The organism is Tsukamurella sp. DT100, from assembly GCF_049844855.1.
GTDB lineage: Bacteria > Actinomycetota > Actinomycetes > Mycobacteriales > Mycobacteriaceae > Tsukamurella.
In genome coordinates, this window is sequence record NZ_JBNCLV010000003.1 from 502,117 (window position 1) to 555,300 (window position 53,184).

68 protein-coding genes and 1 pseudogene (2 of these 69 cut by a window edge) are annotated in these 53,184 nt (G+C 69.1%); 52 read left to right on the forward strand and 17 right to left on the reverse strand.

What is annotated here, in order from left to right; all coding sequences use genetic code 11:
• A protein-coding gene (locus ACLQ3K_RS09665) for a DoxX family protein (protein ID WP_425998847.1) crosses the window boundary here: on the reverse strand, window positions 1-76 show its start. The gene continues 311 nt to the left of window position 1, outside the view; 76 of the gene's 387 nt are visible here — the first part of the coding sequence; the start codon lies at window positions 74-76; the stop codon falls past the left edge of the window.
• Between the two features lie 295 nt (window positions 77-371).
• On the opposite strand from ACLQ3K_RS09665, the gene rpsH reads away from it, so the two are divergent.
• From rpsH to ACLQ3K_RS09720, 11 genes are all read left to right on the forward strand, one after another.
• Window positions 372-770, forward strand: coding sequence for a 30S ribosomal protein S8 (gene rpsH, locus ACLQ3K_RS09670; RefSeq protein ID WP_068533016.1), 399 nt, complete (start codon window positions 372-374; stop codon window positions 768-770).
• 14 nt (window positions 771-784) lie between these two features.
• On the forward strand, window positions 785-1,324 hold the full coding sequence (gene rplF / locus ACLQ3K_RS09675; RefSeq protein WP_224650109.1) for a 50S ribosomal protein L6: 540 nt from the start codon (window positions 785-787) through the stop codon (window positions 1,322-1,324).
• Between the two features lie 3 nt (window positions 1,325-1,327).
• Window positions 1,328-1,732 (forward strand): 50S ribosomal protein L18, encoded by a 405-nt coding sequence (rplR, locus tag ACLQ3K_RS09680; RefSeq protein ID WP_304941292.1) that lies wholly within the window; start codon window positions 1,328-1,330, stop codon window positions 1,730-1,732.
• A gap of 43 nt (window positions 1,733-1,775) precedes the next feature.
• A complete protein-coding gene (rpsE, locus tag ACLQ3K_RS09685; RefSeq protein WP_224650111.1) occupies window positions 1,776-2,426 on the forward strand; it encodes a 30S ribosomal protein S5 in 651 nt (216 codons plus the stop codon).
• Between the two features lie 3 nt (window positions 2,427-2,429).
• Window positions 2,430-2,609 (forward strand): 50S ribosomal protein L30, encoded by a 180-nt coding sequence (gene rpmD / locus ACLQ3K_RS09690; protein ID WP_068522648.1) that lies wholly within the window; start codon window positions 2,430-2,432, stop codon window positions 2,607-2,609.
• A 3-nt stretch (window positions 2,610-2,612) separates the two neighbouring features.
• Window positions 2,613-3,071, forward strand: coding sequence for a 50S ribosomal protein L15 (gene rplO, locus ACLQ3K_RS09695; protein ID WP_068573249.1), 459 nt, complete (start codon window positions 2,613-2,615; stop codon window positions 3,069-3,071).
• Between the two features lie 255 nt (window positions 3,072-3,326).
• On the forward strand, window positions 3,327-4,640 hold the full coding sequence (gene secY, locus ACLQ3K_RS09700; protein ID WP_224650113.1) for a preprotein translocase subunit SecY: 1,314 nt from the start codon (window positions 3,327-3,329) through the stop codon (window positions 4,638-4,640).
• On the forward strand, window positions 4,637-5,182 hold the full coding sequence (locus tag ACLQ3K_RS09705) for an adenylate kinase (RefSeq protein ID WP_224650115.1): 546 nt from the start codon (window positions 4,637-4,639) through the stop codon (window positions 5,180-5,182). The genes secY and ACLQ3K_RS09705 overlap by 4 nt, the downstream gene beginning before the upstream one ends.
• The gene (map, locus tag ACLQ3K_RS09710) at window positions 5,179-5,973 is read left to right on the forward strand and encodes a type I methionyl aminopeptidase (RefSeq protein WP_425998852.1); all 795 of its coding nucleotides are present in this window, start codon (window positions 5,179-5,181) and stop codon (window positions 5,971-5,973) included. Before ACLQ3K_RS09705 ends, map begins: the two co-directional genes overlap by 4 nt.
• Before the next feature lie 50 nt (window positions 5,974-6,023).
• Window positions 6,024-6,821 carry a MerR family transcriptional regulator gene (locus ACLQ3K_RS09715; protein WP_425998854.1) on the forward strand — a complete coding sequence of 266 codons (798 nt, stop codon included), beginning with the start codon at window positions 6,024-6,026 and terminating at the stop codon, window positions 6,819-6,821.
• A gap of 68 nt (window positions 6,822-6,889) precedes the next feature.
• Window positions 6,890-7,564 (forward strand): hypothetical protein, encoded by a 675-nt coding sequence (locus ACLQ3K_RS09720; protein ID WP_425998856.1) that lies wholly within the window; start codon window positions 6,890-6,892, stop codon window positions 7,562-7,564.
• A 27-nt stretch (window positions 7,565-7,591) separates the two neighbouring features.
• Here ACLQ3K_RS09720 and ACLQ3K_RS09725 read toward each other — a convergent pair whose 3' ends face one another.
• The 5 genes from ACLQ3K_RS09725 to ACLQ3K_RS09745 form a co-directional block, all read right to left on the reverse strand.
• Window positions 7,592-8,806: an RNA polymerase sigma factor gene (locus ACLQ3K_RS09725; RefSeq protein ID WP_425998858.1), complete on the reverse strand. Its 1,215-nt coding sequence runs from the start codon at window positions 8,804-8,806 to the stop codon at window positions 7,592-7,594.
• Window positions 8,807-8,811: 5 nt separating this feature from the next.
• A complete protein-coding gene (locus ACLQ3K_RS09730; protein ID WP_425998860.1) occupies window positions 8,812-9,204 on the reverse strand; it encodes a YciI family protein in 393 nt (130 codons plus the stop codon).
• 197 nt (window positions 9,205-9,401) lie between these two features.
• Window positions 9,402-9,824: a type II toxin-antitoxin system VapC family toxin gene (locus tag ACLQ3K_RS09735; protein WP_425998862.1), complete on the reverse strand. Its 423-nt coding sequence runs from the start codon at window positions 9,822-9,824 to the stop codon at window positions 9,402-9,404.
• Complete coding sequence (locus tag ACLQ3K_RS09740) at window positions 9,821-10,060, reverse strand: AbrB/MazE/SpoVT family DNA-binding domain-containing protein (protein WP_425998864.1); 240 nt, start codon at window positions 10,058-10,060, stop codon at window positions 9,821-9,823. Before ACLQ3K_RS09740 ends, ACLQ3K_RS09735 begins: the two co-directional genes overlap by 4 nt.
• Before the next feature lie 237 nt (window positions 10,061-10,297).
• Window positions 10,298-11,599 (reverse strand): bifunctional o-acetylhomoserine/o-acetylserine sulfhydrylase, encoded by a 1,302-nt coding sequence (locus tag ACLQ3K_RS09745; RefSeq protein ID WP_425998866.1) that lies wholly within the window; start codon window positions 11,597-11,599, stop codon window positions 10,298-10,300.
• A 60-nt stretch (window positions 11,600-11,659) separates the two neighbouring features.
• Here ACLQ3K_RS09745 and ACLQ3K_RS09750 point away from each other — a divergent pair, with 60 nt between their 5' ends.
• Window positions 11,660-12,193: an NUDIX hydrolase gene (locus tag ACLQ3K_RS09750; protein ID WP_425998868.1), complete on the forward strand. Its 534-nt coding sequence runs from the start codon at window positions 11,660-11,662 to the stop codon at window positions 12,191-12,193.
• 107 nt (window positions 12,194-12,300) lie between these two features.
• A complete protein-coding gene (gene infA / locus ACLQ3K_RS09755; RefSeq protein WP_005140011.1) occupies window positions 12,301-12,522 on the forward strand; it encodes a translation initiation factor IF-1 in 222 nt (73 codons plus the stop codon).
• 72 nt (window positions 12,523-12,594) lie between these two features.
• On the opposite strand, the gene ACLQ3K_RS09760 is transcribed toward infA, so the two are convergent.
• Window positions 12,595-13,332, reverse strand: a complete 738-nt coding sequence (locus tag ACLQ3K_RS09760) for a S1 family peptidase (protein ID WP_224650146.1) — start codon at window positions 13,330-13,332, stop codon at window positions 12,595-12,597.
• Window positions 13,333-13,593: 261 nt separating this feature from the next.
• Between ACLQ3K_RS09760 and rpmJ the strand changes: the two genes are divergently transcribed.
• From rpmJ to rplQ, 6 genes are all read left to right on the forward strand, one after another.
• A complete protein-coding gene (gene rpmJ / locus ACLQ3K_RS09765) occupies window positions 13,594-13,707 on the forward strand; it encodes a 50S ribosomal protein L36 (protein WP_013127970.1) in 114 nt (37 codons plus the stop codon).
• Between the two features lie 183 nt (window positions 13,708-13,890).
• Entirely contained in the window at window positions 13,891-14,262 is a 372-nt protein-coding gene (gene rpsM, locus ACLQ3K_RS09770) for a 30S ribosomal protein S13 (protein ID WP_224650148.1), read from the forward strand.
• Window positions 14,262-14,672 carry a 30S ribosomal protein S11 gene (gene rpsK / locus ACLQ3K_RS09775; protein ID WP_068522638.1) on the forward strand — a complete coding sequence of 137 codons (411 nt, stop codon included), beginning with the start codon at window positions 14,262-14,264 and terminating at the stop codon, window positions 14,670-14,672. Before rpsM ends, rpsK begins: the two co-directional genes overlap by 1 nt.
• 21 nt (window positions 14,673-14,693) lie before the next feature.
• A complete protein-coding gene (rpsD, locus tag ACLQ3K_RS09780) occupies window positions 14,694-15,299 on the forward strand; it encodes a 30S ribosomal protein S4 (protein WP_224650151.1) in 606 nt (201 codons plus the stop codon).
• 80 nt (window positions 15,300-15,379) lie between these two features.
• A complete protein-coding gene (locus ACLQ3K_RS09785; RefSeq protein WP_224650154.1) occupies window positions 15,380-16,438 on the forward strand; it encodes a DNA-directed RNA polymerase subunit alpha in 1,059 nt (352 codons plus the stop codon).
• 34 nt (window positions 16,439-16,472) lie between these two features.
• The gene (gene rplQ, locus ACLQ3K_RS09790; protein WP_224650156.1) at window positions 16,473-17,168 is read left to right on the forward strand and encodes a 50S ribosomal protein L17; all 696 of its coding nucleotides are present in this window, start codon (window positions 16,473-16,475) and stop codon (window positions 17,166-17,168) included.
• 61 nt (window positions 17,169-17,229) lie between these two features.
• Here rplQ and ACLQ3K_RS09795 read toward each other — a convergent pair whose 3' ends face one another.
• Window positions 17,230-17,688 (reverse strand): hypothetical protein, encoded by a 459-nt coding sequence (locus tag ACLQ3K_RS09795; RefSeq protein ID WP_425998873.1) that lies wholly within the window; start codon window positions 17,686-17,688, stop codon window positions 17,230-17,232.
• A gap of 97 nt (window positions 17,689-17,785) precedes the next feature.
• Window positions 17,786-18,973, reverse strand: coding sequence for an FAD-dependent monooxygenase (locus ACLQ3K_RS09800; protein WP_425998875.1), 1,188 nt, complete (start codon window positions 18,971-18,973; stop codon window positions 17,786-17,788).
• 87 nt (window positions 18,974-19,060) lie between these two features.
• Between ACLQ3K_RS09800 and ACLQ3K_RS09805 the strand changes: the two genes are divergently transcribed.
• The 15 genes from ACLQ3K_RS09805 (at window position 19,061) to ACLQ3K_RS09875 (ending at window position 28,770) form a co-directional block, all read left to right on the forward strand.
• On the forward strand, window positions 19,061-19,942 hold the full coding sequence (locus ACLQ3K_RS09805; RefSeq protein ID WP_425998876.1) for a TetR/AcrR family transcriptional regulator C-terminal domain-containing protein: 882 nt from the start codon (window positions 19,061-19,063) through the stop codon (window positions 19,940-19,942).
• Complete coding sequence (gene truA / locus ACLQ3K_RS09810; RefSeq protein ID WP_425998878.1) at window positions 19,939-20,766, forward strand: tRNA pseudouridine(38-40) synthase TruA; 828 nt, start codon at window positions 19,939-19,941, stop codon at window positions 20,764-20,766. Before ACLQ3K_RS09805 ends, truA begins: the two co-directional genes overlap by 4 nt.
• Window positions 20,767-20,834: 68 nt before the next feature.
• Window positions 20,835-21,479, forward strand: coding sequence for a DedA family protein (locus ACLQ3K_RS09815; protein ID WP_425998880.1), 645 nt, complete (start codon window positions 20,835-20,837; stop codon window positions 21,477-21,479).
• A 59-nt stretch (window positions 21,480-21,538) separates the two neighbouring features.
• Window positions 21,539-21,997 carry a prevent-host-death protein gene (locus ACLQ3K_RS09820; RefSeq protein WP_425998882.1) on the forward strand — a complete coding sequence of 153 codons (459 nt, stop codon included), beginning with the start codon at window positions 21,539-21,541 and terminating at the stop codon, window positions 21,995-21,997.
• 18 nt (window positions 21,998-22,015) lie between these two features.
• Complete coding sequence (locus tag ACLQ3K_RS09825; protein ID WP_425998884.1) at window positions 22,016-22,348, forward strand: hypothetical protein; 333 nt, start codon at window positions 22,016-22,018, stop codon at window positions 22,346-22,348.
• A 68-nt stretch (window positions 22,349-22,416) separates the two neighbouring features.
• Window positions 22,417-23,619, forward strand: a complete 1,203-nt coding sequence (locus ACLQ3K_RS09830; protein WP_425998886.1) for a type VII secretion-associated protein — start codon at window positions 22,417-22,419, stop codon at window positions 23,617-23,619.
• Window positions 23,620-23,636: 17 nt separating this feature from the next.
• The gene (locus tag ACLQ3K_RS09835) at window positions 23,637-23,933 is read left to right on the forward strand and encodes a hypothetical protein (protein WP_425998888.1); all 297 of its coding nucleotides are present in this window, start codon (window positions 23,637-23,639) and stop codon (window positions 23,931-23,933) included.
• Window positions 23,933-24,235: a YbaB/EbfC family nucleoid-associated protein gene (locus ACLQ3K_RS09840; protein ID WP_425998890.1), complete on the forward strand. Its 303-nt coding sequence runs from the start codon at window positions 23,933-23,935 to the stop codon at window positions 24,233-24,235. Before ACLQ3K_RS09835 ends, ACLQ3K_RS09840 begins: the two co-directional genes overlap by 1 nt.
• A gap of 112 nt (window positions 24,236-24,347) precedes the next feature.
• Window positions 24,348-24,641: a hypothetical protein gene (locus ACLQ3K_RS09845; protein ID WP_374201355.1), complete on the forward strand. Its 294-nt coding sequence runs from the start codon at window positions 24,348-24,350 to the stop codon at window positions 24,639-24,641.
• 2 nt (window positions 24,642-24,643) lie between these two features.
• A complete protein-coding gene (locus tag ACLQ3K_RS09850; RefSeq protein WP_425998892.1) occupies window positions 24,644-26,017 on the forward strand; it encodes a WXG100 family type VII secretion target in 1,374 nt (457 codons plus the stop codon).
• Between the two features lie 89 nt (window positions 26,018-26,106).
• Window positions 26,107-26,397, forward strand: coding sequence for a PE domain-containing protein (locus tag ACLQ3K_RS09855; protein WP_425998894.1), 291 nt, complete (start codon window positions 26,107-26,109; stop codon window positions 26,395-26,397).
• Window positions 26,398-26,399: 2 nt separating this feature from the next.
• A complete protein-coding gene (locus ACLQ3K_RS09860) occupies window positions 26,400-27,356 on the forward strand; it encodes a PPE domain-containing protein (protein ID WP_425998896.1) in 957 nt (318 codons plus the stop codon).
• Window positions 27,353-28,075, forward strand: a complete 723-nt coding sequence (locus ACLQ3K_RS09865; RefSeq protein ID WP_224650195.1) for an ESX secretion-associated protein EspG — start codon at window positions 27,353-27,355, stop codon at window positions 28,073-28,075. The genes ACLQ3K_RS09860 and ACLQ3K_RS09865 overlap by 4 nt, the downstream gene beginning before the upstream one ends.
• A 69-nt stretch (window positions 28,076-28,144) precedes the next feature.
• Window positions 28,145-28,444 (forward strand): WXG100 family type VII secretion target, encoded by a 300-nt coding sequence (locus ACLQ3K_RS09870; protein WP_224650197.1) that lies wholly within the window; start codon window positions 28,145-28,147, stop codon window positions 28,442-28,444.
• Between the two features lie 32 nt (window positions 28,445-28,476).
• Window positions 28,477-28,770, forward strand: a complete 294-nt coding sequence (locus ACLQ3K_RS09875) for a WXG100 family type VII secretion target (RefSeq protein ID WP_224650199.1) — start codon at window positions 28,477-28,479, stop codon at window positions 28,768-28,770.
• A gap of 66 nt (window positions 28,771-28,836) precedes the next feature.
• Here the strand turns inward: ACLQ3K_RS09875 and ACLQ3K_RS09880 are convergent, their stop codons facing one another.
• Entirely contained in the window at window positions 28,837-30,288 is a 1,452-nt protein-coding gene (locus ACLQ3K_RS09880) for a type VII secretion protein EccE (RefSeq protein WP_425998899.1), read from the reverse strand.
• A gap of 130 nt (window positions 30,289-30,418) precedes the next feature.
• Between ACLQ3K_RS09880 and eccB the strand changes: the two genes are divergently transcribed.
• Window positions 30,419-31,837 (forward strand): type VII secretion protein EccB, encoded by a 1,419-nt coding sequence (gene eccB, locus ACLQ3K_RS09885; protein WP_425998901.1) that lies wholly within the window; start codon window positions 30,419-30,421, stop codon window positions 31,835-31,837.
• A 3-nt stretch (window positions 31,838-31,840) separates the two neighbouring features.
• Here eccB and ACLQ3K_RS09890 read toward each other — a convergent pair whose 3' ends face one another.
• Entirely contained in the window at window positions 31,841-32,572 is a 732-nt protein-coding gene (locus ACLQ3K_RS09890; RefSeq protein ID WP_425998903.1) for a S8 family serine peptidase, read from the reverse strand.
• A 559-nt stretch (window positions 32,573-33,131) separates the two neighbouring features.
• Here ACLQ3K_RS09890 and ACLQ3K_RS09895 point away from each other — a divergent pair.
• From ACLQ3K_RS09895 to ACLQ3K_RS09925, 7 genes are all read left to right on the forward strand, one after another.
• A complete protein-coding gene (locus tag ACLQ3K_RS09895) occupies window positions 33,132-34,064 on the forward strand; it encodes an ABC transporter substrate-binding protein (protein ID WP_425998905.1) in 933 nt (310 codons plus the stop codon).
• 104 nt (window positions 34,065-34,168) lie between these two features.
• Entirely contained in the window at window positions 34,169-35,146 is a 978-nt protein-coding gene (locus ACLQ3K_RS09900; protein WP_425998995.1) for a FecCD family ABC transporter permease, read from the forward strand.
• Between the two features lie 61 nt (window positions 35,147-35,207).
• Window positions 35,208-35,894: an ABC transporter ATP-binding protein gene (locus ACLQ3K_RS09905; protein ID WP_425998907.1), complete on the forward strand. Its 687-nt coding sequence runs from the start codon at window positions 35,208-35,210 to the stop codon at window positions 35,892-35,894.
• Window positions 35,895-35,944: 50 nt separating this feature from the next.
• Window positions 35,945-36,511, forward strand: a complete 567-nt coding sequence (locus tag ACLQ3K_RS09910) for a hypothetical protein (protein ID WP_425998909.1) — start codon at window positions 35,945-35,947, stop codon at window positions 36,509-36,511.
• Complete coding sequence (locus ACLQ3K_RS09915) at window positions 36,511-37,122, forward strand: hypothetical protein (protein ID WP_425998911.1); 612 nt, start codon at window positions 36,511-36,513, stop codon at window positions 37,120-37,122. The genes ACLQ3K_RS09910 and ACLQ3K_RS09915 overlap by 1 nt, the downstream gene beginning before the upstream one ends.
• On the forward strand, window positions 37,119-37,427 hold the full coding sequence (locus ACLQ3K_RS09920; protein WP_425998913.1) for a hypothetical protein: 309 nt from the start codon (window positions 37,119-37,121) through the stop codon (window positions 37,425-37,427). The genes ACLQ3K_RS09915 and ACLQ3K_RS09920 overlap by 4 nt, the downstream gene beginning before the upstream one ends.
• A gap of 30 nt (window positions 37,428-37,457) precedes the next feature.
• A complete protein-coding gene (locus tag ACLQ3K_RS09925) occupies window positions 37,458-37,625 on the forward strand; it encodes a hypothetical protein (RefSeq protein ID WP_425998915.1) in 168 nt (55 codons plus the stop codon).
• 97 nt (window positions 37,626-37,722) lie between these two features.
• On the opposite strand, the gene ACLQ3K_RS09930 is transcribed toward ACLQ3K_RS09925, so the two are convergent.
• Complete coding sequence (locus ACLQ3K_RS09930) at window positions 37,723-38,175, reverse strand: transposase (protein ID WP_425998917.1); 453 nt, start codon at window positions 38,173-38,175, stop codon at window positions 37,723-37,725.
• Between the two features lie 70 nt (window positions 38,176-38,245).
• Between ACLQ3K_RS09930 and ACLQ3K_RS09935 the strand changes: the two genes are divergently transcribed.
• The gene (locus ACLQ3K_RS09935) at window positions 38,246-38,839 is read left to right on the forward strand and encodes a transposase (RefSeq protein ID WP_425998997.1); all 594 of its coding nucleotides are present in this window, start codon (window positions 38,246-38,248) and stop codon (window positions 38,837-38,839) included.
• Here the strand turns inward: ACLQ3K_RS09935 and ACLQ3K_RS09940 are convergent.
• From ACLQ3K_RS09940 to ACLQ3K_RS09955, 4 genes are all read right to left on the reverse strand, one after another.
• Window positions 38,768-39,910 carry an acyl-CoA dehydrogenase family protein gene (locus ACLQ3K_RS09940; protein WP_425998919.1) on the reverse strand — a complete coding sequence of 381 codons (1,143 nt, stop codon included), beginning with the start codon at window positions 39,908-39,910 and terminating at the stop codon, window positions 38,768-38,770. The two genes, ACLQ3K_RS09935 and ACLQ3K_RS09940, sit on opposite strands and share 72 nt — an antisense overlap.
• A complete protein-coding gene (locus ACLQ3K_RS09945; protein WP_425998921.1) occupies window positions 39,907-40,761 on the reverse strand; it encodes an alpha/beta fold hydrolase in 855 nt (284 codons plus the stop codon). The genes ACLQ3K_RS09940 and ACLQ3K_RS09945 overlap by 4 nt, the downstream gene beginning before the upstream one ends.
• Complete coding sequence (locus tag ACLQ3K_RS09950) at window positions 40,758-41,162, reverse strand: hypothetical protein (RefSeq protein ID WP_425998923.1); 405 nt, start codon at window positions 41,160-41,162, stop codon at window positions 40,758-40,760. The genes ACLQ3K_RS09945 and ACLQ3K_RS09950 overlap by 4 nt, the downstream gene beginning before the upstream one ends.
• Window positions 41,163-41,323: 161 nt before the next feature.
• The gene (locus tag ACLQ3K_RS09955; protein WP_425998925.1) at window positions 41,324-42,130 is read right to left on the reverse strand and encodes an IclR family transcriptional regulator; all 807 of its coding nucleotides are present in this window, start codon (window positions 42,128-42,130) and stop codon (window positions 41,324-41,326) included.
• Window positions 42,131-42,329: 199 nt separating this feature from the next.
• On the opposite strand from ACLQ3K_RS09955, the gene ACLQ3K_RS09960 reads away from it, so the two are divergent.
• The 5 genes from ACLQ3K_RS09960 to ACLQ3K_RS09980 all read left to right on the forward strand — a co-directional run bounded on the left by ACLQ3K_RS09960 (window position 42,330) and on the right by ACLQ3K_RS09980 (window position 48,235).
• Window positions 42,330-43,259, forward strand: a complete 930-nt coding sequence (locus tag ACLQ3K_RS09960; RefSeq protein ID WP_425998927.1) for a MaoC family dehydratase — start codon at window positions 42,330-42,332, stop codon at window positions 43,257-43,259.
• Between the two features lie 68 nt (window positions 43,260-43,327).
• Entirely contained in the window at window positions 43,328-44,284 is a 957-nt protein-coding gene (locus ACLQ3K_RS09965; protein ID WP_425998929.1) for an HpcH/HpaI aldolase/citrate lyase family protein, read from the forward strand.
• Between the two features lie 39 nt (window positions 44,285-44,323).
• The gene (locus ACLQ3K_RS09970) at window positions 44,324-45,739 is read left to right on the forward strand and encodes an aldehyde dehydrogenase family protein (RefSeq protein WP_425998931.1); all 1,416 of its coding nucleotides are present in this window, start codon (window positions 44,324-44,326) and stop codon (window positions 45,737-45,739) included.
• Window positions 45,736-46,935 carry a CaiB/BaiF CoA transferase family protein gene (locus tag ACLQ3K_RS09975; RefSeq protein WP_425998933.1) on the forward strand — a complete coding sequence of 400 codons (1,200 nt, stop codon included), beginning with the start codon at window positions 45,736-45,738 and terminating at the stop codon, window positions 46,933-46,935. The genes ACLQ3K_RS09970 and ACLQ3K_RS09975 overlap by 4 nt, the downstream gene beginning before the upstream one ends.
• A 142-nt stretch (window positions 46,936-47,077) precedes the next feature.
• Window positions 47,078-48,235, forward strand: a complete 1,158-nt coding sequence (locus tag ACLQ3K_RS09980; RefSeq protein WP_425998935.1) for an acyl-CoA dehydrogenase family protein — start codon at window positions 47,078-47,080, stop codon at window positions 48,233-48,235.
• Window positions 48,236-48,373: 138 nt separating this feature from the next.
• Here ACLQ3K_RS09980 and ACLQ3K_RS09985 read toward each other — a convergent pair whose 3' ends face one another.
• Entirely contained in the window at window positions 48,374-49,726 is a 1,353-nt protein-coding gene (locus tag ACLQ3K_RS09985; protein ID WP_425998937.1) for an MmgE/PrpD family protein, read from the reverse strand.
• Window positions 49,727-49,907: 181 nt separating this feature from the next.
• On the opposite strand from ACLQ3K_RS09985, the gene ACLQ3K_RS09990 reads away from it, so the two are divergent.
• The 4 genes and pseudogenes from ACLQ3K_RS09990 to ACLQ3K_RS10005 form a co-directional block, all read left to right on the forward strand.
• Window positions 49,908-51,224: an MFS transporter gene (locus ACLQ3K_RS09990; protein ID WP_425998939.1), complete on the forward strand. Its 1,317-nt coding sequence runs from the start codon at window positions 49,908-49,910 to the stop codon at window positions 51,222-51,224.
• Window positions 51,225-51,248: 24 nt separating this feature from the next.
• A complete protein-coding gene (locus tag ACLQ3K_RS09995; RefSeq protein ID WP_425998941.1) occupies window positions 51,249-52,049 on the forward strand; it encodes an enoyl-CoA hydratase/isomerase family protein in 801 nt (266 codons plus the stop codon).
• A gap of 311 nt (window positions 52,050-52,360) precedes the next feature.
• Entirely contained in the window at window positions 52,361-52,669 is a 309-nt protein-coding gene (locus tag ACLQ3K_RS10000) for a hypothetical protein (RefSeq protein ID WP_425998943.1), read from the forward strand.
• 59 nt (window positions 52,670-52,728) lie between these two features.
• Window positions 52,729-53,184 (forward strand): annotated as a pseudogene (locus ACLQ3K_RS10005) (SDR family oxidoreductase); it runs 362 nt beyond the window's last position.

A 53,184-nucleotide genomic window follows, 5' to 3' on the forward strand; every position in this document is an offset into this window, starting at 1 on the left:
CGGCGTCCGTGGCCTGCCCGGCCGCGGCCGCCTGGTAGAGCCGGGGATCGCGGACGAGATCGTTCACCGAGGGCATGATCCTCACGCTAGGCCGCCCGGCGCCGGGGGACAAGAGCCTCCGATTCGACTCTGACCGGCACTTTCTCTACACTAGTGAGGTTGCCTGTCGTGCTTCGAGCACGGCCGGCGCACTTCCCCGAACCGGTTCGCCGGTCCGGAATCCCTGCAGTGCAACGGTATTGCAGGACGGTTTGCTTCGTAGTAGGCCCACCGTCGGACGTTCCAGGCCCGTCTTTCGCGCTGTCGAGAGCCAGGCACCAGACCGCCGGCGATGTATGGGAACCGCTGCGAGAAAGGTAGACGAATCTGTCATGACCATGACTGATCCGATCGCAGACTTCTTGACCCGTCTGCGCAACGCCAACTCGGCGTACCACGACGAGGTGACGCTCCCGCACTCGAAGATCAAGGCGAACATCGCCGAGATCCTCAAGCGTGAGGGCTACATCACCGACTTCCGTACCGAGGACGCCGAGGTCGGCAAGAACCTCGTCGTTTCGCTGAAGTACGGCCCCAGCCGTGAGCGTTCGATCGCCGGCCTGCGCCGCGTGTCGAAGCCCGGTCTGCGCGTGTACGCGAAGTCCACCAATCTGCCGAAGGTCCTGGGCGGCCTGGGCGTGGCGATCATCTCCACGTCCTCGGGCCTCCTCACGGACCGCCAGGCAGCCAAGCAGGGCGTGGGCGGCGAAGTCCTCGCTTACGTCTGGTAAGGGGACAGAAACTTATGTCGCGAATTGGTAAGCACCCCGTGGTCGTTCCCACGGGCGTCGACGTGCAGATCGCCGGCCAGGACGTCACCGTCAAGGGCCCCAAGGGCCAGCTGGCGCTGACCGTCTCCGAGCCGATCTCGGTGTCGAAGAACGATGAGGGCGCCATCGTGGTCGCCCGTCCCGACGACGAGCGGCGCAACAAGGCGCTGCACGGTCTGTCGCGGACGCTGGTCGCCAACATGGTGACGGGTGTGACTGAGGGTTACACCAAGAAGATGGAGATCTACGGCGTCGGTTACCGCGTGGCGCTCAAGGGCAAGGACCTCGAGTTCTCCCTGGGCTACAGCCACCCGGTCCCGATCGAGGCGCCCGAGGGCATCACCTTCGTGGTGGAGAGCCCGACCAAGTTCTCCGTGTCCGGCATCGACAAGCAGCAGGTCGGCCAGGTCTCGGCGGTCATCCGCAAGCTCCGTCGTCCCGATCCCTACAAGGGCAAGGGCGTGCGGTACGAGGGTGAGCAGATCCGTCGCAAGGTCGGAAAGACGGGTAAGTAACTCATGGCAACTCAGACTGAGAACAAGAAGCGCATCCCGATGGGCAAGGACGTCTCGACGCGCCGTCGTACGTCGAAGGCCCGTCGTCACTTCCGCCTGCGCAAGAAGATCGAGGGCACCGCGGTCCGTCCGCGGCTCGCGGTCAAGCGCTCGAGCCGGCACATCCACGTCCAGCTGATCGACGACCTCAAGGGCCACACGCTGGCCGCGGCGTCGACGCTCGAGGCGGACGTCAAGGCTGCGGGCGGCGACAAGTCGGCCCAGGCCAAGAAGGTCGGCGAGCTCATCGCGGCCCGTGCCAAGGCTGCCGGCGTGGACGCCGTCGTGTTCGACCGTGGTGGCAACAAGTACCACGGCCGGATCGCCGCGCTCGCGGACGCCGCTCGCGAAGGCGGGCTGACGTTCTGATGACTCGTACCAGCATGTTTTCCACCGAACGAAAGGCAGCCTGATGCCCGGACGTCAGCGTCGTGACGGCGGCAGCAACGGCCCCGCCGGAAACAACGGTCCCGATAACAACAGCAACGACCGCCGCGGCGGCCGTGGTGGCCGCGACCGCGATCAGCGTGGTGGCCGCGAGGCCGAGAAGAGCCAGTTCATCGAGAAGGTCGTCACCATCAACCGCGTCTCGAAGGTCGTGAAGGGTGGTCGTCGCTTCAGCTTCACCGCCCTCGTGATCGTCGGTGACGGCCAGGGCATGGTCGGTGTCGGCTACGGCAAGGCCAAGGAAGTTCCTGCGGCCATCCAGAAGGGCGTCGAGGAGGCTCGGAAGAACTTCTTCCGCGTCCCCATGATCGGCAACACCATCGTGCACCCGGTGCAGGGTGAGGCCGCGGCCGGCGTCGTGCTGCTGCGTCCCGCCAGCCCGGGTACCGGTGTCATCGCCGGTGGCGCCGTGCGTCCCGTGCTCGAGGCGGCCGGCGTCCACGACGTCATCGCCAAGAGCCTCGGCTCGGACAACGCCATCAACGTGGTGCACGCGACCGTGGCCGCTCTCAAGGAGCTGCAGCGTCCCGAGGAGGTCGCGGCTCGTCGCGGCCTGCCCATCGAGGACGTGGCCCCGGCCGGCATGCTCCGCGCCCGTGCAGGTCAGGGAGCGTAAGTCATGGCAGAGCTGAAGATCACCCAGGTGCGAGGCCTCGTCGGGCTCAAGCAGAACCAGCGCGACAGCCTGCGCACCCTGGGCCTCAAGGGCATCCGCAAGTCGGTCGTCCGTGAGGACACCCCCGTCAACCGCGGCCTGATCCAGGTCGTATCGCATCTCGTGGAAGTGGAGGAGGTGTAAGCAATGGCTATCAAGCTGCACGATCTCCGTCCCGCGAAGGGCGCGAAGACGGCCAAGACCCGCGTGGGTCGCGGTGAGGGCTCCAAGGGTAAGACCGCCGGTCGCGGCACCAAGGGCACCAAGGCGCGCAAGAACGTCCCCGTGAACTTCGAGGGCGGCCAGATGCCGCTGCACATGCGGCTGCCGAAGCTCAAGGGCTTCAAGAACCGCAACCGTGTCGAGTACCAGGTGGTGAACGTCGGCGACATCGCTCGCCTGTTCCCGCAGGGCGGCACCATCGGCATCGACGAGCTCGTCGCCGCCGGTGCGGTTCGCAAGAACCGTGTCGTCAAGGTGCTGGGCGACGGCGAGATCAGCGTCAAGGTGGACGTGACGGCGACCAAGGTCACCGGCGCCGCCAAGGCGAAGATCGAGGCCGCCGGTGGTTCGACCACCGAGCTCAAGCCCTCGGCCGAGGCCTAGTCCTCGCGCTCGAAACGTGGACGCCGCGGTAGGCGCCGGTCACCGGTGCCTACCGCGGCTCTCGTTTCACTGCACGACGGTGCCGGTTGTCTCCTGCCGGCCGGTACCCACCGTGAACAGCCGTGATGAGTACGGCTGTTAGAGTTCATACGTTTGCAGGATTACCCATGAGGACGTCCTGCTCCGCCGCGTGCGGAGCAGATGTCCACGAGCGTGGGGCGGCCCGTCCGGGCCGCCCGGCTGCCAGGAGGATGTGTGCTTTCGGCCCTAGTCCCGATCTTCCGGACCCCGGAGTTGCGGCGGAAGATCCTGATCGTCCTGGGCATCCTCGTGCTCTACCGGCTCGGCGCCACGTTGCCGTCGCCCGGTGTGAACTTCGGAACCATCACCGAGTGCGTCGACAAGGCCACGAGCGGCGACAGCGGTCAGGTCTACTCGCTGATCAACATGTTCTCCGGCGGCGCGCTGCTGCAGCTGTCGGTGTTCGCGATCGGCATCATGCCGTACATCACCGCGTCGATCATCATCCAGCTGTTGATGGTGGTCATCCCGCGCTTCGAGACGCTCCGTAAGGAGGGTCAGGCCGGTCAGGCGAAGATCACGCAGTACACCCGCTACCTCACGGTGGCGCTGGCGCTGCTGCAGGCGACCGCGATCGTCGCGATGGCCTCGCGCGGCAACCTGCTGCCCGACTGCCCCGGCATCCTCGCCGACAACGGCATCTTCTCGCTGACCGTCATCGTCGCCACCATGACCGCCGGCGCGATCCTGGTCATGTGGTTCGGTGAGCTGATCACCGAGCGCGGCATCGGCAACGGCATGTCGCTGCTCATCTTCGCCGGCATCGCCTCGCGCCTGCCCGCCGACGGCCAGCAGATCCTGCAGAGCCAGGGCGGCCTCGCCTTCGGCCTCGTCTGCTTCGCGGTCTTCCTGATCCTCGTCGCCGTCGTCTTCGTCGAGCAGGGTCAGCGCCGCATCCCGGTGCAGTACGCCAAGCGCATGGTCGGCCGCAAGATGTACGGCGGCTCGTCGACCTACCTGCCGCTCAAGGTGAACACCGCCGGCGTCATCCCGGTCATCTTCGCCTCGTCGCTGCTGTACCTGCCGCAGCTGGTCATCCAGCTCGTCGCGAGTGATTCGACCGCGGGCTGGGTGCAGTGGATCCAGACCAACCTGGTGAACCCCGGCAGCACCTGGCACATCGTGATCTACTTCGCGCTGATCATCTTCTTCACGTACTTCTACGTCGCGATCACCTTCAACCCGGAGGAGCGCGCCGACGAGATGAAGAAGTTCGGCGGCTTCATCCCGGGCATCCGTCCCGGCAAGCCGACGGCCGACTACCTGAACTACGTGCTGCAGCGCATCACGCTGCCCGGCTCGCTGTACCTCGGCATCATCGCGATCCTCCCGAACCTCTTCATCGAACTCACCGGTAGCGGCTCGAACATGAGTAATCTGCCGTTCGGCGGCACGATGGTCCTCATCATCGTGGTCGTGGCGCTCGATACCACGAAGCAGATCGAGAGTCAGTTGATGCAACGTAACTACGAAGGATTCCTCAAGTGAGACTCGTTATTCTGGGCCCTCCCGGCGCCGGCAAGGGCACGCAGGCGGAGCGGCTGTCGGAGAAGTACGGCATTCCGCACATCTCGACGGGCGACCTGTTCCGCGCGAACATCAGCGAGGGCACCGCGCTGGGCGTCGAGGCCAAGAAGTACATGGACGCCGGCGAGCTCGTCCCGTCGTCGGTCACCGTCGACATGGTGCGTTCGCGCCTGGCGGAGCCCGACGCGAAGAACGGCTTCATCCTCGACGGCTTCCCCCGCGCCACCGACCAGGCGGACGCGCTGGGTGAGATCCTCGCCGAGGGCGGCCAGAAGCTCGACGCCGTGGTCTCCTTCGAGGTCCCTGAGGACACCGTCGTCGAGCGGATGCTCGCCCGCGGCCGCGCGGACGACACCGAAGAGGTCATCCGTAACCGCCTGCACGTGTACGAGAACCAGACCGCGCCGCTGCTCGCCTACTACGGCGACTTCGTCACGCACATCGACGCCGTCGGCACCGTCGACGAGGTCCTCGGCCGCGTGACCGCGCAGCTCGACAAGTGAGTCGTTTCCGCCGTAAGAAGACCGTGCCCTTCCGCTCCGCGGGAGAGCTCGACGCGATGGCCGCCGCGGGCGCCGTCGTGGGCCGCGCGCTCGTCGCGGTCCGCGACGCCGCCCGCGTCGGCGTTTCCACCCACGAACTCGACGAGGTCGCCGAGACGGTGATCCGCGAGGCCGGCGCGGTCCCGTCCTTCAAGGGCTACCACGGCTTCCCGGGCTCGATCTGCTCCTCGGTGAACGAGGTCGTCGTCCACGGCATCCCGGATCGCTCGACGGTGCTCGCCCTCGGCGACCTGGTCTCCATCGACTGCGGTGCGATCCTCGACGGCTGGCACGGCGACTCCGCGTGGACCTTCGGCGTGGGCGAGCTGTCCAAGGCGGACGAGGACCTCTCCGAGGCCACGCGCCTCGCGATGGAGGCCGGCATCGCCGCCATGCTTGACGGCAACCGCCTCACCGACGTCTCGCACGCCATCGAGACCGCCACGTACGCGCAGTCGGCGCGGCTGGGCCGCGAGTTCGCGATCGTCGACGGTTACGGCGGCCACGGCATCGGCCGCGAGATGCACATGGAGCCCTTCCTCGCCAACGAGGGCGACCCGGGCAAGGGCCCGCACCTCGTCGTCGGATCCACCCTCGCGATCGAGCCGATGCTCACCCTGGGCACCCCCGACACCTCCGTCCTCGCCGACGACTGGACCGTCGTCACGGACGACGGTGCGCGGTCCGCGCACTGGGAGCACACCGTCGCCGTCACCGCCGACGGCCCCCGCATCCTCACTCCGCGTCCCTGACCTGCGGCGATGGAAACGCTCTTGACCCTCACGCGACGTGAGGCGGGAGCGTGGTCGGCGTGAACGAACGGAAGTCCTTCCACACGGTCGGCGCCATCGCGCGGATGACCGGGGTCAGCGTCCGCACGTTGCACCACTACGACGAGATCGGGTTGGTTCCGCCGTCGGCGCGCACCAGCGCCGGCTACCGGGCCTACTCGGACGACGACGTCGAGCGGCTGCACCGCGTGCTGACCTACCGGGAGCTGGGCTTCCCGCTCGAGCAGATAGCGACCCTGCTCGACGATCCGTCGGCCGACGCCATGGCCCACCTGGAGGCGCAGCACACGCTGCTCTCCGAGCGGATCGACCGTTTGCACCGGATGGTCGCGGCTGTGGAGGACATGATGAACAGCAAGAAGCGGGGGATCACCCTCACCGCCGAGGAGCAGACCGAGATCTTCGGCGCCGACTGGCTCGGCGAGGGCTACGCCGACGAGGCGGAGCAGCGCTGGGGCGACACCGACGCCTGGAAGCAGAGCGCCGAGCGCACCGCGAAGCTGAGCAAGGACGACTGGAAGCAGCTCAAGGCCGAGGGCGACGCCCTCGAGGCCGCGCTCGCCGACGGCCTGGCCCGCGGCGTCGCGCCCGGCTCGCCCGAGGCGAACGAGCTCGCCGAGCGGCACCGCGCCGGGATCGACCGCTGGTACGACTGCGACCACGCGATGCAGGTGTGCGTGGCGCAGATGTACGTGACCGATCACCGGTTCCGGAAGCACTACGAGGACATCGCGCCGGGCCTCGCCCAGTACGTGGTCGACATCGTGACCGCGAACGCGGAGCAGGAGGAGAACGCGGAGCAGCAGTAGCCGGACGGGCACGGCGGATCGTCGCGAACGACGCCGTGCCCGTTCGCCGCGGTACGTACCCTGGTGGAGTGGACCAGCTGGTGGAACTCGTCAAGGACTACTGGTGGCTCGTCTTCGTGCTCGGCGGCAGTACGAAGGGCCTGTCGGTCTGGTACGAGCGTCGCGCGGCGCGCCGCCTGGAGAAGTACCGCATCAAGCAGGAGACCAAGGTGGCGCTGGCCACCGCGCAGGGCATGGGCCGGGTCGACGCGGCGCAGGTCCAGCGGGAGCTCGAGCGCGCCGTCGCCGCCCACGACGGCGTCGACACGCGCTGGTTCGGCTACGAGACGGATCTCGCCACCATCCTCGACTTCCCGATGATGGTGGACATGCGGGAGCCGCTGACCGTCGACTTCCACAAGGCCAAGCGTCGCGCCGACCTGCTCCGCCCGGATTCGCCCGACGAGGCGTCCGCGTCGGACGTCGAGCAGTACCGCGACGCGGTGCACGCGTACGCCGGCGCGTTCGACGTCGCGGAGCAGGAGGCGAAACGCCGCCGCCGCGGCGACTTCTCGCCGCTGGAGCAGGAGCGCCTCGCCAAGGCGCAGCGGCTGCTCGCCGTCGCGCTCGACTCCTCCGCGACCGGCCCGGAACGCCAGCAGGCGTATCAGCGCGCGCGGGCGGAGCTCGACGGCCTCATCGACCTGCCGCGCTCTGCCACCGTCGCCCTGGAGAACCAGGTCCGCGCGGCCCTGGAGCGCTGAGCGCCCGGCCCTCGGGCGGCGGCGGCGTCATGCACCGAGGTCGCGGAGGCGCCGGTTGAGGTACCGCTGTTCGGGGAGGCTCGCCGTGCGCGCCGCCGCGATGCGGTACGCCGCGGCCGCGTCGTCGGTGCGGCCGGCCAGCTCGGACAGGTGCGCTCGGGCGGCGGGGAGCCGGTGTCCGTCGCGCAGCGCGCGGTCGTCGTCCAGGCGGGCGAGCAGCGCGAGGCCCGCCTCCGGCCCGTACGCCATCCCCACCGCGACAGCGTGATTGAGCGCGACTGTGGCCGACGGCGCGACCCGCTCGAGCATGCGGTACAGGACGAGGATCTGCGCCCAGTCCGTGTCGTCGTAGGTGTCGGCCTCCGCGTGCACCGCTGCGATCGCGGCCTGCAGAGCGAAGGTGCCCACGTGGCCGCGGGGGAGCAGCTCCTCGAGGATCGCCACGCCCTCGGCGATCGCGTCGCGCCGCCAGCGCGAGCGATCCTGCTCGGCGAGGGGGACGAGGTCCCCGCGGTCGTCGACGCGGGCCGGCGCTCGCGCGTCGGTGAGCAGCATGAGCGCGAGGGCGCCGGCCGCCTCGTCGTGGTCGGGGAAGGCCGCGACCATCCGCCGGGTCAGGCGCAGCGCCTCCGCCGTCAGCTCGTCGTCCAGCAGGTCGGTTCCGGAGCTGCGGGTGTACCCGGCCGTGAACATCAGGTGGCACACGTCCAGGGCGGCGGCCACGCGACCGGGGAGCTCCGCGCCGGACGGCACGGGGAAGGTCGCGCCGGCGTCCCGCAGGGCGGCCCGGGCGCGGGTCAGCCGCTGCGTCATCGTCCGGGGAGGTACGAGGTACACGGCGGCGATGCGCTCCACGCCGAGTCCGGCCACGGCGCGCAGGGCCAGCGCGACCTGGGAGGGCCGGCTCAGCGCCGGGTGGGCGCAGAGCAGCAGGAGGTCGACGGTGTCGTCGGCCGACGAGACCTCGGCGGCGGTCGCTCGTCGTGCGTCGGCCTCCTCGCGACGGGTGCGGGCGGCCTCCGACCGCCATCGATCGATGAGGCGCCGCTGCGCCACGCGGATCAACCACCCGCGCGGATCGTGCGGCGTCCCGTCTCGCGGCCACTGCCGGACCGCGGCCTCGGCGGCCTCCTGCGCCGCGTCCTCGCACGCCGCGAGATCGGCGCGGACGCGGAGGAGCGCGGCCAGGACGTGCGGCGACTCGCGCCGCCACACGTCCTCGAAGGCGTCGCCGGCGGGCACGGCGCTCAGGATTCGTCGCCGCCCGGGCCCATCACCGGGCGCAGCTCGACGGTCTCGCCGGGGCCGGAGAACTGCGCGGCCACGACTTCCGCCCGCCGCCGGTCCTCCACGTCGATCAGGAAGAAGCCCGCGAGGTGCTCCTTCGTCTCGGAGTACGGCCCGTCGACCGCGAGGGGCGCGTCGTCGTGCCAGCGGTACAGGCGCGACGAGACGGGATCGCCGAGCGCCTCGCCCCCGACGAGCTCGCCGCGCTCGTCCAACTCGGTGAGGAGCCGTTCGAAGTCGGCGTCCATCCGCGCCTTCACGGCGGGGTCGACGTCGCGGTACTCGGGCAGGAAGTCCCCGGTGGGGTGTCCCCAGGGCTGGGGATTGGAGTGGATCAGGATGACGTACTTCACGGCTCGCTCCTCTCGGCGTATCGCGCCGGATGCGCGGTACGAGGGGACGTCGAAGCCAGGATGGCCGATGTCGACACGACGTGGCCGGCGAATCCGTCAGGTGCGTTGGTCTGGAGGCAGCATCGACGTGCCGGGATCCGCCACCGTGGCCCTGGAGATCCAGGTCCGGGCTGAGCTGGAGTGGTGGGAGAGATCGATCACGAAGCGATGAGGATCGTGGTCACGCCGATGGCGTTGTAGGTGCCGCGAGCGCGGCCGTCCCGTGTCGCGAGCACTGCGCCGTTGTCGAGGGCGGCGAAGGCGACGAGTGCGTCGTACACCTGTCCACCCGCGATGTTCGTCTCCACACAGCGGTGGTGGACCTCAGCTCCTGCCGCCGGTGGGAGCGCGAACTTCTCGGGAAAACTGTCGTCGATCAATCGGGCAGCGTCGTCGGGCGTCAGGCGATGTTCGCCGGGCAACCGGGTGAGAACCGAGTAGGTCTCGGCGAGCGCATGCCCGCTCAGCGCGAGCCGCTTGCCCTTCGCCCAGGCGGCGACGGCGGCATGGTGGTCGTGCTCCGCGAACAGAAGTGCAACAGCTACGGACGTGTCCACTGCGATAGCGACGTCGTCGGTCATCTGCGCCCGGCGTCGATCAGGGCGAAAACCACCTCGTCGGTGAGGGGGCCGCCGCCCACCGCGACGAGGCGACCGTCTTCGTCCCGCTCCAGCCGGGCCGTACGGCCCCCGGGAGTGATCTGAACTCCGCTGCCGTACCAGGAGATGTCGACCACCGAGCCAGGCGTGATGCCGAGGGCGTCGCGAAGCTGTTTCGGGACGAGTATCCGGCCCACGGAATCCACTGTTGCTTCCATGGGACCAATCTACCAGGCACATCCCAATCGGATCCCAGTGAAATCCCTGTCCGGATCGGACAGAATCCGAGAGCGCTCAGACGATGGCACCCCCGAGTCCGTGACTCGGGGGTGCCATCGAGGAGGACCTGATCTCAGGTACAGCCGCGCTGCACGGCCGCGGCCCAGGCGTCGTCGTCCTGGAGGGCGGAACGGACCGCCCGTCGCAACCACCGCAGCGCGCGCATCGCAGGCTCCCTAGGACGCGTTCGCAGCGGCCTTGAGGCCGAGCTGCAGGTCGGTGAGGATGTCGTCGATGTGCTCGATGCCCACGGCCAGGCGCACCAGGCCCGGCGTGACGCCGGCCTCGAGCTGCTCCTGCTCGGTGAGCTGCGAGTGCGTGGTCGACGCGGGGTGGATCACCAGCGACCGCACGTCGCCGATGTTCGCGACGTGGCTGTGCAGCTCCAGGGCGTCGACGAAGGCCTTGCCCGCGGGCACGCCGCCGGCCAGCTCGAAGGCGACGATGGCGCCGGCACCCTTGGGTAGCAGCTCCTTCGCGCGGTCGTAGTACGGCGACGAGGGGAGGCCGGCGTAGATCACGGAGGTCACGCCCTCCTGGCCGGAGAGGTACTCGGCGACCTTCTGCGCGTTCTCGACGTGCCGCTCCACGCGCAGGCTCAGCGTCTCGATGCCCTGCGAGAGCAGGAAGGCGTTGAACGGCGAGATCGCGGGGCCCAGGTCGCGCAGCAGCTGCACGCGGGCCTTGAGCGCGAAGGCGGGCGCGCCGAGGTCGGCGAAGACGACGCCGTGGTACGAGGGGTCCGGGGTGGTGAAGTTCGGGTGCCGACCCTGCGTCCAGTCGAAGTTGCCGCCGTCGACGATGACGCCGCCGATCGCGGCGCCGTGGCCGCCGAGGTATTTGGTGGCCGAGTGCACGACGATGTCAGCGCCGTGCTGGAGCGGGTTCAGCAGGTACGGGGTCGCGACGGTGTTGTCGACGATGAGCGGCAGACCGTTCTCGTGGGCCACACCGGAGACGCCGGCGATGTCGAGCACGTGGCCGCGCGGGTTCGAGATGGTCTCGGCGAAGAAGGCGCGGGTGTTGGGGCGGACTGCGGCGCGCCACTGCTCCAGGTCGTCCGGGTTCTCGACGAAGGTGACCTCGATGCCCAGCTTGGCGAGGGTGTAGTGCAGCAGGTTGTAGGTGCCGCCGTACAGGTACGGCGAGCTGACGAGGTGGTCGCCCGACTCGGCGACGTTGAGGATCGCGAGCGTCTCGGCCGCCTGGCCCGAGGCCACGAGCAGCGCGGCGACGCCGCCCTCGAGCGCGGCGATCCGCTGCTCGACCGCGTCCTGCGTCGGGTTCATGATGCGGGTGTAGATGTTGCCCGGCTCGGCCAGCCCGAACAGCGCCGCGGCGTGATCGGTGTTGTTGAACGTGTACGACGTGGTCTGGTAGATCGGCAGCGCGCGCGCGTTGGTGGCCCCGTCGGGCGCCTGCCCGGCGTGGATCTGCGTGGTCTCGAAATGCCAGTTCGGGCTGTCCGGATTGCTCATGGCCCCGATACAAGTGCACGCGCGGTGCGGTGTCCAGGGTTTGGCTCATACTGTGGAGAAATGACGGACGAGATCGTGGCGCTCTACGACGACGCCGGGCGCCCCGCGGGGGCGGCGCCGCGGTCGCGGGTGCGCGCCGAGAACCTGCGGCACGGCACCACCGGCGTCCTCGTCTTCGACTCCGCCGGCCGGATCTACGTGCACCGCCGCACGCCGATCAAGGACGTCTACCCAGGGCTGCGCGACTTCACGGCGGGCGGGGTGCTCCTGGCGGGGGAGTCGCCGGACGACGGTGCGGCGCGCGAGGCCTTCGAGGAGCTCGGGGTGCACGGGGTGGAGCTGCGGCCCGTCGGCGTGCGGGCCTACGAGGATCCCCGTACCCGGTTCGTGTGCTTCCAGTACGTCTGCACGTACGACGGGGCGGTCGTGCACCAGCCCGAGGAGGTGGAGAGCGGCGCGTGGACGACGCCGGACGATCTGCTCGCGGCGGTCGCCGCGGACCCCGCCGACTTCGTTCCCGACTCGGTCGAACTCGCGTTGCACCTCGTCAAGGCCGGGGGCGGTTCCGGGCAGGATTCGTCGGACGAGTCCTGAGCGCGTAGAATAGGTGGGTAGCGCGGCGTTCGGCCGCATGCCCGTCCGTTCAGGAGGGGCACAGGTCGCACACGGCGTCCGCTGAAGACAACAGGATCGTGGAGGGTATGGCGAAGAAGGACGGAGCCATCGAGGTGGAGGGCCGCGTCGTCGAGCCGCTCCCCAACGCAATGTTCCGCATCGAGCTGGAGAACGGGCACAAGGTGCTCGCCCACATCAGCGGCAAGATGCGGCAGCACTACATTCGTATTCTGCCCGAGGACCGGGTCGTCGTGGAGCTCTCTCCGTACGACCTGACGCGCGGGCGCATCGTCTACCGGTACAAGTGACCGCGTAGCGCGCAGCACGAACAGACGAGAAAGACCCACCCCGCGGGGTGGGTCTTCTTCGTGTTCGGGGTGCTAGACCGCCAGGCGCAGGCCGCCGGCCTGGGCGAGGACGAAGCCCAGGTCCCAGTAGTCGGAGACCTCGGAGCCGTCGGAACCGGGCTCGGCCGAGCCGGTGGCGTGGATGCCGAGGGCGGCACCGTCGGACAGGCGGATCAGCGACGCGCCGCTGTCGCCCGAGCGCAGCTTGAGGTCGGTGCGGAAGCGGTTGGCGGTGAGGTCGGTGACGGTGCCGCAGACCCAGCCGCTGGTGCGGCCCTGGCTGCAGACCTTGTCGCCGATCCGGGCCTTGCCGAGCGAGCGCGGCGCGGCCTTGCCGAGGCGGTTGACGAGCGGCACGCCCTGCTTGAAGGAGACGGTGCCCCAGTCGGGGTGCGAGATGTTGGTCGAGACCTCGCGGCCGTCGATCGTCTTGGTGGGCGGGTTCGAGGACTTCTCGATCTTGCCGACGGAGATGAGCGCGCGGGCCTGGCCGGGCGCGGGGACGGTGACCTCCTGGCCGGCCTTGCCGCAGTGCCCGGCAGTGACGCCGACGCGGCGGCCGTCGGGGGTGGTGGCGAGCACGCCGAGGGTGCACGCGGCGACCTCGATGCCGTCGGCCGTCTCCTTCTGCACGATGTCGATCTCGGAGCCGGGGCCCACGACGACGCGCGGAGCGGCCGTCGCGGGGGCGGCGGAGACCAGGAGGGAGGCCGCGACGCCGACGGCGGCGGTGGCGGCGACGCCCAGGCGGCGGGAGAGGGACAGAGGCATCGCGGGTCCTTTTCGATCGAGGATCAGATCAAGGGAATTTAGAGTGGTGAATAGTGCATCACCGGTCGTTCCTGAGGCTAGCATGAGAGCTTCCTCGCGCGCGGTGCTCGCGCGCCGTTCGCGGCTGATTTGGGGCCGACGGGCGCGAAGCGTACACTGGATCATCGCGTGCGTGCGCGGCTTCGTCGTGCGTGCCGTGGCACCCCTCCGGCTACCGGTGGCGGTGCGGAAAAACACTGAGAACAACTGGATAGGACTGACGTGAAGGTCAACCCCAGCGTCAAGCCGATCTGCGAGAAGTGCAAGGTGATCCGCCGTAACGGTCGGGTCATGGTGATCTGCGACAACCTGCGCCACAAGCAGCGTCAGGGCTAGATCAGTGCGCTTCGAGCGGTTCGCCGCTTGAACACACGATGACCTCTCCGCACCAGCAGGGGCAGACGAGCCCCTGTGCACCCCCGGCTCGGAGGCCGGGGCCTCGGCCGGCGTGAAAGCGCCGGAACCACCGAGGACGGACGGGGAGCAGACCTCCGACTTAGAAGAAGGAAACCGCCAAGAATGGCACGTCTTATGGGTGTCGACCTCCCGCGCGAGAAGCGCATGGAGATCGCACTGACCTACATCTACGGCATCGGCCGTACCCGCGCGACTGAGATTCTCACCGAGACCGGTGTGAGCCCGGATCTGCGCAGCAAGGACCTCAGCGACGAGGACCTGACCAAGCTCCGTGACTTCATCGAGGGCACGGACTACAAGGTCGAGGGTGACCTGCGCCGCGAGGTGCAGGCCGACATCCGTCGCAAGATCGAGATCCAGTGCTACCAGGGCATCCGCCACCGTCGTGGCCTGCCCGTGCGTGGCCAGCGCACCAAGACCAACGCTCGCACCCGTAAGGGTCCGAAGAAGACCATCGCCGGAAAGAAGAAGTAATGCCTCCGAAGTCGCGCGCCACGGGCGCGAAGAAGGGCGTTTCGCGTCGTCGCGAAAAGAAGAACGTCCCGCACGGCCACGCTCACATCAAGAGCACGTTCAACAACACGATCGTCTCGATCACGGACCCCAGTGGCAACGTGATCAGCTGGGCCTCCTCGGGCCACGTCGGCTTCAAGGGCTCGCGCAAGAGCACCCCGTTCGCCGCGCAGCTCGCCGCCGAGAACGCTGCCCGCAAGGCGCAGGAGAACGGCGTCAAGAAGGTCGACGTCTTCGTCAAGGGCCCGGGTTCGGGCCGCGAGACCGCAATCCGCTCGCTGCAGGCCGCCGGCCTCGAGGTGGGCACCATTTCCGACGTGACGCCGCAGCCGCACAACGGCTGCCGTCCGCCCAAGCGGCGTCGGGTCTAGGGAAGGTAGGAGAGAGAAACCATGGCTCGTTATACCGGCCCTGTCACCCGTAAGTCCCGTCGTCTGGGCGTCGACCTCGTCGGCGGTTCCGAGGCGTTCGAGCGTCGTCCTTACCCGCCCGGCCAGCACGGCCGCGCGCGGATCAAGGAGTCCGAGTACCTGCTGCAGCTCAAGGAGAAGCAGAAGGCCCGCTTCATGTACGGCGTGATGGAGAAGCAGTTCTCGCGCTACTACAAGGAGGCCAAGGCCGCCACCGGCAAGACCGGTGACGCCCTGCTGCAGATCCTCGAGACCCGCCTCGACAACGTCGTCTACCGCGCCGGTCTGACGCGTACCCGTCGTCAGGCCCGCCAGCTCGTGACCCACGGTCACTTCACGGTGAACGGCGTCCGCGTCGACGTTCCCTCGTACCGCGTCTCGCAGTACGACATCATCGACGTCCGCCCGAAGTCGCTCGGCACCACGCCGTTCCAGATCGCGCGTGAGACCCTCGGCGAGCGCACCGCTCCGGCGTGGCTCCAGGTGGTCCCGTCGTCCCTGCGGATCCTCGTGCACCGCGTGCCCGAGCGTGAGCAGATCGTCGTGCCCTTCCAGGAGCAGCTCATCGTCGAGTACTACTCGAAGTAAGTAGTACGGGCCGCCGGTAGATCGCCGGCGGCCCTCTACGGGCGTCAAATAGCGGACGCCCAGAGAGAAGGAAATACTCAATGCTCATCTCGCAGCGACCCACCCTCAGCGAAGAGGTCATCTCCGAGGCGCGCTCGAAGTTCATCATCGAGCCGCTGGAGCCCGGCTTCGGCTACACGCTGGGCAACTCGCTCCGCCGCACGCTGCTGTCGTCCATCCCGGGCGCGGCCGTGACCAGCATCCGCATCGACGGCGTGCTGCACGAGTTCACCACGGTCCCCGGTGTGAAGGAGGACGTCACCGACGTCATCCTGAACCTCAAGGGCCTGGTCGTCTCGTCGGAGGACGACGAGCCGGTCACCATGTACGTGCGCAAGCAGGGTCCGGGCGCCGTCACCGCGGGCGACATCGTTCCCCCGGCGTCGGTCACCGTCCACAACCCCGACCTGCACATCGCCACCCTGAACGACAAGGGCAAGCTCGAGATCGAGCTCGTCGTCGAGCGGGGCCGCGGCTACGTGCCGGCCGTGCAGAACAAGGCGTCGGGCGCCGAGATCGGCCGCATCCCGGTCGACTCGATCTACTCGCCCGTGCTGAAGGTGACCTACAAGGTCGAGGCCACCCGTGTCGAGCAGCGCACCGACTTCGATCGTCTGATCCTGGACGTCGAGACCAAGAACTCGATGACCGCGCGTGACGCGCTGGCGTCGGCGGGCAAGACCCTGGTCGAGCTGTTCGGGCTCGCCCGGGAGCTCAACGTCGAGGCCGAGGGCATCGAGATCGGCCCGTCGCCGGCCGAGGCCGACCACATCGCGGCGTTCTCGCTGCCGATCGAGGACCTCGACCTGACGGTGCGCTCGTACAACTGCCTCAAGCGCGAGGGTGTGCACACCGTGGGCGAGCTCGTGGCCCGCACCGAGTCCGATCTTCTCGACATCCGCAACTTCGGTCAGAAGTCGATCGACGAGGTCAAGGTCAAGCTGCACGCGCTGGGTCTGGCCCTCAAGGACAGCCCGGCGTCGTTCGATCCGTCGCAGGTCGACGGGTACGACCCGGCCACCGGTACCTGGAGCGACGAGCCGTCGTTCTCGGGCGACGCCGATGGCGACCAGGATTACGCCGAGACCGAGCAGCTCTGAGCTGAACAGCTCTTAACCACCCACAGGAGAAACAATGCCTAGGCCCACTAAGGGCGCCCGGATGGGCGGCTCGGCCTCGCACCAGAAGCACATTCTGGCGAACCTCGCGACCGCGCTCTTCGAGCACGGCCGCATCGAGACCACGGAGGCGAAGGCCAAGCGCCTGCGTCCCTACGCGGAGAAGCTGATCAGCCATGCCAAGCACGGCAAGCTGGCCAACCGCCGCGAGGTCATGAAGGAGATCCGCAACAAGGACGTCGTGCACGTGCTGTTCGCGGAGATCGCTCCGGCCGTCGCCGACCGTCAGGGCGGCTACACCCGGATCATCAAGACCGAGAACCGGAAGGGCGACAACGCCCCCATGGCGGTCATCGAGATCGTGACCGAGCAGCTCGCCGCCACCGAGGGGGCGCGTGCCACGCGCGTCGCCGCCTCGCAGGCCGCTGCCAAGTCCGCCGCCGTCGAGGCTGCGGAGATCGTCGAGACCGAGGCTCCGGCCGAGGGCTCGGACCTCCCCGCCGGCGCGCACGCGCCGCTCGAGGACGTCAACGAGGCTCCCGAGGGCTTCCCGATCAAGGGCAACGCCGACTCGAAGCTGTACCACCGTCCCGGTACCCGCTTCTTCGAGTCGACGGTCGCCGAGATCTGGTTCGCCGACGACGCTTCGGCCGAGGCTGCGGGCTACTCGCTGCCGAAGTCGCAGCAGGAGGACGCCTCCGACTCGGAGTAGTCACCCACGCACGCAAGCCCGCCACCTGCATCGCAGGTGGCGGGCTTCGTCGTTCGGCGGGTCAGCGCGTCGTGGCGATCACCGCGTCGACGGTGGCGCGCACCTTGTCCGCCGAGACCCGCGGCAGGGTGAACCGCGCGAGGTAGGCCTCGTTCGTCACCCGTGACCAGTCGCAGGTGACGGCGATCAGCGAGCCCTCGCCGTCCGGCGTGAACTCCCACGACCACTCGACGCCGACGGGCGGCTTCCCGCGCCCGGCGGGCAGCCACGCGATCCGCCGATCCGGTTCGAAGGCGGTGACGTGGTTGTCCACCGAGTACGGCCGCCCCTGCTCGTCGGTCATCTCCATGCCGAAGATCTGGCCGACGCCGGTGATCGTCTCGGGGCTGCCGCCGGAGACGCCGCGCAGCATCCCGGATCCGTCGGCCGCCGCGTGCACCGCGGGGCGGGCCAGCGCCGCGAAGAGCACGGCCGGCGGGACATCGGCGAACACGGTGACGGTCTGCGCGGTTTCGGTCATGGGCCCGACGCTACGCCGCTCACGATGTCGGCTTCTGTGTATGCGGACGTGCGCTGGTGCACGCGCATAGCCGCAGAACCCGACATCGTGAGTCGCGTCAGGCGTAGGCGGGCAGATCGATGCCGTCGGCCTTCGCGAACTGCGCCGCCCAGATCAGCCGCATCGGCCACGTCATGGCCGTCCGGTACGTGAGGTCGCCGAGCGCCACGCCGATCCGGCCCATCGGCGCGAACCCCGCGGGGCTGCCGGGCGGCAGCTCCTGCGCCTTGGTCACGAACGGCCGCATCACCGCGTCGTACCGGGCGACCGCGCGGGGGACGTCGCCGTCGGCGTGGCCCAGCTCGCCGGCGAGGACGTACGCGCCGACCAGTGCGAGGGTGGTGCCGAGCCCGGTGAGCGGGGTGGGGCAGTAGCCCGCGTCGCCGACGAGCGCGACGCGGCCGCGGGTCCAGCCGTCCAGCTTCACCTGCGCGAGGTCCTGGTACGCCCAGTCGTCCGCGGTCCGCATTGCGCCCAGCAGCTGCGGCGCGACCCACCCGATGTCGGCGAACTCCCGCTCGAAGAGCGCGAACTGCTCCTCGCGGCCCAGCCGCCGCGGGTCGGTGCCGCGGATCGCGAGCCCGGCCTTGACGGTGCCGTCGGTGCGCGACGGGCGGACCGAGACCACGCGGCCGCGGCGGGCGGTGTGCATGAGGTACCAGCCGCGGGTGTCCTCGTCGATGCTGGCGGTGAACCAGGCGTACCGCAGGCCGATGGGGTCGAGCGCGGCAGCGTCGGGGCCGAAGGCGGCGCGGCGCACGGCGGAGCCGAGGCCGTCGGCGCCGATCACGAGGTCGAACTCCCGCACCGGCGCCTTCTCGAAAGTCACGCGGGCTGCCGAGCCGTCCTGCTCGATCGCGGTCACGGTGTCGTCCCACAGGTACTCGACGTCGTCGGGCACGGCGTCGACCAGCACCTCGGCGAGGTCGCCGCGCAGGATCTCGTGGGTGGAGACCACGCCGTTGCCGCCGAACGCCTCGACGGGCATGCTCGCGCCGCGGCGCCCGCGACCGTCGACCTTGACGAGGCCGCGCTGGTCGAGCAGCCGCTCGGTGGTGGCGGGACCGAGGCCGAGCCGGTCGACCACGGTGCGGCCGGCGCCGCGCAGGTCGACGGTCTGGCCGCCCGCGCGCAACGACGGTGCGCGTTCGACGATCGTCACGCGGTGGCCCTGGCGAGCGAGGAGGAGGGCGGCGGCGGGGCCCGCGATGGACGCGCCGCTAATGAGGACTCGGAGCTGATTCATAGGGCGAACGTACGCCGTATCGATCGCATCGCGCTACAGTGTTGACGTGGATGTTCGCAGGAAGTGCACTAGTGCATCAGGGCTCGGATGACGCGCGCCGAGGAGATCGCGGCGGTGCTCCGCGAGCGCATCGCTTCGGGCAGGCTGCGGCCGGGGGACCGGGCACCGTCGACCCGGGCGATCATGCGCGATCACGGCGTGGCGATGGCAACGGCCTCGAAGGTGCTGGCCCTGCTGCAGGCCGACGGCCTGGTCGACTCCGCACCCGGACGGGGGAGCGTGGTGCTGGCGCCGGACCGCCCGCGCGCCCCCGAGCTGACCGCCGCCGACGTGATCGCCGCAGCCGTCGCCATCGCCGACGCCGAGTCCCTGCAGGCCGTCTCGATGCGCCGGCTCGCCGCGGCGCTGGAGATCCCGACGATGGCCGTCTACCGCTACGTCCCCAGCAGCGACGAGCTGCAGTCGGCGATGCTGGACCGCGTGCTGGCGGAGCTGCCCATCCCGCCCCGCACCGCGGACTGGCGCGCCGACGTCGAGGCGTTGCTCCGCTCCTTGTGGGAGACCATGCAGGCCCACCCCTGGCTCGCCGCCGCGATGTCGATGACCCGGCCGGCGGTGTTGCCCGGCGCGATGCCGATGTCGGAGCACCTGCTCGCCGCGCTCCGCGCCGCGGGCCTGCCGCCGCGAGCGGCGTTCACCGAGTACCTCTGCCTGCTCAACCTGGTGCGCGGCCTGGGCGCGACGATCGAGCCCGAGCTCGCCGACCGCGCGGCGACGGGCGTCACCGAGGACGAGTGGATCGACACCCGGCTCGACGAGCTCCGCGCCGCGGCACCCGCCGACAGGTTCCCGGTGATGGCGGAGATGCTGCACACCAGCTACCCGTACGACGCCGACGTGCTGCTCGACACCGCCCTCACGCGCTACCTGGACGGCCTGGCGGCAGCGGTAGAGTCACGCGCGACATGACTCGCTACCGCCTCGACATCGCCTACGACGGCACCGACTTCAGCGGCTGGGCCCGCCAGCCCGAGCGCCGCACGGTGTGCGGCGTGCTGGAGGAGGCGATCGGCACGATCCTTCGCACGCAGGTGCAGCTCACCGTCGCCGGGCGCACCGACGCGGGGGTGCACGCGACGGGCCAGGTCGCGCATTTCGACCTCCCGGACCCCGTCGTGCTGCCCGACGGCCTGGTGCGCCGCCTGGCGCGCATGCTCCCGCAGGACGTCCGGGTGACCGCGATCCGCATCGCCCCGCCGGAGTTCGACGCCCGCTTCTCCGCGCTGCGCCGCCACTACGAGTACCGCCTCACCGACGCCCCGTTCGGCGCGAACCCGCTGCGCGCCCGCGACACCGCGCCGTGGCGGCGGCCCGTCGACCTGGAGCGGATGCAGGAGGCGAGCGACGCGCTGCTCGGCCTGCACGACTTCGCCGCCTTCTGCCGCCGCCGCGACGGCGCCACGACGGTCCGCGAGCTGCAGCGCTTCGCCTGGCGCCGCGACGCCGACGGGGTGTTCACCGCGGAGGTCTCCGCCGACGCCTTCTGCTGGTCGATGGTGCGCTCCCTCGTCGGGGCGGTCGCCGCGGTCGGGGAGGGCCGACGGTCCGCCGACTGGGTCGCCGGGCTGCTCGACGAGCGCGAGCGCTCCAGCGCCATCAACGTGGCCGCCGCCTGCGGGCTCACGCTGGTGCGCGTCGACTACCCCGCCGACGACGAGCTCGCCGAGCGCAACCTGATCACCCGGGAGAAGCGCGAGGTCGACGGCCCCTCCGGCGGCTGTTGCGGCGACTGACGGAGCTTGGGGCGCCGTTCGCCCGGAGTTCATGATCGCGTCGTACGGCGCGTGGATACTCGGGTGATGTGAACCCCTTCGACGTCACCGGCTTCCTCGGCTCCGCGGGCCTCATCGGCCTGGTGCTGCTGATCTTCATCGAGACCGGTCTGCTGGTGGGCTTCATCTTCCCGGGGGATTCGATCCTGTTCACCGCGGGTATCTTCGCGGCGCAGCCCCAGCCCTTCGCGCAGCTGTGGCAGCTGCTGCTGTTCCTGCCGATCGCGGCGATCATCGGCGACCAGTGCGGCTACGCCCTCGGCCGGTACGCCGGCCCGAAGGTGATGCGCGGCAGGGTCATGAACTTCATCGGGCAGGGCCCCGTCGACAAGACCTACGCCTTCTTCGACAAGTACGGCCCGTTCACGGTGCTCTTCGCGCGGTTCATCGGCATCGTCCGCACCCTGGTGCCGGTGCTCGCGGGCTTCTCGAAGATGGACCACCGCAAGTTCACGTTGTTCTCGGTGCTCGGCTCGATCCTGTGGTGCGACGGGATCGTGCTGCTGGGCTACTTCCTCGGCGGCATCCCGCTGCTGCGCGACCACCTCGAGGTGCTGTTCATCGGCTCCGCGCTGACGATCATCATCCCCATCGCGATCACCGTGATCACCCGCCGCCGCGCCCGCAAGCGCGAATCCGCCGAATCCGCCGCGGCGGAGCCCGTCACGCACTGACGGGCGGTGTTGCGGAGGGCCTCCTCGACTTCCGAATACATTCCGAATAGTATCGGGGTATGACTTCGGCACCATTCCGCACCACGACGCGCCGGTCCTCGGACCTCAGTAAGCATTCGGCCGAGGTGTTCGCGGAAGCAGAGGACCATCCGGTCACGGTGACGCGGCGGGACGGCGAGAACCTCGTCCTCATGTCGCAGCGCGAGGCCGAGGGACGTGCGCGTCTCCTCGAGTTCGCCGCTCAACTCATCGGTGTGGCGGTGGACGACGACGGGCCCCTCGCCGAGCGGATGGCGAGGGCGTTCCCGTGGATGCTCGCCCTGTCCGCGGAGGGGCGCGTCCGGTGCGCCAAGGATCTCGTCGATGCCGCGCGGGCTTCCTTCTCCACGGATCAGCCCCACCTGGTGATGGCGGAGCTGACGTCGTGGCGGGAGACGGCGACTGCCATCGCGGCGGGCCTCGGCAGCGCAGAGGTGGAGTGGTTGGACGCCGACGGCTCCCCGGTTGAGCGGCCGTAGCGGTGGCGAACAAGCGCGGTGAACTCGTTCCCCGGCCTCCGAAGAAGGTCGAGTACGAGATCCGGTTCGCCACCACGAACTCCAGGAAGGGCTGGCAGGATCTCGCGGCGACGATCCGCGGCCCCCCTCGCCGACGCGTGGGACTTCCTGACCAGGACTCCCACGACGAGGACGCCGACCAACTATCCGCTGCGGGACGAGCTCGCGGTCGTCTCGCGGTGCGGTAAGACGTTCGAGCGGTGGCAGCACAAGCCGACGATCAAGGGCACCGCCCGAATCTGGTTCTTCGTCGACGACCGCACCGTCTACCTGGAGCAGGTCCACACGAGCCACCCGAACGAGACGAAGTAGGCGGCGGGTCTCCGCGGTACTTTTCGAATTCGGATCTGTGGTGAGTCCGACCGCGCTACAGTCCAGCCATGATCGGGTTGGGGGACCCGGAGCGCATCGTCATCGACTGCGCGGGGGACGAGTGGTACGTACGCGGGCCGGACGGTGCCGTGCGGTCGACGGCCGCGCCGCCGGACGTCGACGAGTTCGTCGCGCCTGCGGTCGCGACGCGGCAGTGGGCGCAGTGGCTGGCCGACGCGGCGAGCGGCAGCGCACCGTCGCGCAGGTGGACGGTCCTGGCGCCCAGCGTTTTCGGCGCCCCGCGGCGCAGCCTGATCGCCGCGGCGGCCGCCTCGCTCGGGGTCGACGCCGAGGTGCTCCCGCGCGCGGAGGCCCTCGTCCGCGCCGCCGGCGTGCTCTACTGCCGACGCGCCCTCGTCCTCGAATGCCGCGGCCCGGTGGCGCAGGCGCACGTCCTCGTCCTCGCCGACGGTGCCTGGCGCCCCGTCGCGTCCGCTTCCCACCCGGACCCGCTCCGCGCCGCGCGGAAGGTCTTCGGCGACGACGTCGACCAGGCCCTCGTCGATGGTCCGCCCGAGATCTACCACCGGGCCCGCCGTGCGCTGGCCACGGTCCACCTCTGGCGCGTCGTCCGGATCGAGCCGGAGGAGGTGCTCGCGCCGACCCCGGACCCGCGGCCCGCAACGGCACCGCCCGCGCCCGAGCCGGAACCGGAACACACACCCGGACAGCGCGGCCCGCGGCGCTGGCCGCTCGTCGCGGCGGGCGCGGGCACCGTCGGAGTGGTCGCCGCGGGTGCGGTGGCGTGCCTGCCCGGCGCTCCGCCGTCCGCGCCGGAACGTCCGGCGCCGTCGGCGGAGTCCTTCGTCCGCGTCGCCTTCGACGGTGCCTCCGTCGACCTGCCGGAGGGCTGGGCGGTCACCGAGCCGGGCCCGGACCGGCGGCTGGCGGTGGCGGACGACGGCCGCCGCGTCACCGTGGTGCGGACCCGGCTGCGGGCACCGTCGGACCTCGCGGCCGTCGCGGCCGACCTGGAATCAGCCCTCGCGCGACGGTCCGACGGCCGCATCACGGACCTCGACCCGAGCGCCCTCGTCGGGGGCCGCGAGGTGATCGGCTACCGCGAGCAGATCGACCCGGAGCGGTTCGTGGACTGGTACGTCGTGGTCGCGGGTGCGGCGCAGCTGAGCGTCGGCTGCGAGGCGGGACGCACCGCGGCACCGCTGGCGGGCGCGTGCGAGCGCGCCGTCGGCACCGTGCGGGAGGAATGAAACATGAAGGGGGAGAGATGACCATCGCGACATCCACCAACGGCGGGGTGCGGGTGCGGGCCAACGATCAGGGCACGCCGCTGCACATCGCCATCGAGCGGACGGAGCTGCGGCGCGAGCCCCAGGACCTGGCCGACGCGATCGTGCGGCTGTGCCGGGAGGCCGCGACCACCGCGGGCCTGCAGCGCCGGGCCGAACTGGAGCGCGCCGGTGTGGGGCCGGAGGTGCTGCGCGCCATGCGACTTCCGGAGCCGGCCGCCGCACCGGCACCCGACCGGGACGAGTCGGTCGGCACCTGGCTGCGGAGGGTCTGATGAGCGCCGAGATGGACCGCATCGAGGCCCGCGCGCACGAGCAGCTCCGGGTGCTGCGCCGCACGAGCACGGAGCTCGACGCCGTCCGGGTCGCCGTCTCCAGCCCGGACGGCGCGATCCGCGTGGAGCTCGACGGGGTGTGCGCGCTCGTCGGGCTCACGCTGACCCCGGCGGCCTGCCGGTCCGACGGTGCCGTCCTCGGGCGGCGCATCGTCGACGTCTGCGCGGTCGCGGCGCGCGAGGTGCAGGCGCGCCGCGCCGCGGTGATGGAGCGCTTCCACACGGACTTCGCGGTGAGGTGATCCGCGGGAGCGGAGGAATCGGGATCCGATCCCCGCGCTGGTGCGTCCAATTCATGAGGGCCTCGCGCACCGGGCCCGCTGTAGACGATGGGGGAGAGCAATGTTCTTGGCGGTGAATTCGGCGATCTCGGCCTTCGGGGCCGCCAACGCCGGTATCGGAGCGGCGGTCGCGACGGCGGGATCGGTGGACGCGGCGGCCAACGTCGCTGCGCTGAACCCGGCGCTCGGCCTGATCGGACAGGACTTCCTCGCGGCCTTCACCGCCGCGCAGGCCGTCCACGTGGAGTCCGTCGCGGAGCTGGCCGTGCTCTACGGCGGGATCGCGGCATCCTCGGCCGGCACGGTCGCCGCGTACGGACTGACCGAGGCGGGCAACGTCGCCGGGCTGGGCTCCGTGGGGATCTGACGGTGGCCGATCCCGTAGGGGTGCCGGTCGCGCCGGACACCGCGCTCGATCCTGCGATCCGCGCGCTCCTGGACCGGCCCGTCAACGAGGTGCTCGCCGCCCTCGGGCTGCCGCCGGTGCCCACGGCGCCGGACAAGCCGCCGCAGCAGGACCTTCCGGCGGCGCCCAAGGGCGTGCCCGAGGCCCCGCAGGTCCCCGGCTTCGACGTCGCGGGCCTGGTCAAGCCGATGACGGACCTGCTGTCGACGTTCGGCTCGGGCAGCTTCGAGGGGCTCGATCCGTCGGCGGCGCTGTCCGGCGCGTCGAAGGCTCTGGAACAGGGAGCCTCGATGGGGATGCAGGCGATCAGCCAGCTGTCGTCGGTGTGGCAGGGGCCCGCCGCCACGGCCGCGACGGGCAAGGGCGTCGAGGCCGCGACCGGCACGGGGCTGGTGGCGGAGCAGGGTGCCGAGCTGTCGACCGCGGTCGGCGAGGCCGCGACCGTCGTCGGCACCGGCGAGGCCGAGCTGCAGGCGATCATCGATTCCTTCATGGCGGTGATCTCGGCGCTCGGCCCGTCGCTGTGGCTCCCGCCGGGGCAGGCCGCCGCCGTCGCGGCAGCGCAGGAGCACCTGGCCCACGCGACGGAGGTCGTGGCGCGCACCAAGAGTCAGCTCTCCGGGCTCAGCGCGCAGGTGGGGGCCGCCGGCCGCAAGGTGCCGGTCGCCACCCCGCCCACGACGGCGGCCACCGCGGCCGCGCAGGCCGCCGCCTCGATCATTCCCGGCGTCGTCTCCGCCGCGACGGGGGCGGTGACGGCCGTCGGCAAGCTCGCGACCGACACGGTGTCCGGCGCGGTGAAGACCGCCGTCGGCGTCGCGACCTCCGCGGGCGAGGCCCTGAGCGGGCTCGCGGAATCCGCGACGGAGACCGAGGACGACGCCGCGACGAGCACGGAAACGACCGCCACGGACGACTTCCCGTCCGCGGCGACGCTCACGGGCGGCGGCACCGGCGGGGGCGGCTCCGGCACGGGCGGCGTCGGCGTCGGCGGGCTCGGTTCCGGCGTCGGCGCCGCGGCCACGTTGTCGCAGCCGCAGTCCGCCGCGCCCGCGGCCCGCACCCCGCTGGTGGAGGGTGGTGCCCGGACCGTGCCGGCGTCGTCGGACGTCGTGTCGCGCGGGGGCATGGCAGCTCCGATGATGCCGATGGGTGCCGCGGGAGCGGCGGGCGCGCGCGGAGCGTCGGCCGGCGACCACGCCGTGCCCGACTACCTCGTCACCAGCGACAACGGGGAGAGCGTGCTCGGTGATCTGCCGCTGGTCGGCCCGCAGGTGGTGGGCGACGCGCTACCGGCGGAGCAGTACGACGAGCCGGACGTGGAACTTCGTCTCTGAGAGGCGGAACCGTACCGGGAGCCGGTGCGTCTAATGGATAAGGGACTACTTCGGGGGGAGTGCACATCGTGTCCGGTAGCAAGCTGAGCATGGATCCGCAGGAGGCGCGGGAGATCGCCCGCGGCATCGAGCGGATCGTGGAGGACGTGCGCGGCGCGCAGAAGCGCTTCGAGGCGCACGCCGCACCGGCCGCCACGGGCCGGGACGAGGTCTCGCAGACGGTGGCCCGTACGGCGCAGTGCATGGGGGAGAACCAGCTCCGCGCAGCGGAGACCGCGGTCGCGGATCTGCGGCGCCTCGGCGAGGCGGTGTCGCGGCACGTCACCACCGTGCAGCGCGGCGATGCGGAGCTCGGCACCACCCTCGGCCTGGTGGTCTGAGCATGCTCCGCGATCCGGGTTTCACCGGCGTCGACTGGGCCGCCCGCACCACGGAGCGGCTCGCGGGCGACTTGCTGGGCGGGGCGGGCGCACAGCCGCTCACCACCGCCGCGCAGGAGACCGCCCGTCTCGCGTCGGCGTACGGCACGGCCGCCATCCAGCTCGACCGACTCGTGGTCCGGCTCGACGGCGCGGTGGACCTGGGTCGTGAGGAGTCCGACGTGCGTCGCACCGGCCCGCTGCCGGAGTACGCGCGATGGCTCGCCCGGCACGCCGCGGATCTCGCGGAGTACGCGGCCAAGCTCGCCGGGCAGGGCGCGGCGTACGAGACCGCGGCCCGTGCGATGCCGTCGGTCGCGGACGCCGCCCGGATCCGCACGGACCGCGAGAACGCTCAGGCCGCTGCGGCGGCGGGCGGCGCCGAACCCGCGGTCGCAGCCCTGGTCGGTGCCGCCGCGGATTCCGAGCGCGTCGAGCAGCAGGCGCACGGCACCGCCGCGGCGGTCATGGCGGGCTTCGAGCGGGCCGCGGAACCGCTGCGCGCGCCGTGGGAGTTCGCCGCACCCCCGAAGGTGCCGGGCGCGCGGACCAAGCCGCCGAAGGACAAGGGAACTGGCGGAGGTTCGGGCACGGGTCGTGGCGCGGGCGGAGGCGGGGTCGGGGTGCCGGCGCCGGCGCTCGGAGCATTCCCGATCGGAGCGGTGCAGCGCGACCAGGGTGGCGCCGGAACGACGCCCGCGTCGACGTCGAACACCACGTCGCCCGCCGGCCGCGGTATCCCGATGATGCCCGCCGGAATGATGGGCGCGGCCGGCGCCGCGGCCGCGGCGAAGCACGCGGCGCAGCCGACGGGCGCGGTGCCGTCCGAGGGGATCGACGACGAGGCCGACGCTTTCGTGGTCCACGCCGCGCCCGCGGTGCTCGGCGCCCACGGCGAGTCCATGGTGGAGGAGCCGTGACCGCGCACGCGGTGGCCGCGCTCAGCGCGCGGTTCGGCACCGAGGTGCCGCCGGTGCTGTGGACGCCGCCCGACCCGCGGCGCGCAGTCGCTCCCGTCGCAGACGCGGCGCCCCAGGCCGAGCTCGACGCCGACGAGTCCACCGCCCTGGGCGTGCTCGCCGCGCCGCAGGTGCGGATCGAGGCCCGCGCCACGGGCGCGCTGTTCACCCGGCTGTGCCTGGCCAGGTCGGGCCACCTCACCGCGCGAGTGGTGCGCGCGGCGGGCACCGCCACAGTCGACCTGCCGCACTGCGACGGCTCCGCGGATCGGCTGGCGACGCTCGTCGCGCCGGTCCTGGGGCCGGGTGCTCCCGCGGATCCCGCTGTTGCGGCGTCCTTTCCGGCAGAGGCCGGGCGGGCGGCGCTGCGGGCGGGCGACGCGGGGGAGATCGGCGCCGCGCTGCGCGCGATCGGGGTCGACGCGGATGCGGCGCGGCTGATCGGGCGGGTCTTCGCGCGCTCGCAACGCAGCGTCGAATTCACGGTGCACGCGGGCGATCACCGCTGTGCGGCGGTGGTCGCGGTCATCGACTCGCCCACCGGGCGGGTCGTGGTGCGGACGGCGAGCGAGCCGGGCGCGGGGGCGTGGATCTCCGTCGCCGAGGGCAGCGCGCACCGCATCGGCAGGGCGCTGCGGCGCGCCTGCGAAGAACTTCCGGGGGGCGGCTGGACGCCGTGACCGGGGACGGCGCGCACCATCCGGGTGCGGGCCGACGGTGCCGGCACGTCCGGCGGGAGGAGTTGTGACATGGCAGGGACCAAGGCCGAACTCGCGGCGATGAAGACCGGCGCCGACACGCTGGACGACTTGGGGGCGCAGATGAAGGCGACCCTGAGCCAGCTGCGCGGTGACGTGGAGGCGACGCAGGGGGTGTGGGCCGGTGCGGCACAGGTCGCCTTCCTCGGCGTGATGGCGCGGTGGGACGAGAGCGCGGCGAAGGTGAACACCGCGCTCGTCGACATCAGCACGATGCTCTCGGGCAACACCGCGAGCTACCGCGCGCAGGAGGAGGAGAGCACCTCCACCATCACGGCACTCAGCCTCTGACCGCATCCGAAAGACATAGGGGGACTACAAGCATGAGCGACATGATCCGCTACGACTACGCCACCATCCGGGGCGCGCTGGACGACATCGCGCAGCGCACCACCGTGCTGATTCAGCAGGCCGACGCGATCCGCACCGAACAGAACAAGTTCGCGACCGCGTGGGAGGACCCCGAGTCCGCGACCGCCTACCAGGCGGTGCAGACGCGGTGGAACACCGGCTTCGAGGACATCAACGACCTGCTGACGCGGGTCAAGACCGCGGCCGAGAACGCCGTGGTGTCCATGCAGCAGACCAACTCCAAGGCCGCGGCGGGCTGGCAGTAGCCGCACCACCGTGCGCGAGCGGGCCCGGCAGCCTTCCGGCTGCCGGGCCCGCTCGTCTTCCGCGCGCTACGCGACGAGCCGCAGCGTCGCCGCGCCACCGTCGGTGCGCACGGTGAGCATCCCCGGCAGGGGCTGGCTGAGGACGACGTCGGCCTCGGTCACGGGAGAGATCCCGGCCTGCTCGATCCGCCACACCGTTCCCGAGGGCTCCACCGCGCCCGGGGTCAGTCCCGCGGCGGTTCCGTCGAGCACCGTCACCGTGTAGTCGGCGGGGCCGAGCTCCGCGAGCTGCTGCGGGTAGCGCCAGCCGGAGATCCACAGGTGGCGAGGCGATCCCACCCAGTTCACGAGCGGCTGCCACATCGCCGGCCGGCCCGTCACGATGAGCACCCGCGCACCGGTGGCGACGGCCCGTTCCACGAGCTGACGCGCCGGATCGTCGGCCACGGCGGCCCAGACGGTGCGCACGCCCCGGCCGTGCAGACGCGCCGCGACCGGCCCTCCGGTCGCGTCCGAGCCGAGGATCTGGCCGCAGCCGCCGAGCGGGACGTGCACGGCCCCGAGCGCGTCCTGCGGGCCGGTGGCCTCGTGATCGCCGCGCCGTCCGGCCTCCGTCGCGCCGTCGGCGGATCGCCACGCTCCCACCCGGACCCCGCCCGACCGGCCCGCACGCACCGAGATGGCAGCGCGACCGGGTGCATCGACGGAGAACAGGGGCCCGAGGTCGCCCTGCGCGAGCGCCTCGGGATCGCACGGGACCGAGCCGGCCGGCGCCTCGGGGTCGACACCGGCGGCCTCCGCGGGACGCAGCGGGACCGCGGTGATCCCCTGTGCGCGCAGCACGTCGACGGTCCGCTGCGCCGCGAGTGCGGCGACCCGCAGTTCGCCGGACGGTCCGCCGCCCCGCCGCGCGCACGCCGCCGAGCAGTCGCCGGGATCGATCGTCACCGCGACCAGCACGTCCGACCCGGCCCAGCGGTGCAGTGGGCCGAGGAGCTGCTGGTAGCGCATCCGCGGAGCCGGAGGCTCCCCCGGAACCCGCCCGCCCGCGAGGAGCAGGTCGATCCGCGCCAGCGGGGTATCCGCGTGCCGGAGCAGGTCGGCCAGCAGGCGCAATGGGATCGCTGGGTCCTCCCGCCGCAGCATCGGCACGAGCTGCGGGGCGGGCGGCGCGAGCCGCACGAACGCGGTCAGCCGGCGCTCGGCGCGGCGGACCCCGATCTCGCCGCCGCCCGGATACGGCGCCGCCTCGACGAGCGCGCCAGCGGTGGCACGCACTCGGAGCCGGTCCGCCGCGTACTCCGCGCCCGACGTCCCGCGCACCCGGACGAGGGCTCCCGCGCCGACCGTCAGCGCCGCAGTGGCGGCCGCCCAGTGCGGCCCGCCCAGGGCGGCGGTACCCAGTCCCGCGGCGGCCGCGGCGGCCTCCGCGAGAAGGACGGAGCCGCTGGACGGCCACGCCGCGCGGTGCCAGCGCCCGGGCGCGACGAGTCCGGTCGATCCAGTCGCCTGTTCCATGTTCCGTCTCCCCCAGAAAGAGCGCCGTCTCCCCCGAAACGTGCTGCTGTGCGCCGAAAGTACCGTAATCTGAGGGCCTGTAGGGCCGCTTCGGGGGAAGCGGCCGACACGCACCTTGGGGGAGGGCGTCATGCGGAAGCAGTTGACCACGCGCGCACAGGTCAGCGGGTACCGGTTCATCCTGCGGCGGATGGACCACGCGCTGCTGCGCCGGGATCCGCGCATGATCTCCGATCCGATGGCGTCGCAGTCGCGCTCGCTCATCGTCGGACTGGTCCTCGCGCTCGTGATCACCGGCGGCTGCGGCGTGCTCGCCCTGCTGCGGCCGCAGGGCGCCGTGGGCGACGCGAAGATCGTGCTGGCCAAGGAGTCCGGCGCGCTGTACGTCCGAGTCGAGGACGTGCTCCACCCGGTCACCGGGCTCGCCTCTGCGCGCCTCGTCGTCGGCGAGGCCGCGCAGCCGACGTCGGTGAAGGACAAGCGGCTCAGTGACTTCCGTCGCGGCCCCGAGGTGGGCATCGTCGGCGCGCCGGCGCAGATCCTGGGGCCCGTCGCGGCGTGGACCGAGGGGGCCGCGCCGTGGCTGTTGTGCGACCGCACGCGGCCGGCGCCGTCGGACCGGCCCACCGCGCGGGACGGACTCGACACGATGGTCTCCTCGGTCGACGCCGGGACCGCGGACGACGGCGCCGTGCTCGTCCGCCGCGACGACGATCACTTCCTGCTGTTCCGGGGCGTGCGCGCGCCGGTGAACCCGTCGGATCCGGTGGTGCGCAGGCTCGCCGGGATCGACGGCGCCGCGGCCCGCGCGATCAGCGCGCCCCTGCTCAACGCCTTCGAGACGATCGATGCCATCGCGGTGCCGCAGATCCCGGGTCGCGGCCAGCCGTCGAACGCGGTGAGCGGGTCCCGCGTCGGCGACGTCGTGCGCGTCTCCGACACCGACCGCGACCGCCTGTACGTCGTCCTCGCCGACGGCGTGCAGCCCGTCGGCACGTGGGCCGCCGACCTGATCCGCGCCGGCGACCCCGCGGGCACCGCGATCGGGACGGTGTCGGCGTCCGTCGTGGCCGCGGCGGCCACCCGGCGCGCCGTACCGGTCGGTGATCTGCCCGATCGCCGCCCCGTGGTGCGGACCGTGCGCGACGCTCCCGTGATCTGCGCGGCCGCGTCGACCGACGGCGCGGGCGGCGGCACCGTCGAACTGCGAACCTTCCGGGCCGCGCCCGGCCCGGGCGAGCCCGTCGCGCTGGCCGGTGCCGACGGTGCCGGGGACGCCCTCGACTTCGCGTCCATCCCGTCCGGCTCGGGCGAGTACGTGGTGGCGGCCGAACCCGGCGGCGAGCGCCGGGACGGGCTGTTCTACGTCTCGGACTCGGGAGTGCGGTACGGGATCCCGAACGCGGCGACGGCCCAGATCCTCGGTCTGCAGCACAAGCCGCGACCGGTGGCCTGGTCCGTGCTGGCGGCGATTCCCGCGGGTCCCGACCTCACCCGCGCCGCCGCCGCGGTGACCCGCGACGGCACGCCGGTCACCGTCGACCGCTGAGTCTCAGCGGCGTGCCAGGCACGCCGCGACCGCGGCCACAGCCAGGAGCGCGACCCCGGCGAGGGCGTACGTCCGCGGACGCGTGTCCGGCGCCGGCGCGGCGGACACCTCCAGCCGGCCCGGCGCGGGAGCCTCGCCGGGCAGCACTGCCGACACCGCGGCCACGGGATCGACGATCCCCGCGCCGCCCATCCCCGCGGACCGCCGCGAGGTCGCCAGGATCCGATTGCGCACCTGCGCCGCCGTCAGCTGTGGGAACCGCGCCCGGACCAGGGCGGCCACCCCGGCCACGTACGGCGCTGAGTAGCTGGTGCCGGCGAGGGGCGTGGTTCCCTCGCGGGTCACCTGCGCGTTCGCGAGGCCCGCGCCGCGCGGCTCGAGCGTCGTCACGTCCGTGCCCGGTGCGGCGACGGTGACCCACGGCCCGGCGAGCGAGAACTCGGCGGCCCGGCCGTCCGGCTCCGTCGCGCCCACCGCGATCACCTGGTCGGCGAACCGCGCCGGCGAGGCGATCGTCACCGGCGCAGCCGGATTCGCGTTCTGCTCGGCGCAGGCGCTGCCCGAGGAGACGTTGCCGGCGGCCGCGACCACCACGACGTTCCGGTCCGCGGCGAAGCGCACGGCCCGGCCGAGAGCATCGTCGCCGAGCGCGGACGCCGAACCGGCGCAGGCCACTTCGGAGATGTTGACGACCGTGGCGCCCAGGTCGACCGCGCGCACCACGGCGTAGGCCATGGTGGTCACGTTAGTGACAAGTTACAAACAGCACCTCATTCGGCCCGCGACTCGTCGCCGTGAGGTGCGGCCAGCGTGGCGCGCCATTGGTGCGGACGGCCAGGATGTCGCTCCACTACGAAGCCCTCCTTGGCGCTTCACGAGTAGCCTGAACCTGTCACCTCAACTGTCCGGGAAACCGGGTCAAGCTCCTAGAGTCTCCGGACTCGCCAGGGCGATTCATAGTTTCTGGTCACTCTTCTGCTGGGGCCGTTCGTGACGCCTGCCTTTGTCGGGTCTACAGCTCTTCGCGAAGTATGTCTTGATTCTCAATTGAGGTGAGCCTAACCTGATCGAGGCCGCTGCAGCAAGAAAGTTGGCAAAACTACATGATGATTCAGGGCGCTCGGGTGCGGGCACCGAGGATGACAGCTCCACGGCGAATCGCCGCGTTGGGACTGGCGCCGTGAGCGGTTGTTAGTCCCGGGAGGCGGTCGACGACACGACGCAATCCGGTCACTCCATCACCGTCGAGGATCAGCGCGGCAAGAGGGTCACGCTCAACGGTGCGGCGAAGAAGGTGGCCTTCGCCGTCATCCCGGCACCGTCCATCTTTGCTGCAGTCGACCGCAGTTACGATCGCGCCGTAGGTATCAATCAGTCGACGCTGGTGGCCAACCAGGGCGGTATGTTCGCGAAGATCTTCCCGCCCTCGACCAGCACCGCTGTGATCGCCGGAAGCGATTTCGTACCGAGCGTCGAGACCGTCACCAAGCTCGATCCCGATGTCGTGATCCAGTGGGGAGACCGCGGCGAGGGTGTCACCCAGCCCATCGAGACCGCCGGCTATCCGGTTATCGGGCTGCGATACGGGACGCAGGAGGATCTCGAGACCTGGATCCGGCTGTTCTCCGAGATCGCCGGCAAACCCGATCGGGGCAAGGAACTGGTGCAGTGGCACTCCGAACTCGCATCGCTGCGGAGCGCCGTCGCGACTCAGACCGGGCATCGGCCACGAGCGATGATCCTGTCCAAGACCGGTGAGGCGTTCAGTACGACATCGCCGACCGGCTACGACGGATTCCAATTCCCCTTGGTCGGTGCTGATCTGGTGACCAAGGGGCTGTCCTCGGACAGTCTGCAGGTCAGCCCGGAGCAAATCGTTGCCTGGGATCCCGAGGTGATCATGCTCAGCGGCTTCGACAAGTCGGTACCCGCGGACGTTTACGCCGACCCACGATTCGCGAACATCGCGGCGGTGCGGGATAAGCGGGTCTACAAGACCCCGCTGGGGGCCTACCGCTGGCAGGTGCCCAGCATGGAGTTGCCGTTGATGTGGCAGTGGATGAACCGGATCCTGTACCCCAATAGCAAGGACGGCGTGCTTCGGGAGAAGGTCCGGGCGGCTTTCGACAGCCTCTACGGCTACCGGATCACCGACGAGGAGATCGACCAGGTCCTTCGGTTGGACTTGAACAAGGACTCCGCGGACTATGACCAGTTCTTCCGCTGAGGTCCGTACCTCGGCGGGGGGAGGGGGCTGCCCGAACCCCGACCCCGCGTCGACGCGGTGTCGGACGGGAGTCCCTGCTGATCGCTGCGTTCGTCGCACTGTTGGTGGTCGTCGCGGTTGTCGCCCTCGCCGTCGGCCGGTACTCCGTTCCACCCAACGAGATCGTCCGGATGCTGCTCGGACAGGTATTCCCCCTGGAACGTACGTGGTACGCGAAGGAGGAATCGGTCGTGCTCGACGTTCGCCTACCGCGGGTACTGCTCGCGATGCTCATCGGAGCGGGACTGTCGATGACTGGAGCCGTGATGCAGGCGGTCTTCCGGAATCCCCTTGCCAGCGCGCAGATACTAGGTGTGTCCTCGGGCGCCGCGTTCGGTGGCGTACTCACTCTGCTCTTCGGTCTCGGGAGTTTCGCGTTGGTCAGCGGCGCGTTCTTCGGCGGGATCGCGGCACTGGTGCTCGTCCTCGCGATCGCGCGCACGGTGCCAGGGGCACCGTTGCTGATGATCATTCTGGGCGGTACGGTCGTCGGTGCGATGTTTCAGGCGATGGTCTCGTTCATCACCTACATCGCCGATCCGTATCAGGATCTGCCGACGATCATCTTCTGGCTCATGGGTTCTCTGGCGACCGCCTCGTTCGGCAAGGTTGTCATTGCGGCGGTGCCCGTCCTTCCGGCGGTGGCGATCATGCTCGCGCTGCGGTGGCGAGTGAACATCCTCTCCATGGGCGACGAGGACGCGATGGCGATCGGAGTGCGGCCCGAACGCATCCGGATGGTCCTGCTGTTGTGCGTGGCGTTGGTGACCGCCGGGGCGGTCTCGGTGGCGGGTGTCGTGTCCTGGGTCGGCCTGGTCGTTCCGCACCTGGTCCGAATGGTCGTGGGGATGGACAATCGGCGGGTGCTGCCGATCAGTGCACTGGTCGGTGCGGCGTATCTGGTGGTGATCGACACTCTTTCGCGGACGATCAGTCCCGCTGAGATCCCTATCGGTATCCTCACCGCTATCATCGGTGCGCCGTTCTTCGTCGGGCTGTTGATCACCAACCGCAAGCGGTTGTGGGGGTCGGTGGATGCTTGACCTTGCGGAAGTCTCCTTTAGATACTCCTCGCGCCGTCCGTGGGTCTTCACGGATCTGACGGTGCGCGCCGAACAGGGGCAGGTGCTCGCGATTCTAGGGCCAAACGCGCGTGGCAAGACGACGGTGCTCAAGACGATGGCAGGCATTCCTCGTCCCGGCTCGGGGACCGTCGAGACGTCGGGCCCGGTCGGCTATGTGCCGCAGGGTCATTCCGCGGTGTTCTCGTTCACGGCCTTCGACATCGTTCTGATGGGGCGCGCCCGACGAGTGCGGGTGTACGAGAGTCCGCGCGCGGCGGACCGGGTCGCGGCGCGCGAGTCACTGGGGCGCGTCGGCGCGCTCCACCTCGCGGAGCGCGGTTACGCTGGACTCAGCGGCGGTGAGCGGCAATTGGTCCTGATCGCTCGGGCGCTCGTCTCCGAGTGCGACACGATCGTGCTCGATGAGCCCGCTTCCGCACTCGACCTGCGGAACCAATCGCGTGTCTTGGCGGTGCTCCGTGATCTCGCTGACGAGGGCATGTCGGTCGTGATGACCACGCACCATCCGGACCATGCTCTGCACATCGCCGAGCGGTCGATGTTGATGGTCGGTCCGGATCAGCAGTTGGTCGGGGACACAAGGGAGTTACTGACCGGTGACGTGCTCTCCGACCTGTACGGCGTGCCGATCGTCGCCGCCGATGTCGCTACCCATAGCGGGACCAGGCGACTCGCGGTTCCCGACTTCGGGCGCGGTGTGCGATGACCGTTCTGCGAGCGACGATGGCGAGGACACCGGGAGGCAGTACCGGCGCGATGCGCGAGGTGGACGTCTACGACTTGCCGGATCTGCTCGGTGAAAACGTGACCGGCGTGTACCTCACGGGCGATGTCGACCAGGAGTTCCTGGTGGAGAACCGGGATGCGCTCTCGACCGATGTGATGCAGGGCGGCCGGGTCATGGTGAACGGTCACGTGCAGCGCCCCTTCCTCGAAGGTCTCGTTCGATGGCGGAAGCTCGTCTTCAGGAACCCCTCAGATCTGGTGCTGGCGCGCGTGTCGGAGCATCCGGTCTGGCGGGGTATCGCGCCGGAAGTGCTGCTGTACAGCACGGGCCGATCGGGTCCGGTGCCGATGAGTGAACTGGCAGAGATCGGTGTGGCCGGATTCTACGGCCGTGGCTGCTACCTGCACCTGCCCCCGGGTTCGACGGTGATCCACACCATCGGCCCGACGGCCGCGCCGATCGACTACGAGTACCCGCTGGGGACGGGGCGAGTACTCGTCCACGGTGGAAACGATCTGCTGCAGTTCGCCTCCGACGATCGCGGTACCGCAGCGCTGCGCACGCAATTGGTCCAATGGCTGCGGGGTGAGAACTGATGAGGGCCGACATCGTGATGCTGCACGGCGGCAGTCATTCCCAGCTGGCGACTCTGGACGATCCCGCCCTCGCCCCCTATCGGATCCGGCCGCTGCACATCCGCACTGCGGACTGCGAAGACCTGCGCGACGCCGATGTCGTGGTGGTCTCGGACAGGTTGCGTCCGGATCTGCTGGCGCGGTGGCACGAACCGATCCTCGATCGTCTCGAACGCGGCGCTACGGTACTGGTCTTCGGCGAGAACAGCGTCGGCGAGTGGATACCCGGCATCACCGAACAGCGGCGACCCACCGTCTTCTGGTGGTGGCGGACCGGTGAGGACCACCGGCTGCGGCTGCGTAACCCGACGCACCCGGCGCGCGAGTTCCTCACCGACCGTGCCCTGATCTGGCACTACCACGGGGTCCTCTCGCTGCCCTCGGGCGCGGTCAGCTTGGTTGATCTCGAGACCCCGGAGGGCGGTCAGGACGGTTCGGTGTTGCTGGTCGACGAGGCGCGCGGTGGCCGGCTCCTCGTGACTACCATGGACCCGGTTTACCACCACGGATCCGGTTTCATGCCGGGCGCGACGCAACTGCTCTATTCGACGCTGTACTGGGCCACCCGATGATCGCCGATCCGCACCTACTGACGGTATACGAGGGCGGCACCGCATTGGAGATCGGCTTCGCCGACCTGATGAAGTACCACGGGAGTACATTTCCCGGTGGCGTCGCGCACGCTTACCGGGCGATGATCGAGGGGCTGGCCCTGTTCGATCCGGTGCAGCGGCGAGAGGTCCATGTGCGCACCGCCTTTCCCGGGCCGGAAGGACGTGATGCGATCGAGATGGCGCTGCGCGCCGTGACGGATGGGCGGTTCACAGTGGATCGTGCGCTCGGTGCGCCGGAGCGGGGACCAACGCTCGCGCACTAAGTGTGGGCGTTCGACTACCGAGGGTCGTCGGTGACGGTGCGGCTTCGCGATGCGGGTTTCGTGACGGAGGAGTTCATCGCGCTCGGCGCGACCACGAACCGCACACCTGAGCAGGAGGAACACCTGACCGACTTGAAGCGGGAGATGACGCAGCGACTGCTCCGAGCCGGTACTAGTGAAGTATACGAACTGCTATAGTCCCGGATACCGAGTTACCGGAGCCGGACCACGATCCCGGTGGCGTACTCGCCGCCCCCAGATGCGAAGATGTCCCGCCGCATCTCGATGGGCGGATTCAATCGCCGTCGTGGAGTTCCAGCGCCCCGAAGCGCGGAACTCTCAACCCCGAGATCATGGACGGCCTGGAGACGGCGTTCGACCGTGCGGAAGCCAACGGGTCTTCGTCATCGTGCTGACGGGGGCAGGGCACCGTGTTCTCCGCGGGGGCGGATCTGCGGCCGGGCGCGGTGCTGGACAAGAACGCCTTGAGGATCTCGTTGGCGCGCCGCAACTCGGCGACCGCGCGACGCAGCCGCGCGTTCTCCTCGGCGACGTCGCTCGGCACCCCGGGCCGCTGGCCAGCATCGACCTCGCGGCGGCGATGCCACACCCGCAACGTCTCCGCGCTCATCCCGAGCAGACCTGCGACATGACGGACGGCGGTCATGAGGTTGGGATGATCCGGCTTGGCCTCATCGAGCATCCGCAGCGCACGCTCACGCATCTCGGGTGAATATTTCTGATTCATCGTGTTCCACCCTTGATTGAAGAACGGAACAGAGGCCAGGCCGATTCAATACGAATCCGCCCCCGAGTTCGTGGCGGGTCCGCTCGGTGGTGATCGTGAACCGGCCGGGCACGGGATCGGCAGTCCTCGGGGCGGCCTGACTACTAAGATCCACGCCGCAGTCGATGGTCAGGGGCGTCCGCTCGCGGTCGCCGACCGGGCCTACACCAGTGGAGTGAACCGGCGGATGATCGCCAGCCGGGGCATCAAGGCCGTTCTTTCACAGAAGGTCACCGAGATCGACGCCCGCCGCCGCAAGGGCGCCGCGGGTGGTCGGCCACCCACTTTCGACGCTGAAATCTACAAGGGCCGCAAAGTCGTTGAGAGATCGTTCAACGACACCAAGCAATGGTGCGGACTGGCCACCCGCTACGACAAACTCGCCATCACGTACCGAGCCGGAGTCATGCTCCAGGCATGCCTCCGCTGGTTACGACTATTGAGAGACCCGCCCTGGCCTCATCTGAGCCGGGCGACCGCTCTCCCAGACCAACGGAATAGGACCTTCCGGGGTGTTCCCGGTGCGGAGTGCGGAGCGGTCGCCTCGGCGGGCCTATCGTCCGAGCAGATGGTCCGAGATGAGTTTGAGTTGGACTTCCGATGTCCCTTCGAAGATCTTGGTTAGGCGTGCGTCTCGCCAGTAGCGTTCTGCGGCGTACTCGGTTGTGTAGCCGGCGCCGCCGTGGATCTGGAGTCCTTCGCTGGTGACCTTCTCCGACATCTCGCTGGCGGAGTACTTGACCATGGAGGCTTCGAGGTCGGCGCGGCCGCCGGCGTCGATGGTGGTGCAGACGTGGTACATCATCTGGCGGTTGGTCTCGATTTGGGTGGCCATGTCTGCGAGTTTGAAGCGGATTGCCTGCAGTTCGCTGATTGGCCGGCCGAATTGTCGCCGGTTGAGCGCGTATTCGGTGGCGTCCTCGAGGGCTCCGCGGGCGAGTCCGATGCTGCGCGCTGCGGTGTGTGCGCGTGCGGTTTCGAGTTTGTGCATGGCCGCGTAGAAGCCGCGTCCCTCCTCGCCGATGAGGGCGTCCGCCGGGAGTCGAAGGCTGTCGAAGGAGAGTTCCCAGGTTTTCCATCCGCGGTAGCCGACTTTGCGGATCGGTGTGCCGCTGATGCCTTCGGGGAAGCTGCCGCGTTCCTTGTCGATTAGGAAGACGCTGATGCCGCGGTGTCGCTTCGTCGGATCTGCATCGGTGGATGTGCGCGCGAAGAGCATGATGAAGTCGGCCTGGTCGGCGTAGGTGCACCACATCTTGCTGCCGGTGATGACCCAGTCGTTGCCGTCGCGCCGGGCGCGGCAGCTGATGTTCGCGACGTCCGATCCGGCCTCGTTCTCGGACAGGGCGAAGGCGCACAGGTATTCACCGCGGGCCATCCGGGGCAGGATGTCTCGCTGCTGCATGTCGGTGAACCCCGGCAATAGAGAGTTGCCACGAGCCATGAGGCTGCCGACGCTCATCCAGGCGCGCGAGAGTTCCTCGGCGATCATGCAGTACTCGAAGGCGCCCAGGCCGAGGCCGCCGTACTCCTCCGGGATGAGGATTCCGAAGAAGCCGATGTCGGCCATCTTCTGGCGCAGTTCGTCGGGGATCAGGCCGTTGACTGGATCCAGCTCGTTGGCCGCGGGGAGGACCTCCTCCATGGCGAACTGGCGGGCGAGTTGCTGCAGCTCACGGCGCTGCTCGGTCATCATAGGGCGCTCGCCTCGGCGAGAATCGGCGCTACGTACGCCTTGAACTTGATCGGGTCCTCCGACATAGGAAAGTGGCCCATGCCGGTCATCTCGACGAAGTGACAGCCGGGGACCTTGTCGGCCAGCTCGCGGCCGGCGGACGGGGGCGCGGACCAGTCGTATTCGCCGCTGAGGACCCACATGCCGACCTTGGTGGTGTCGATCAGGGGCGCGGAATCGGTGAGGTCGTGTCCGATCATGTAGTACGCGAGGTCGCCCTTGAAGACGGGCGGCGCGCCCTGGCTGTAGACCCAGACGGTTTCCCGGACGTACTTCTCGGGGCTGGTGGGTGAGCAGAGGGTCTGCATCAGTGCCGGCTTGGTGTCGTTGCTGATCTGGGGGTGGTAGAGCCACGGGAGGATGCGCTCCATGCCGTGCGAGTGCAGCGCCGCTTCGATGCCGACGACCGCACGGTAGTTGTCCGGACAGGCGAGGGCGAGGTCTGCTGCGAGGTGACCACCCATTGAGCAGCCCATGAAGATGGGGCGGTCCAGGTCGAGCTGCTCGGCGAGCTGGTTGTGGAACTCGATGAAGAACTCCTTGGACAGCGAGTACTCGGTCTTCCACCACTCGATGCCTTCGGGCGGCAGCGATCGGCCGTGGTACGGAGCGTCAGCGGCGATCAGGCGGTACTTGGAGGTGAAGTCGGGGTCCTCGAGGAGGTGGCGCCACTGTCGGCTGTCACAGCCTGCGGTGTGTTGGAGGACGACGGGGATCCCCGTGCCGGCCTCCTCGAAGTAGATCCGGTAGTCGACGCCCTGGACGGTGAGCGTGACATAGCGACCGACAGCGGTCGAGAGCTGGGCGGTCATGCGGAGACCTCCTGGTTGGCGAGCGCGCGGATGACGTCCAGCGAGCGCCGGATAGCGGGGTAGTAGGCCATGATCTGCTGCATGTCGCCTTCGATTGCGAAGCCGTGGTAGAGCATCGCGGCGTAGTAGTCCTGGAAGAACGCGGCGGGCACCGGCGCGAGTAGCTGCGCCCAGTGCTCGGAGGTCCCGGAGAGCTGGAAGTCCCAGGCGTCGAAGGGGGTTGCGGCCGTGTCGACATCGGTGACGATTCCATCGATGATGCGGACGAGCCAATTGCGCCCATCTGCACCGATGCGGACGGTGCTGTTCCAGTACCGGGCCTGGAGGCTGAATTCGGGATCGTCGTTGAGTGCCGTGCGCAATTCGACTGGATCGAGGGTGAGGGGTGTTGTGGCGGTCATACCTACTCCTACTGTGCCGACAGTCAGCACGTCGTGCTGTGTAACGGTACATTGAAGTGTGTGTTGGATCACGCCGGTTTGTCAAGCGGCACGGGCGGGCGTCGCAAAGGGCCCAGGCGGTTGCCTGGGCCCTTTTGGCTGGTGATGGGGTGTGAAAGGTGTCAGATGGCGTAGTCGTTGGTGATCGCCTGTGCGGTTTCGCGCACCATTGCTCCCCACTCGGGCACTCTTGATTCCTCGAATCGCGAGTCGGGCATGCTGATCGAGACCGTCGCGATTGGCTGCCCTTCCGCGTTGACCACAGCGGAGCCGATCGCGCGCACGCCGGCCCGGTTCTCGGCTAGGTTGATCGCGTAGCCGTTGGCGCGCGCTTGGTGGACCTGTTGAGCTATCGTCGCTGGGTCTGTGATCGTGTTCGGTGTTGTGTGGTCGAGTGGTGTAGCGAGGAACTGCGTGAACTCGGATTCGGGTAGTGCGGCGAGCCAGGCCTTTCCGGCCGCGCTGTTGTGAAATCCCGTACCTGCACCGATCGGATTGAACGTCCGCACGGGGTGTACCGAGTCGACCCGCTCGATGAGCACAAGTTGCTGGGTGCCGTCCGGAAGACAGAAGTGGATCGTTTCCCCTGTCACCCTGCCGAGCTCGGTGATGTGGGGCAGTGCAACGTCGCGAATTCCTCGTGAAGGAACACCGTGGCGGGCGATCGACAGCAGGCGCGGGGTCAGTTGCCAACGTGTGATGGGCTCCGACGAGGTCTCTGCCCATCCTTCGAGTTCGAGCGTCCGGAGTAAGCGCTGAACCGTTGACTTCGGTAGCTGCAGCGTGCGCGAGAGCTCGCCGACTCCGACTGACGGCGTTGACGATGCGATCGCCTCGACCACTCTCAAGCCGCGAATGAGGCTCTGTGTGCCGCCCAGTGAGCCATTCTGCTCGTTGTCGGCGGTCGTGTTCTCACTGTTGGGGGGCATTGTGGGCTGTTCTCCGGTGATCTAGCTGGCTGGCCTCGGTTGGCGGAGGTCATTCCAGCATACGGCACGGCAAGACGGTCAGCTGCTTGATGCGCGCGTACTCGACGGTCTACGACCTTGACACGCTGTGACAGCGGTTACATACTGAGCGTTCCAATGAGTAGCACGACGTTCCGAGCAACGGAACGAAAGGGAGAAGATGTCGAAGATCGATCTGACTGCCTGGCCTCTTCGAGAGAGGGGAACCTACTTCGAAGATCATGTGATCGGGCGCTCCTTCGACCACCACTGGGGTCGGACGATTCACGCGAGCGACAACATCGAGTTCAGCACACAGATGCTGGCTTTCAACCCGGAGTACTTCAACAGGGAGGTGGCACTCGAGCGTGGGCATCGCGACGAGGTGGTCAACCCGCTGCTCGTCTTCGGTGTGGTGTTCGGTCTCAGCGTCGAGGACCTGAGCGAAGCGGGTGGGCCCTTCCTCGGGGGCACTGACGTCACGTACCACCGCTCAGTCTACCCTGGTGAAACACTCTACGCGCGAAGCACCGTCGTCGACGCCCGCACTTCGACTTCCCGTCCTGGCGCCGGAATCGTCACCTGGCATACCGAGGGCAGAACCGCGGACGGCGAAGTGGTCATCGACTTCCACCGCACGAACCTGGTACGCCGCCGGCCCGCCGAACAGAACCTCGCGCCCGAGTTCGAGGGCTACGCCAAGGATTTCATCCCCGGCGCCAAGTTCCGCCACGCGCGCACCCGTACCGTCACCGACCTCGACCTCAACGGTTTCACCCTGCTGGTGATGAACAGTGCCGTGGGCCACTTCAGCGACGGCGCGATGGCGGACAGCGAGTTCGGCGAGCGGATCAACTTCGGCGGCATGTCGCTTTCGCTCACCATCGGCCTGGCGACGCAGGACACTAGCGGCCAGGCCATTCGCGAGGTGGGCATGACCGACATCAAGTTCCCCGCCCCAGTCAAGCGCGGTGACACCATCGGCGCCGCCACAGAGGTGCTCGACGTCGCCGCGGATGGCGTCGTCACCTTCCGGCACATCGGCGTCAATCAGCGCGGCGATCTGGTCGTCCAGGTCACGCGCCGCGTGCAACTCAAGCACCGCCCCTGATCTCAGAGCTCGGCCAACCGGGCCGAAGCCAGATTCAACACTTCACACCCAACGGAATTGAGAAATAGATGACCCGCACTCGCCCCCTGCGTCCCCGTCGCTCCTGCATGGCCGTCCCTGGGAGCAGCGAGAAGATGATCACCAAGGCGCAGACCCTGCCCGCCGACCAGATCTTCCTCGACCTCGAGGACTCGGTCGCCCCCGTCGCCAAACCCGCCGCACGCGCCACCATCGTCGACGCCCTCAACCACGGCGACTGGTCGGGCAAGACCCGCGTCGTACGCGTCAATGACGCGGATACCGAGTGGGCCCACGAGGATGTCCTCACCATCGTCCGTGGCGCCGGCCGCAATCTCGACTGCATCATGCTCCCGAAGGTCGAGAAGGTCGCACACATCAACTGGCTCGACATCCTCCTCTCGCAGCTCGAGCGCGAGCTCGGCATCGAGGAGGGCACCATCGGCATCGAGGCCCAGATCGAAGGCCCCGCAGGCCTGAGCGAGATCGATGCGATCGCCGCAGCGACCGCGCGCACCGAGACCCTCATCTTCGGCCCGGGTGACTTCATGGCCGCCATGAAGATGCCGGCGCTGACCATCGGCGCCCCCGGCGCCACCGGCTTCGACCCGTTCGACACCGTCCTCATGACGATCGCGATGACCGCCCGCAAGTACGGTCTCCAGGCGATCGACGGCCCCTACGCCATCATCAAGGACACCGAGGGCTACCGCGCCGCCGCCGAGCGCGCCGCCGCGTACGGCTACGACGGCAAGTGGGTCCTGCACCCAGCCCAGCTGGAGACCGCCAACGAGGTCTTCGCCCCGGCCCAGGCAGACTACGACAAGGCCGAGCTGATCCTCGAGGCATACGCGCACTACACCTCCGCCGACGGCGGCGGCCGCGGCGCCGTCATGCTCGGCGACGAAATGATCGACGAGGCCAGCCGCAAGCTCGCGTTGGTGACCGCGGAGCGCGGCCGCACGCTCAACATGGCGCGGACTACGAAGTTCGTCCCCGAGGCCTGATCGCTCATCCGCGACTGGAACACTCCATAGGAGCCAATCATGGTGTTACAGCTTGAACATTGGATCTCGGGACGCAGCACGCCCCCGTCCGGCGGCGAGTACTTGACGGTGGACAGCCCGCTCGACGGGCAACCCACCACGAAGGTCGCGGCGGGTAACGCCGCCGACGCGGAAGCCGCCGTCGCCGCCGCCGTCGCTGCCCAGTCCGCGTGGCGTCGTCAGAAGCCGATCGAGCGGGGGCGGCTGCTCCTGCGCCTCGCGCAGGCGATCCTCGACGACCAGGTCGAGCTCGTGAACCGCGAGCGCTCCGAAACCGGCAAGCCCACCTGGCAAGCTCCTATGGAGATTCAGGGCGCCGCGGGCTACTTCGAGTTCTACGGCGGGCTGGTGAACCTGTTCGAGGGCGAGACGATCGACCTCGGCCCGGACCATCACTGCTTCACCCGCCGCGAGCCCTTCGGTGTGGTCGGCGTCATCACCCCGTGGAACGCGCCGCTCAACCAGGCGGCCCGAGGCGTGGCCCCTGCGCTCGCGGCCGGCAACACCGTCGTGCTCAAGCCGTCCGAGTTCACCTCGAGCTCGGCGATCCGCCTTGCCGAACTGGCCACCCAAGTGGGCTTCCCGGACGGTGTCTTCAACGTGATCACCGGCACCGGCCTCGACATTGGCGCGCCGATGCTCAAGAACGCGGCCGTGCGCAAGGTGGCCTTCACCGGTTCGGTGCGCGCGGGCCGCGAGATCGGCCACATCGCCGCCGATCGGATTATCCCGCTGACCCTCGAACTCGGCGGCAAGTCCGCGAACGTGGTCTTCGCCGACGCCGACCTCGACAAGGCGGTTGCAGGCTCGCTCAACGCCTTCGCCCTCAACACCGGGCAGGTCTGCTCCGCCGGGACGCGTTTGCTCGTCGAGCGCTCCATCCACGACGAACTCGTGAAGCGCCTTGTCCTCGCGTGCCGCGAGCTGACCGAAGGCGGACGGCTCGGCCCCGTCACGACCGCAGCCCAGTACGACAAAGTCATGGAGTACTTCGACGTTGCCAAGGACGACGGTGCTGTCGCGGCCATCGGTGGCGAACCCGTCTCCTCCGGCAGCGGCGGGTACTACGTCGCACCGACCATCTACACCGGCGTCGACAACTCCATGCGAATCGCACAGGAGGAGGTCTTCGGACCTGTTCTCGCCGTCATCCCGTTCGACACGGAGGAGGAGGCCATCGCCATCGCCAACGACTCCGACTACGGCCTCGCGTCCGGCGTGTGGACGCAGAACGTCTCCCGTGCGCTGCGCATGGCCGACCAGCTCGATGCCGGCCAGGTGTACGTGAACACCTGGATGGCCGCGGCCATCGAAACGCCCTTCGGCGGCAACAAGAACAGCGGCTACGGCCGCGAAAAGGGCATCGAAGCTCTCCGCCACTACACGGAGACCAAGTGCGTGGTGGTGCAGCTATGAGTGGGCCGCTGGCCGGAGTGAAAGTGCTCGACATGACGCACGCGCTCGCAGGGCCGTACTGCACGATGTTGCTCGCCGACCTGGGGGCGGACGTCCTCAAGGTCGAGTCACCGTCGGGCGATCTGTCCCGCACGTCGGGCCCGTACCTGCCAGACGTCGAGGCCAAGGACTTCGGCGGCTACTTCCAGAGCGTCAACCGAGGTAAGCGCAGCATCGTGCTCAACCTCAAGGACCCCGCCGATATCGCCGTGTTCACGAAGCTGGTGGCCGAGTCCGATGTGCTGGTGGAGAACTTCACGCCAGGCGTCATGGACAGGCTGGGCTTGTCGTACGAGACGCTGGCGGAGATCAACCCGAAGCTGGTGTACGCAGCGTTGCGAGGGTTCGGTGACGCGCGCAGCGGCACCAGCCCGTACCAGGAGTGGCCGGCCTTCGACATCGTCGTCCAAGCGATGGCGGGCCTGATGGGGATCACCGGCCTGCCCGATGGCACACCGATCAAGGTCGGGCCGGGAGTGGGCGACATCTTCCCCGGCACGCTGCTCTCCCTCGGTGTGGTCTCCGCGCTGTACGAGACGCGCGGCAGCGGAGTCGGCCAGTTCGTCGACGTAGCGATGTACGACGCTGTGCTCTCCCTCTGCGAGCGCATCGTCTACCAGTACTCCTACGACGGCACGATCCCACGCCCCGAAGGGAACCGGCATCCACTCCTGAGCCCCTTCGACATCGTGCCGGCAGTTGATGGTTGGGTCGCGATCGCGGCCCCCAACAACAACCGGTGGAAGCTGCTGTGCGAGTTGATCGGTCGCGACGACTTGGCAGCCGACCCAGGGTTGCAGACCAATGAGTCCCGGGTCGCCCGCCGCGAAGATGTCTTCGGTGCGCTCGCGGAGTGGACCTCCATGCGGACGACCGACGAGATTCTGGACGCGCTCGGTGGCAAGGTGCCAGTTGGTGCTGTCCGCGATGCGAAGGAGATCCTCGAGGATCCGCACGTGGAAGCGCGTGGCATGGCCGTGCGACTAGAGCACCCGGGTAGCAGCAAGGTGGTCACCGTCGCCGGCCAACCGATCAAGTTCTCACGCACGCCGGCGGTGCCGACCACGCGAGCCCCCCTGCTTAACGAGCACGGGCCGCAGATCCGGGGAATGATCACAGGCCCACGTCGATCACCTCGAGCGAGTCCAGGTCTGTAGTCGCACCACGAAAAAGACAGGCGCCGAACCGAAAGATCGGTTCGGCGCCTGGTCGAGAAGGACGCGAGCGCGCGTTCGACCCCCACGTCACAGTCCTGCTCTGCAGCCGTAGTCGTTCGCAGCGCCCACCAAGGAGATAGCCATGCGTCGTACCGTCTACACCGCCGACCACGAAGCCTTCCGCGAGACCCTCCGCGCGTTCATCGAGGCGGAGGTCGTTCCGCACTACGACGAGTGGTACGCGAACGGCATCGTGCCCAAGGACTTCTACCCCAAGCTCGGCGAGCTGGGCGTCTTCGGCATCGAGGTGCCCGAGGAGTACGGCGGCGCCGGCATCGAGTCGTTCAAGTACCAGGCCGTCATCAGCGAGGAGCTGGGCCGCGCGGGCGTCTCGTTCGGCGGCTCGAGCGTGCACATCGCGCTGTGCCTGCCCTACCTCACCAGCCTGGGCACCGACGAGCAGAAGCAGCGCTGGCTGCCCGGGATGGCCGCGGGCGAGATGATGTTCGCCATCGCGATGACCGAGCCCGGTACCGGCTCCGACCTCGCCGGGATGAAGACCACCGCGAAGCGCTCCGAGGACGGCAGCCACTATGTGCTCAACGGCGCCAAGACCTTCATCACGGGCGGCGTCAACGCCGACCGCGTGATCGTCTGCGCACGCACCGCCCCGTCGACCCCCGAGGACCGCCGCCACGGCATCTCCCTGTTCGTCGTCGACACCACGCTCGAGGGGTACTCGGTCGGCCGCAAGCTCGACAAGATCGGCCTGCGCACCTCGGACACCGCCGAGCTCTCCTTCACCGACGTCAAGGTGCCCGCCGAAGATCTGCTCGGCGAGGAGAACAAGGGGTTCAGCTACCTCGGCCAGAACCTGCCCCAGGAGCGCCTGTCGATCGCCGTCGGCGCGTACTCGCAGGCCGCCGCCGCGGTCCGCTTCGCGCAGGCCTACACCCAGGACCGCACCATCTTCGGCAAGACCGTCGCCTCGTTCCAGAACAGCAAGTTCGAACTCGCGGCGTGCAAGGCGAAGGTCGACGCCATGGAGTCGAGCGTCGACCGCGGCCTCGAGCTGCACGACGCGGGCCAGCTGACCGCAGCGGATGCGGCCTCGCTCAAGCTGTTCTGCACCGAGGCGGCCTCCGATGTGATCGACCGCTGCCTGCAGCTGCACGGCGGCTACGGCTACATCAACGAGTACCCGATCGCCCGCCTGTACGCGGACAACCGCGTCAACCGGATCTACGGCGGCACGTCCGAGGTGATGAAGACCATCATCGCCAAGGGCATGGGGCTCTGACGGTCCGGATCGGGCTGCAGTCTGCGCCGTGGCCGCCGGTGTGGCGTGGGGAGATGACGCGATCGAGGGCAGCACCCGTAGCGGTCGTTGCGCGGTGAGGCCGAGACTGAACGTGTTCGATGACCTCGCCTGGCGTTGTCACGTGGACGGCCCGTCGAGGGTGAGCACCCGGGCCAGGTCGGAGACCGAGCGATCGGTGAGCAGCCCCTCGATCTCCGCGAGAATTTCCCGGGCTCGGGATTGTCCAAAGCTGGCCGACGCGAGAGTTGTGAGCTTGTGGCGAGCCACCTGCCGTCGGCGAAGTGCGGTCATCGGGCGGGCCGAGTCGTGTTCGGCCTGAAAGACCTGTCCGTCGTCGAGTGTTACCTGCACTCGTGCCCACTGTGGTGGCACGTCGTCATCGAAATGGAGGCGTACCTTCCGGCTCACTTCACCGAGCTCCGGCGCCCGGACTGCCTCGTTCGTGAAGTCCGCAACGTGGCAGTGCCCGCGGACGACAGCGAGTGCGGTTGTGAACGCCAGGCTGAACTTCCCCTCGAGCGCAGTCATCGGGACGGGAATTGCGCACACTGTACGCATGACCTCGGAGACGGTGACATCGATAGCGGTGATCCGATCGATCGGAAGGTGCTCGCGGAGGGACAGGACTGCATCGATCGGTGCGTGAGTTCCGAAACAGGAAGCATGCTCCTTCACCGCGACTTCGTTCAGATACCAATGCGATTCGAACGGCTCCGTCGCGATCGAGTGGTCGACGACGTGCCCATGACTCGCGGCGAACCCACGGTCATCGAGAACGGGGATGGGCAGTCGCGAGAGCCCAGCACGGGCCAGTTGCGCGGCGACAACGCCGTTCCGAGCGGCGTTCCCGACCTGGATGGACTTTCCAGCGGTGCCGAAGGCAGCTCGAAGCCCCGCCGCACTCGTGGCGGCAAGTCCCAGCGCGTCGGCCATCTCCACGGCTGAAGCGCCGGAGACATGAGCGGCGGCAGCGGCGGCACCGAAGACACCGATCGTCGCTGTGGGGTGGAATCCCGCTTCGTAGTGTGAGGATCCGAGCGCGGCACCAATGCGCGCTTGAACCTCAAATCCCGCAACATATGCCGCGACCAGTCGCTGTCCTGATACCGGTGCCGCTTGCCCCTGGGCAGCAGCAAGCACAGCCGCGGTGAGGGCAGCGGATGGGTGTATGCGCGCCGCGGGAAGCCAATCGTCGAAGTCGAGGACATGCGCGGCGATCCCGTTGACTAGCGCGGAGTCCGGTGGGTTCGCGGTCGCGGCTCTGCCAATCATCATGGCGGTTCCGGTCGATGCCGATGCTGCCGTAACAGCTCGGGCGACAGGATCGTCGGCTCCCGCGAGGGTTACGGCGACCGTGTCGACGATGCAGTCGATCGCTGCCTGCTGAACATCGTGCGGAACGTGTTCGAGACGCAGGTCGGCTGCCGCACCTGCGATCTGAATGTCAATGGACTTGTCTGCCAGTGTCATTGCGTAAACCTCGTGGATTTCGTATCGGGGACTTGACGCCCGCGCTCCGATGCGCTGTGATTGGCGCCACACCGCTGAACGGTACAGCGTGCCGAGCAGCGAAACAAGAGGAGGAGCAGTGAACGTCGAAACCCACCTCGGTCCTGAGCTGATCAGCGGCAGACTCAACCGGATACCCGCCATGACCCGAACTCACCGGAGATGGCTCGCCGTGCTCGCCGCGCTGCTCGTGGTGGACATGGCAGACCTGAACACCTTCGCATACGCGGCACCCGGAATCCGGAAGGACTGGGGTCTCTCGGTAGGAAACATCGGAACCATCACCGCCGCGTCGTTCCTCGGAATGTTCGTCGGATCGGTGATCGGCGGCCGCGCCGCAGACCGGGTCGGCCGGAAGCGGGCGATCATGGGTGCGACGGCGATCTTCTCCGTGTTCTCCCTGCTGTCGGCATTCTCCTTCGGACCCATAGATCTCGCGATCTATCGCGTGCTGACGGGAGTCGGGCTCGCCGCCCTCACCGTGATCGTGCTGACCTACGTCTCCGAGATGTTCCCGCAGACCTATCGGGGCAGAGCACAGACGTGGATCGTCGTTATCAGCCTCACCGGCATCCCCATCATGGCCTGGGCGGCACGATCGATCGTTCCGCTGGGGCCCGGCATGTGGCGATGGATCTTCGTCCTCGGTTCGGCCGGGATCCCGCTCATTCTGATCGTCGCCCGCTACCTTCCCGAGTCTGCTCGCTGGCTTGCGGAGAACGGCGATATCACGACTGCCGATGCGATCGTCACAGGTCTCGAGCGTGAAGCGAAAGAGAAGCTCGGCGGCGAGCTGCCGGCCCCCGAGGCGCTGCCGATCGTGGTTACCGGACACGTTCGCGACCTCTTCCGCGGCGCGTACCGACGGCGCACCGTCGTGCTTGCGGCAACCATGGCGCTGGCCCTGTCGGGCTTCTACGGCTACAACTCCTGGGTCCCCACTCTGCTCACGGAGCACGGATTCACCACGAAGGAGAGTCTGACCTACACGTCCGTCATGTCGCTCGCCACCGTTCCGGGGGCGATGCTCACGGTGTTGTTCATCGACCGGATCGAGCGACGGACAGCCGTGTTCCTCGTCTACTCCGCAGTTGCGGTCCTCATGCTCGTCTTCGGCTTCACCGGGAGCAACCTGATCCTCGTTGCCAGCGGCACGCTCGTGACCATGCTCCTGCAGAGCGCGACGCCGATCATGTACACCTACCTCCCCGAGATCTTCCCCACGGGCCTACGTGGTCTCGGCGCCGGCCTGTGCAACGGAATCGGCCGTCTCGCGGTGTTCGGAACCAGCTTCCTCATCGCGGCGATCTTGTCGAGCTTCGGCTTCACGGCGGTGTTCCTCTACCTCGCCGGCGCAGTGTTCTGCGCGGGTCTGGTGATGCAGTTGTTCGGAGAACGAACCCTCGGTAGAACGCTCAGCGACATCAACTCGACCACCGGCATGTCAGGCCGGCAGTAGCACCACGACTGAACAGCGGGATTCATGACAGTCCAGAGTTGGCTGAACCGGGTACGCCTGACCATCGAGGACTCGGTCGCCAGGATCACACTGATCCGTGGAGCGGGAAACGGGCTCGACTCGGATATGGCCACCGCGTTCGCGGCCGCAGCGGCAGCCGCGGTAGAGGACTCGTCCGTGCGAGTCGTGGTGCTCGACGCAGAGGGAAAGGCCTTCTGTGTCGGAGGGGATCTACGCGCCTTCGCCGACTCGAATGACCGTGGCACCCTGGTGGCCGAGATCGCGGGAGGGATGCACTGCGGCATTCTGACGCTGGCCGGGTCGTCGATCCCGGTGGTATCGGTCGTGCACGGCACGATCGCCGGCGGCGGCATCGGTGTGGCGTTGTGCGCGGACATTGTGCTGATGGCCTCGGATGCCATGCTGAAATCCGCGTACACCGCGGCAGGCCTCAGCCCCGATTGTGGAGCGACGTGGTTCTTGACTGCTCGCGCCGGTGCCGCGATCGCCCTCGACCTCACACTGACCAACCGCTCGATGTCGGGCGCCGATGCCGCACGGTGCGGTCTCGTCAGCCGGGCAGTTCCCGCGGAGCAGCTCGCAGCGGAGGCGGACGCCGTGATCGACGCGTTGCGCCACGGATCGCCGGCCGGACTGGGTCGGACCAAGCGTCTGATCACAGGAGCGGACGTCGACGCCCTCGCCCGGCGTCTCGACGACGAGGCGAAGAACATTGCGGCAGCGATCGTGGAGCCGGACGGGGCCGAGGGGGTCGCAGCGTTCCTCGAGAAGCGGCGACCGCGATTCGCCTCCTCAACGTTGTGACGATCGCTGCGGGCGACGGGCAAGAGAACATGCGCTCAGGGCGACGTTGCAGGAGCACATGCCGAGACGGCCCTTTGTTGGTACCGTCTAATGATACAGCATACCGCCTAGAGAAATGATCTGCCGTCGTGCCCGGGGTGTCGTCGACCAACTCCGCGAGAGGCCCGTCGACGGTGACGAGCCACAACCATACAATCCGCAGCTGGGTGAGGTCCTGCACTTTGCCCGGGAGAATGACGTCTACATCCCGCTGATCTGTCACGCCCCGATCGGGCTGACCTCGACCAACTACCGCGTCGACGAGAAGGGGGGTGTACGAGGTCAAGGGGGTACGAGGTCAAGGACAATCCGTTCCTCGCGGCCGAGCGACCACCGTCGGCCGTACCGGCGAGACCGGCATGCTCGACTACGGGTACGTCAACAACCCAGGCAAGGTCACTCGTCTGGGATACTCGTCGACGAGGGACTTGCGCGAGGCCGGCTTTGCCGTGCTCACCGCGAGTGTTCCGACCTCCCTGATGCTGCTGCCGAACCCCGAGCTGGGGCTCGTCACCGGCAATGGCCCGCAGACCGTCGACATCCAGGCCGAGGACATCCGCGGGCGGGTCGGCCGCAAGTAGCGCGAGCAAGAAGACGGGCGGCGAGAGCCGCTCGACAATTCTTAGCAATCAGGAGATCTATGTCCAAGGTTTGGTTCATCACGGGTACGTCGCGGGGGTTCGGCAGGAGCTTCGCAGAGGCCGCGCTGTCGCGCGGCGACAAGGTGGCCGCGACGGCCCGCAACCTCGATTCGCTCAGTGATCTGGTCGATAGGTTCGGCGATGCGGTTCTGCCGCTTCAGCTCGACGTCACCGACCGGGAAGCGGCCTTCGCCGCAGTCAAGTCGGCGCACGAGCACTTCGGCCGGCTCGATGTCGTCGTCAACAACGCAGGGTACGGGCTATTCGGCACCGTCGAGGAGCTGAGCGAGACCGAGATCAGGGATCAGGTCGAGACCAACCTCTTCGGTGTGCTGTGGGTTACGCAGGCTGCGCTGCCGATCATGCGCGCTCAGCAGAGCGGGCACATCGTCCAGGTCTCCACGATCGGTGGTCTAGTCACGTTCCCGACTCTGGGGGCGGGTATCACGCGTCGA

Bases quoted from the DNA above. Each gene is read 5' to 3' on its own strand.
- ACLQ3K_RS09965 (WP_425998929.1), top strand. From the start codon at position 43,328: ATGACCCGCACTCGCCCCCTGCGTCCCCGTCGCTCCTGCATGGCCGTC.
- ACLQ3K_RS09750 (WP_425998868.1), top strand. From the start codon at position 11,660: ATGACGGACGAGATCGTGGCGCTCTACGACGACGCCGGGCGCCCCGCG.
- ACLQ3K_RS09975 (WP_425998933.1), top strand. From the start codon at position 45,736: ATGAGTGGGCCGCTGGCCGGAGTGAAAGTGCTCGACATGACGCACGCG.
- ACLQ3K_RS09970 (WP_425998931.1), top strand. From the start codon at position 44,324: ATGGTGTTACAGCTTGAACATTGGATCTCGGGACGCAGCACGCCCCCG.
- rplQ (WP_224650156.1), top strand. From the start codon at position 16,473: ATGCCTAGGCCCACTAAGGGCGCCCGGATGGGCGGCTCGGCCTCGCAC.
- ACLQ3K_RS09995 (WP_425998941.1), top strand. From the start codon at position 51,249: ATGACAGTCCAGAGTTGGCTGAACCGGGTACGCCTGACCATCGAGGAC.
- ACLQ3K_RS09805 (WP_425998876.1), top strand. From the start codon at position 19,061: ATGACGCGCGCCGAGGAGATCGCGGCGGTGCTCCGCGAGCGCATCGCT.
- ACLQ3K_RS09880 (WP_425998899.1), bottom strand. From the start codon at position 30,288: ATGGAACAGGCGACTGGATCGACCGGACTCGTCGCGCCCGGGCGCTGG.
- ACLQ3K_RS09890 (WP_425998903.1), bottom strand. From the start codon at position 32,572: ATGGCCTACGCCGTGGTGCGCGCGGTCGACCTGGGCGCCACGGTCGTC.
- ACLQ3K_RS09820 (WP_425998882.1), top strand. From the start codon at position 21,539: ATGACTTCGGCACCATTCCGCACCACGACGCGCCGGTCCTCGGACCTC.
- rplF (WP_224650109.1), top strand. From the start codon at position 785: ATGTCGCGAATTGGTAAGCACCCCGTGGTCGTTCCCACGGGCGTCGAC.
- ACLQ3K_RS09915 (WP_425998911.1), top strand. From the start codon at position 36,511: ATGAGGGCCGACATCGTGATGCTGCACGGCGGCAGTCATTCCCAGCTG.
- infA (WP_005140011.1), top strand. From the start codon at position 12,301: ATGGCGAAGAAGGACGGAGCCATCGAGGTGGAGGGCCGCGTCGTCGAG.
- ACLQ3K_RS09875 (WP_224650199.1), top strand. From the start codon at position 28,477: ATGAGCGACATGATCCGCTACGACTACGCCACCATCCGGGGCGCGCTG.
- ACLQ3K_RS09745 (WP_425998866.1), bottom strand. From the start codon at position 11,599: ATGAGCAATCCGGACAGCCCGAACTGGCATTTCGAGACCACGCAGATC.
- rplO (WP_068573249.1), top strand. From the start codon at position 2,613: ATGGCTATCAAGCTGCACGATCTCCGTCCCGCGAAGGGCGCGAAGACG.
- ACLQ3K_RS09870 (WP_224650197.1), top strand. From the start codon at position 28,145: ATGGCAGGGACCAAGGCCGAACTCGCGGCGATGAAGACCGGCGCCGAC.
- ACLQ3K_RS09740 (WP_425998864.1), bottom strand. From the start codon at position 10,060: ATGGAAGCAACAGTGGATTCCGTGGGCCGGATACTCGTCCCGAAACAG.
- rpsE (WP_224650111.1), top strand. From the start codon at position 1,776: ATGCCCGGACGTCAGCGTCGTGACGGCGGCAGCAACGGCCCCGCCGGA.
- ACLQ3K_RS09910 (WP_425998909.1), top strand. From the start codon at position 35,945: ATGCGCGAGGTGGACGTCTACGACTTGCCGGATCTGCTCGGTGAAAAC.
- ACLQ3K_RS09950 (WP_425998923.1), bottom strand. From the start codon at position 41,162: ATGACCGCCACAACACCCCTCACCCTCGATCCAGTCGAATTGCGCACG.
- ACLQ3K_RS09930 (WP_425998917.1), bottom strand. From the start codon at position 38,175: ATGAATCAGAAATATTCACCCGAGATGCGTGAGCGTGCGCTGCGGATG.
- rpsK (WP_068522638.1), top strand. From the start codon at position 14,262: ATGCCTCCGAAGTCGCGCGCCACGGGCGCGAAGAAGGGCGTTTCGCGT.
- rpsD (WP_224650151.1), top strand. From the start codon at position 14,694: ATGGCTCGTTATACCGGCCCTGTCACCCGTAAGTCCCGTCGTCTGGGC.
- rpsH (WP_068533016.1), top strand. From the start codon at position 372: ATGACCATGACTGATCCGATCGCAGACTTCTTGACCCGTCTGCGCAAC.
- ACLQ3K_RS09800 (WP_425998875.1), bottom strand. From the start codon at position 18,973: ATGAATCAGCTCCGAGTCCTCATTAGCGGCGCGTCCATCGCGGGCCCC.
- ACLQ3K_RS09985 (WP_425998937.1), bottom strand. From the start codon at position 49,726: ATGACACTGGCAGACAAGTCCATTGACATTCAGATCGCAGGTGCGGCA.
- ACLQ3K_RS09830 (WP_425998886.1), top strand. From the start codon at position 22,417: ATGATCGGGTTGGGGGACCCGGAGCGCATCGTCATCGACTGCGCGGGG.
- ACLQ3K_RS09785 (WP_224650154.1), top strand. From the start codon at position 15,380: ATGCTCATCTCGCAGCGACCCACCCTCAGCGAAGAGGTCATCTCCGAG.
- ACLQ3K_RS09835 (WP_425998888.1), top strand. From the start codon at position 23,637: ATGACCATCGCGACATCCACCAACGGCGGGGTGCGGGTGCGGGCCAAC.
- rpmD (WP_068522648.1), top strand. From the start codon at position 2,430: ATGGCAGAGCTGAAGATCACCCAGGTGCGAGGCCTCGTCGGGCTCAAG.
- eccB (WP_425998901.1), top strand. From the start codon at position 30,419: ATGCGGAAGCAGTTGACCACGCGCGCACAGGTCAGCGGGTACCGGTTC.
- truA (WP_425998878.1), top strand. From the start codon at position 19,939: ATGACTCGCTACCGCCTCGACATCGCCTACGACGGCACCGACTTCAGC.
- ACLQ3K_RS09795 (WP_425998873.1), bottom strand. From the start codon at position 17,688: ATGACCGAAACCGCGCAGACCGTCACCGTGTTCGCCGATGTCCCGCCG.
- ACLQ3K_RS09855 (WP_425998894.1), top strand. From the start codon at position 26,107: ATGGATCCGCAGGAGGCGCGGGAGATCGCCCGCGGCATCGAGCGGATC.
- ACLQ3K_RS09955 (WP_425998925.1), bottom strand. From the start codon at position 42,130: ATGCCCCCCAACAGTGAGAACACGACCGCCGACAACGAGCAGAATGGC.
- rpsM (WP_224650148.1), top strand. From the start codon at position 13,891: ATGGCACGTCTTATGGGTGTCGACCTCCCGCGCGAGAAGCGCATGGAG.
- ACLQ3K_RS09840 (WP_425998890.1), top strand. From the start codon at position 23,933: ATGAGCGCCGAGATGGACCGCATCGAGGCCCGCGCGCACGAGCAGCTC.
- ACLQ3K_RS09760 (WP_224650146.1), bottom strand. From the start codon at position 13,332: ATGCCTCTGTCCCTCTCCCGCCGCCTGGGCGTCGCCGCCACCGCCGCC.
- ACLQ3K_RS09980 (WP_425998935.1), top strand. From the start codon at position 47,078: ATGCGTCGTACCGTCTACACCGCCGACCACGAAGCCTTCCGCGAGACC.
- rplR (WP_304941292.1), top strand. From the start codon at position 1,328: ATGGCAACTCAGACTGAGAACAAGAAGCGCATCCCGATGGGCAAGGAC.
- ACLQ3K_RS09920 (WP_425998913.1), top strand. From the start codon at position 37,119: ATGATCGCCGATCCGCACCTACTGACGGTATACGAGGGCGGCACCGCA.
- ACLQ3K_RS09945 (WP_425998921.1), bottom strand. From the start codon at position 40,761: ATGACCGCCCAGCTCTCGACCGCTGTCGGTCGCTATGTCACGCTCACC.
- ACLQ3K_RS09940 (WP_425998919.1), bottom strand. From the start codon at position 39,910: ATGATGACCGAGCAGCGCCGTGAGCTGCAGCAACTCGCCCGCCAGTTC.
- ACLQ3K_RS09960 (WP_425998927.1), top strand. From the start codon at position 42,330: ATGTCGAAGATCGATCTGACTGCCTGGCCTCTTCGAGAGAGGGGAACC.
- ACLQ3K_RS09860 (WP_425998896.1), top strand. From the start codon at position 26,400: ATGCTCCGCGATCCGGGTTTCACCGGCGTCGACTGGGCCGCCCGCACC.
- ACLQ3K_RS09735 (WP_425998862.1), bottom strand. From the start codon at position 9,824: ATGACCGACGACGTCGCTATCGCAGTGGACACGTCCGTAGCTGTTGCA.
- ACLQ3K_RS09990 (WP_425998939.1), top strand. From the start codon at position 49,908: ATGACCCGAACTCACCGGAGATGGCTCGCCGTGCTCGCCGCGCTGCTC.